At 63.0% G+C, this 55,875-nt stretch carries 52 protein-coding genes and 2 pseudogenes (1 of these 54 only partly in view); 19 read left to right on the forward strand and 35 right to left on the reverse strand.

The features are described 5' to 3' along the window. From BR00_RS10085 to BR00_RS10095, 3 genes and pseudogenes are all read left to right on the forward strand, one after another. Positions 1 to 254: pseudogene (locus BR00_RS10085) on the forward strand (ISNCY family transposase); the annotation flags it as partial. Positions 255 to 325: 71 nt separating this feature from the next. Continuing rightward, positions 326 to 2,032 (forward strand): annotated as a pseudogene (locus BR00_RS10090) (YeiH family protein); the annotation flags it as partial. Positions 2,033 to 2,095: 63 nt separating this feature from the next. Next, positions 2,096 to 2,350 carry a hypothetical protein gene (locus BR00_RS10095; protein WP_496477474.1) on the forward strand — a complete coding sequence of 85 codons (255 nt, stop codon included), beginning with the start codon at positions 2,096 to 2,098 and terminating at the stop codon, positions 2,348 to 2,350. Here BR00_RS10095 and BR00_RS10100 read toward each other — a convergent pair. The 20 genes from BR00_RS10100 to BR00_RS10195 all read right to left on the reverse strand — a co-directional run bounded on the left by BR00_RS10100 (position 2,312) and on the right by BR00_RS10195 (position 21,360). Then, positions 2,312 to 3,244: an AEC family transporter gene (locus BR00_RS10100; protein WP_496477475.1), complete on the reverse strand. Its 933-nt coding sequence runs from the start codon at positions 3,242 to 3,244 to the stop codon at positions 2,312 to 2,314. The genes BR00_RS10095 and BR00_RS10100 overlap by 39 nt on opposite strands. Positions 3,245 to 3,299: 55 nt before the next feature. After that, entirely contained in the window at positions 3,300 to 5,681 is a 2,382-nt protein-coding gene (lon, locus tag BR00_RS10105; RefSeq protein ID WP_496477476.1) for an endopeptidase La, read from the reverse strand. A gap of 113 nt (positions 5,682 to 5,794) precedes the next feature. Then, positions 5,795 to 6,466 (reverse strand): RadC family protein, encoded by a 672-nt coding sequence (gene radC, locus BR00_RS10110; protein WP_496477477.1) that lies wholly within the window; start codon positions 6,464 to 6,466, stop codon positions 5,795 to 5,797. Beyond that, positions 6,463 to 7,419, reverse strand: a complete 957-nt coding sequence (locus BR00_RS10115) for a DNA polymerase III subunit delta (RefSeq protein ID WP_496477478.1) — start codon at positions 7,417 to 7,419, stop codon at positions 6,463 to 6,465. The genes radC and BR00_RS10115 overlap by 4 nt, the downstream gene beginning before the upstream one ends. 3 nt (positions 7,420 to 7,422) lie before the next feature. Next, entirely contained in the window at positions 7,423 to 7,881 is a 459-nt protein-coding gene (gene lptE, locus BR00_RS10120) for an LPS assembly lipoprotein LptE (protein ID WP_496477479.1), read from the reverse strand. A 10-nt stretch (positions 7,882 to 7,891) separates the two neighbouring features. After that, complete coding sequence (gene leuS, locus BR00_RS10125; RefSeq protein ID WP_496477480.1) at positions 7,892 to 10,381, reverse strand: leucine--tRNA ligase; 2,490 nt, start codon at positions 10,379 to 10,381, stop codon at positions 7,892 to 7,894. Positions 10,382 to 10,455: 74 nt separating this feature from the next. Beyond that, on the reverse strand, positions 10,456 to 10,896 hold the full coding sequence (gene nusB, locus BR00_RS10130) for a transcription antitermination factor NusB (protein ID WP_496477481.1): 441 nt from the start codon (positions 10,894 to 10,896) through the stop codon (positions 10,456 to 10,458). Continuing rightward, entirely contained in the window at positions 10,893 to 11,378 is a 486-nt protein-coding gene (gene ribH, locus BR00_RS10135) for a 6,7-dimethyl-8-ribityllumazine synthase (protein ID WP_496477482.1), read from the reverse strand. The genes nusB and ribH overlap by 4 nt, the downstream gene beginning before the upstream one ends. Before the next feature lie 16 nt (positions 11,379 to 11,394). Continuing rightward, positions 11,395 to 12,603, reverse strand: a complete 1,209-nt coding sequence (locus BR00_RS10140) for a bifunctional 3,4-dihydroxy-2-butanone-4-phosphate synthase/GTP cyclohydrolase II (RefSeq protein ID WP_496477483.1) — start codon at positions 12,601 to 12,603, stop codon at positions 11,395 to 11,397. A 32-nt stretch (positions 12,604 to 12,635) separates the two neighbouring features. After that, complete coding sequence (locus BR00_RS10145) at positions 12,636 to 13,289, reverse strand: riboflavin synthase (protein ID WP_496477484.1); 654 nt, start codon at positions 13,287 to 13,289, stop codon at positions 12,636 to 12,638. A gap of 3 nt (positions 13,290 to 13,292) precedes the next feature. Beyond that, the gene (gene ribD, locus BR00_RS10150) at positions 13,293 to 14,414 is read right to left on the reverse strand and encodes a bifunctional diaminohydroxyphosphoribosylaminopyrimidine deaminase/5-amino-6-(5-phosphoribosylamino)uracil reductase RibD (protein ID WP_496477485.1); all 1,122 of its coding nucleotides are present in this window, start codon (positions 14,412 to 14,414) and stop codon (positions 13,293 to 13,295) included. Next, positions 14,398 to 14,895, reverse strand: coding sequence for a deoxycytidylate deaminase (locus tag BR00_RS10155; RefSeq protein WP_496477486.1), 498 nt, complete (start codon positions 14,893 to 14,895; stop codon positions 14,398 to 14,400). Before BR00_RS10155 ends, ribD begins: the two co-directional genes overlap by 17 nt. Before the next feature lie 37 nt (positions 14,896 to 14,932). Next, the gene (gene glyA, locus BR00_RS10160; protein WP_496477487.1) at positions 14,933 to 16,171 is read right to left on the reverse strand and encodes a serine hydroxymethyltransferase; all 1,239 of its coding nucleotides are present in this window, start codon (positions 16,169 to 16,171) and stop codon (positions 14,933 to 14,935) included. A 24-nt stretch (positions 16,172 to 16,195) separates the two neighbouring features. Beyond that, positions 16,196 to 17,440: a beta-ketoacyl-ACP synthase II gene (gene fabF / locus BR00_RS10165; RefSeq protein WP_496477488.1), complete on the reverse strand. Its 1,245-nt coding sequence runs from the start codon at positions 17,438 to 17,440 to the stop codon at positions 16,196 to 16,198. Between the two features lie 67 nt (positions 17,441 to 17,507). After that, entirely contained in the window at positions 17,508 to 17,741 is a 234-nt protein-coding gene (acpP, locus tag BR00_RS10170; RefSeq protein WP_496477489.1) for an acyl carrier protein, read from the reverse strand. A 48-nt stretch (positions 17,742 to 17,789) separates the two neighbouring features. Further along, on the reverse strand, positions 17,790 to 18,527 hold the full coding sequence (gene fabG / locus BR00_RS10175) for a 3-oxoacyl-[acyl-carrier-protein] reductase (RefSeq protein WP_496477490.1): 738 nt from the start codon (positions 18,525 to 18,527) through the stop codon (positions 17,790 to 17,792). A 57-nt stretch (positions 18,528 to 18,584) separates the two neighbouring features. After that, complete coding sequence (locus tag BR00_RS10180; protein ID WP_496477491.1) at positions 18,585 to 19,568, reverse strand: beta-ketoacyl-ACP synthase III; 984 nt, start codon at positions 19,566 to 19,568, stop codon at positions 18,585 to 18,587. A gap of 16 nt (positions 19,569 to 19,584) precedes the next feature. Then, a complete protein-coding gene (gene plsX, locus BR00_RS10185; protein WP_496477492.1) occupies positions 19,585 to 20,649 on the reverse strand; it encodes a phosphate acyltransferase PlsX in 1,065 nt (354 codons plus the stop codon). Further along, on the reverse strand, positions 20,639 to 20,827 hold the full coding sequence (rpmF, locus tag BR00_RS10190; protein WP_496477493.1) for a 50S ribosomal protein L32: 189 nt from the start codon (positions 20,825 to 20,827) through the stop codon (positions 20,639 to 20,641). Before rpmF ends, plsX begins: the two co-directional genes overlap by 11 nt. 8 nt (positions 20,828 to 20,835) lie before the next feature. Then, the gene (locus BR00_RS10195) at positions 20,836 to 21,360 is read right to left on the reverse strand and encodes a YceD family protein (RefSeq protein ID WP_496477494.1); all 525 of its coding nucleotides are present in this window, start codon (positions 21,358 to 21,360) and stop codon (positions 20,836 to 20,838) included. Between the two features lie 159 nt (positions 21,361 to 21,519). Between BR00_RS10195 and rpmB the strand changes: the two genes are divergently transcribed. Then, the gene (gene rpmB, locus BR00_RS10200) at positions 21,520 to 21,717 is read left to right on the forward strand and encodes a 50S ribosomal protein L28 (protein ID WP_281752409.1); all 198 of its coding nucleotides are present in this window, start codon (positions 21,520 to 21,522) and stop codon (positions 21,715 to 21,717) included. Between the two features lie 144 nt (positions 21,718 to 21,861). On the opposite strand, the gene rbp is transcribed toward rpmB, so the two are convergent. The 4 genes from rbp to BR00_RS10220 all read right to left on the reverse strand — a co-directional run bounded on the left by rbp (position 21,862) and on the right by BR00_RS10220 (position 27,984). Next, positions 21,862 to 22,140, reverse strand: coding sequence for an RNA-binding regulator (rbp, locus tag BR00_RS10205; protein ID WP_496477495.1), 279 nt, complete (start codon positions 22,138 to 22,140; stop codon positions 21,862 to 21,864). A 226-nt stretch (positions 22,141 to 22,366) separates the two neighbouring features. Further along, entirely contained in the window at positions 22,367 to 25,450 is a 3,084-nt protein-coding gene (locus BR00_RS10210) for an efflux RND transporter permease subunit (RefSeq protein WP_496477496.1), read from the reverse strand. Positions 25,451 to 25,453: 3 nt separating this feature from the next. Further along, positions 25,454 to 26,605 carry an efflux RND transporter periplasmic adaptor subunit gene (locus BR00_RS10215; protein ID WP_496477497.1) on the reverse strand — a complete coding sequence of 384 codons (1,152 nt, stop codon included), beginning with the start codon at positions 26,603 to 26,605 and terminating at the stop codon, positions 25,454 to 25,456. Continuing rightward, on the reverse strand, positions 26,602 to 27,984 hold the full coding sequence (locus tag BR00_RS10220) for an efflux transporter outer membrane subunit (protein ID WP_496477498.1): 1,383 nt from the start codon (positions 27,982 to 27,984) through the stop codon (positions 26,602 to 26,604). The genes BR00_RS10215 and BR00_RS10220 overlap by 4 nt, the downstream gene beginning before the upstream one ends. Before the next feature lie 116 nt (positions 27,985 to 28,100). Between BR00_RS10220 and BR00_RS10225 the strand changes: the two genes are divergently transcribed. Together BR00_RS10225 and BR00_RS10230 are read left to right on the forward strand one after the other, a co-directional pair. Further along, positions 28,101 to 28,766, forward strand: a complete 666-nt coding sequence (locus tag BR00_RS10225) for a PAS domain S-box protein (protein ID WP_496477499.1) — start codon at positions 28,101 to 28,103, stop codon at positions 28,764 to 28,766. Positions 28,767 to 28,787: 21 nt separating this feature from the next. Beyond that, positions 28,788 to 30,020, forward strand: coding sequence for an ATP-binding protein (locus tag BR00_RS10230; protein ID WP_496477500.1), 1,233 nt, complete (start codon positions 28,788 to 28,790; stop codon positions 30,018 to 30,020). Here the strand turns inward: BR00_RS10230 and BR00_RS10235 are convergent. The 3 genes from BR00_RS10235 to BR00_RS10245 are packed head-to-tail and all read right to left on the reverse strand — an operon-like array spanning position 29,993 to position 32,518. Next, positions 29,993 to 30,424 (reverse strand): bacteriohemerythrin, encoded by a 432-nt coding sequence (locus BR00_RS10235; protein WP_496477501.1) that lies wholly within the window; start codon positions 30,422 to 30,424, stop codon positions 29,993 to 29,995. The genes BR00_RS10230 and BR00_RS10235 overlap by 28 nt on opposite strands. Positions 30,425 to 30,470: 46 nt before the next feature. Then, on the reverse strand, positions 30,471 to 31,610 hold the full coding sequence (gene buk / locus BR00_RS10240; RefSeq protein WP_496477502.1) for a butyrate kinase: 1,140 nt from the start codon (positions 31,608 to 31,610) through the stop codon (positions 30,471 to 30,473). After that, complete coding sequence (locus BR00_RS10245; RefSeq protein ID WP_496477503.1) at positions 31,598 to 32,518, reverse strand: phosphate acyltransferase; 921 nt, start codon at positions 32,516 to 32,518, stop codon at positions 31,598 to 31,600. Before BR00_RS10245 ends, buk begins: the two co-directional genes overlap by 13 nt. 145 nt (positions 32,519 to 32,663) lie before the next feature. On the opposite strand from BR00_RS10245, the gene rhtB reads away from it, so the two are divergent. Continuing rightward, positions 32,664 to 33,281, forward strand: a complete 618-nt coding sequence (gene rhtB / locus BR00_RS10250) for a homoserine/homoserine lactone efflux protein (RefSeq protein WP_496477504.1) — start codon at positions 32,664 to 32,666, stop codon at positions 33,279 to 33,281. Here the strand turns inward: rhtB and BR00_RS10255 are convergent. Next, a complete protein-coding gene (locus BR00_RS10255) occupies positions 33,278 to 34,894 on the reverse strand; it encodes a DEAD/DEAH box helicase (protein ID WP_496477505.1) in 1,617 nt (538 codons plus the stop codon). The two genes, rhtB and BR00_RS10255, sit on opposite strands and share 4 nt — an antisense overlap. Positions 34,895 to 35,170: 276 nt before the next feature. Here BR00_RS10255 and BR00_RS10260 point away from each other — a divergent pair, with 276 nt between their 5' ends. From BR00_RS10260 to BR00_RS10270, 3 genes are all read left to right on the forward strand, one after another. Further along, a complete protein-coding gene (locus tag BR00_RS10260; RefSeq protein ID WP_496477506.1) occupies positions 35,171 to 35,623 on the forward strand; it encodes a type II 3-dehydroquinate dehydratase in 453 nt (150 codons plus the stop codon). 33 nt (positions 35,624 to 35,656) lie between these two features. Continuing rightward, positions 35,657 to 36,214, forward strand: coding sequence for an elongation factor P (efp, locus tag BR00_RS10265; RefSeq protein WP_281752434.1), 558 nt, complete (start codon positions 35,657 to 35,659; stop codon positions 36,212 to 36,214). Between the two features lie 69 nt (positions 36,215 to 36,283). Then, positions 36,284 to 38,443, forward strand: coding sequence for a DNA translocase FtsK (locus tag BR00_RS10270; RefSeq protein ID WP_496477507.1), 2,160 nt, complete (start codon positions 36,284 to 36,286; stop codon positions 38,441 to 38,443). A gap of 103 nt (positions 38,444 to 38,546) precedes the next feature. Here BR00_RS10270 and BR00_RS10275 read toward each other — a convergent pair whose 3' ends face one another. From BR00_RS10275 to BR00_RS10285, 3 genes are all read right to left on the reverse strand, one after another. Beyond that, positions 38,547 to 39,275 (reverse strand): 4Fe-4S dicluster domain-containing protein, encoded by a 729-nt coding sequence (locus BR00_RS10275; protein WP_496477508.1) that lies wholly within the window; start codon positions 39,273 to 39,275, stop codon positions 38,547 to 38,549. A gap of 12 nt (positions 39,276 to 39,287) precedes the next feature. Next, positions 39,288 to 42,323 (reverse strand): formate dehydrogenase-N subunit alpha, encoded by a 3,036-nt coding sequence (fdnG, locus tag BR00_RS10280; protein ID WP_496477509.1) that lies wholly within the window; start codon positions 42,321 to 42,323, stop codon positions 39,288 to 39,290. Between the two features lie 107 nt (positions 42,324 to 42,430). After that, positions 42,431 to 43,288: a transposase gene (locus BR00_RS10285; protein WP_496477510.1), complete on the reverse strand. Its 858-nt coding sequence runs from the start codon at positions 43,286 to 43,288 to the stop codon at positions 42,431 to 42,433. Between the two features lie 162 nt (positions 43,289 to 43,450). On the opposite strand from BR00_RS10285, the gene BR00_RS10290 reads away from it, so the two are divergent. Genes BR00_RS10290 through BR00_RS10320 form a run of 7 tightly spaced genes read left to right on the forward strand, consistent with a single transcriptional unit; the run spans position 43,451 to position 50,296 of the window. Continuing rightward, the gene (locus BR00_RS10290; protein WP_496477511.1) at positions 43,451 to 44,656 is read left to right on the forward strand and encodes an ABC transporter substrate-binding protein; all 1,206 of its coding nucleotides are present in this window, start codon (positions 43,451 to 43,453) and stop codon (positions 44,654 to 44,656) included. Then, positions 44,653 to 46,647 carry an ATP-binding protein gene (locus BR00_RS10295; protein ID WP_496477512.1) on the forward strand — a complete coding sequence of 665 codons (1,995 nt, stop codon included), beginning with the start codon at positions 44,653 to 44,655 and terminating at the stop codon, positions 46,645 to 46,647. Before BR00_RS10290 ends, BR00_RS10295 begins: the two co-directional genes overlap by 4 nt. 17 nt (positions 46,648 to 46,664) lie before the next feature. Then, the gene (locus tag BR00_RS10300) at positions 46,665 to 47,393 is read left to right on the forward strand and encodes a response regulator (protein WP_496477513.1); all 729 of its coding nucleotides are present in this window, start codon (positions 46,665 to 46,667) and stop codon (positions 47,391 to 47,393) included. Next, positions 47,390 to 47,923 carry a peroxiredoxin family protein gene (locus BR00_RS10305; RefSeq protein WP_496477514.1) on the forward strand — a complete coding sequence of 178 codons (534 nt, stop codon included), beginning with the start codon at positions 47,390 to 47,392 and terminating at the stop codon, positions 47,921 to 47,923. The genes BR00_RS10300 and BR00_RS10305 overlap by 4 nt, the downstream gene beginning before the upstream one ends. An 8-nt stretch (positions 47,924 to 47,931) precedes the next feature. Next, positions 47,932 to 49,515, forward strand: coding sequence for a rhodanese-like domain-containing protein (locus BR00_RS10310; protein WP_496477515.1), 1,584 nt, complete (start codon positions 47,932 to 47,934; stop codon positions 49,513 to 49,515). Next, positions 49,512 to 49,988 (forward strand): MauE/DoxX family redox-associated membrane protein, encoded by a 477-nt coding sequence (locus BR00_RS10315; protein ID WP_496477516.1) that lies wholly within the window; start codon positions 49,512 to 49,514, stop codon positions 49,986 to 49,988. The genes BR00_RS10310 and BR00_RS10315 overlap by 4 nt, the downstream gene beginning before the upstream one ends. Beyond that, a complete protein-coding gene (locus tag BR00_RS10320; protein ID WP_496477517.1) occupies positions 49,985 to 50,296 on the forward strand; it encodes a hypothetical protein in 312 nt (103 codons plus the stop codon). The genes BR00_RS10315 and BR00_RS10320 overlap by 4 nt, the downstream gene beginning before the upstream one ends. Here BR00_RS10320 and proC read toward each other — a convergent pair. Beyond that, entirely contained in the window at positions 50,293 to 51,072 is a 780-nt protein-coding gene (proC, locus tag BR00_RS10325; RefSeq protein ID WP_496477518.1) for a pyrroline-5-carboxylate reductase, read from the reverse strand. The two genes, BR00_RS10320 and proC, sit on opposite strands and share 4 nt — an antisense overlap. Before the next feature lie 54 nt (positions 51,073 to 51,126). Continuing rightward, positions 51,127 to 51,543: a nucleoside-diphosphate kinase gene (ndk, locus tag BR00_RS10330; protein ID WP_496477519.1), complete on the reverse strand. Its 417-nt coding sequence runs from the start codon at positions 51,541 to 51,543 to the stop codon at positions 51,127 to 51,129. Between the two features lie 111 nt (positions 51,544 to 51,654). Here ndk and BR00_RS10335 point away from each other — a divergent pair, with 111 nt between their 5' ends. Together BR00_RS10335 and gap are read left to right on the forward strand one after the other, a co-directional pair. Beyond that, positions 51,655 to 52,215: a GAF domain-containing protein gene (locus BR00_RS10335; protein ID WP_281752465.1), complete on the forward strand. Its 561-nt coding sequence runs from the start codon at positions 51,655 to 51,657 to the stop codon at positions 52,213 to 52,215. Between the two features lie 12 nt (positions 52,216 to 52,227). Beyond that, positions 52,228 to 53,247, forward strand: coding sequence for a type I glyceraldehyde-3-phosphate dehydrogenase (gene gap / locus BR00_RS10340; RefSeq protein ID WP_496477520.1), 1,020 nt, complete (start codon positions 52,228 to 52,230; stop codon positions 53,245 to 53,247). A 66-nt stretch (positions 53,248 to 53,313) separates the two neighbouring features. Here the strand turns inward: gap and BR00_RS10345 are convergent, their stop codons facing one another. Together BR00_RS10345 and BR00_RS10350 are read right to left on the reverse strand one after the other, a co-directional pair. Then, complete coding sequence (locus BR00_RS10345; RefSeq protein WP_496477521.1) at positions 53,314 to 54,621, reverse strand: divergent polysaccharide deacetylase family protein; 1,308 nt, start codon at positions 54,619 to 54,621, stop codon at positions 53,314 to 53,316. Between the two features lie 12 nt (positions 54,622 to 54,633). Beyond that, a protein-coding gene (locus BR00_RS10350) for a S41 family peptidase (RefSeq protein WP_496477522.1) crosses the window boundary here: on the reverse strand, positions 54,634 to 55,875 show its 3' portion. 33 nt of this gene lie beyond the right edge of the window; the window shows 1,242 of its 1,275 coding nt (coding positions 34-1,275); the start codon falls outside the window, past its right edge — the gene reads right to left on this strand; the stop codon is at positions 54,634 to 54,636.

The raw sequence follows: 55,875 nt of genomic DNA on the forward strand, positions 1-55,875 counted from the left end.
TCACCGTGGTCGAAAAGCTTGATGACGAGCTCATGGCGCTGGCGGACGGAGAGGCCTTTGTCCTTGTCCCCGTTGTCACGGGAAAATCTTCGGAAGAACCGGCTTCTGAGGAAAAATCGTTGGCAAGAGGGGCCCAGGAACGGGAGCAGACCTCCCCTGCGGCAGAATCCTCATGGCACTGGTATCTTCACCCTCGTGAACCCATAGCGAGGGCGATTCATAACCCCCAGGAGACAACTCCGGGGACTTGGTAGGGGAACAACAACCATTGGTGGAAACCATGACATTTTTATTGTCCCAAACCGTCCCAAAAAGGTGACATTTTCATTGGCGGTTTACACTCTCGGACCTCTGGACCAAGGAAGATTACTGGGCCATTTGGCTCGGTTTTCTGGTCATCCTGGTAAGTCTGGGGGTGTATCTGAACTCCGACATCCGCACCGATATCGAAAAAAAGATCGCTGCGGCCAACCAGGTCCAGCAACAAGAAGCCAGTGCGCCGTTCAAGACCATCGCTTGGTACAAGGCCGATGACGAGAAGAAATCGCTCAAGGCTTCCAGCAGTCCTTTCGGCAAGTTTGTGTCCCACTGGACCAAACGTCCTGGAAGGTGGAGCAACAATATCTTGGATTCGTTCATCAAAACCGAAGAGCAGGCCAAGGAGGCCAGTGCCAAGGCCATGCCCAAGTACGAAGAGGCCAAGGTGAAGGCTGAAGCGGCTCTCGCTGCGGCCAAGGCCGCGGAAGACGCGGCGCGGGCAGCGAACTTCCAGGACCCTGCCCTCAACGATGCCGCCAAGGCCGCCATCGCCCAATGGCGGGATGCCGCCAAGGTCGCCAAGGAGGCCAAGGCCAAGACCGAGGTCAAGCCTTTCAACGTTATTCCCACGCTCATTGGATTGGCGGTGTTTTTGGCGTTGTTCTTCTCCATTGGCACCTATTTCATGGGGAAGAGTGTCCCGGCGTTTATTCAGGGCTTTTTCTTGGTGTTTTTGGTGGGCGTGCTTGCCTATGTCCTGGGGAACCAGGCTATTTCCAAACAGTATGGCTTTGGCGCCGAGGCATGGGGCGTTGTGCTCGGAATGCTTATCGCCAATACCATCGGCACCCCGCAGTGGGCCAAGCAGGGCTGCGAGGTGGAATACTTCATCAAGACCGGTTTGGTGCTTTTGGGTGCTGAAGTGCTTTTCAACAAGATCGTGGCCATTGGTATCCCGGGAATCTTCGTGGCCTGGGTGGTGACGCCTATCGTGCTCATTTCGACCTTCATCTTCGGCCAGAAGGTTCTTAAGATGCCTTCGCCCACCCTCAACATCGTCATCTCTGCGGATATGTCCGTGTGCGGCACCTCGGCGGCCATCGCCACGGCTGCGGCCTGTCGGGCCAAGAAAGAAGAGCTCACGCTGTCCATCGGCCTGTCCCTGGTGTTCACGGCCATCATGATGATCGCCATGCCCGCCTTCATCAAGGCCGTAGGGATACCGGAAATTTTGGGCGGCGCCTGGATCGGCGGCACCATCGACTCCACCGGCGCCGTGGCAGCAGCGGGCGCTTTCTTGGGGCCCAAAGCCATGTACGTGGCTGCCACCATCAAGATGATCCAGAACGTGCTCATCGGCGTCACCGCCTTTGGTGTGGCTGTGTACTGGTGCACCAAGATGGAGAGCCGCGAGGGAGAAAAGGTGGGACTCGACGAGATCTGGCACCGTTTCCCCAAGTTCGTGTTGGGGTTCTTGGCCGCCTCGATCCTCATTTCGTTCGTCTCCGGCTCGCTGGGCCATGATCTCGGCTCGGCCCTCGTGGACAAGGGTGTCGTGGCTGGCGGCACCAAGCATATTCGGGACTGGGCTTTTACCTTGTCTTTTGCGGCCATCGGGTTGTCTACCAACTTCCGGGAGCTTGCCCATTACTTTAAGGGAGGTAAGCCGCTCATCCTGTATGTGTGCGGCCAATCGTTCAATCTGGCCCTTACGCTTCTTATGGCGTACATCATGTTCTATCTTGTATTCCCGGAGATTACTGCGCAAATTTAGTAGCGCGAAAAATCGTTTGGAAGGAGGGAGGTCTGCTCCCTCCTTTTCTTTTATGGAGTAATAATGAAACGTATCGTGCAATGTTTTTTATTGCTTGGATTGATTCTTGTTTTTGTGTATGGTTTTTTGCCGTGGATTACAGTGCATATTCCTGCGTTACGCCATATGCATCAGGTCCTCGAATGGCATGAAATTGATCCAAGCCGCTTTTACTATTCGGACGTGCCGCAGACTTTGGAGGGAGAATTGTATCTGCGTGGCGCAATGCATGGGCCAGGGTCAGCTCATGGCACGCAGCAGCGAGAAGACGAGCGGTAGGGTGATGGTGGCGAGCACTGTGGTGCCGAAGACCGCTGCGGAGGCCATGGGCGCGAGGGTTCCGTAGGCTTCGGCGAGCACGAAGGCCATGGTGCCCACCGGCATGGCCGCAAGCATGGTGCCCATGGCGCGCCATGAGGGGTCTACCTCCCACAAGGAGAGCACGACGAAGGTGACGGCGGGCTGCATCAGAAGTTTGACCAAGCCGATGACCAGGTGGTTGGCCCCAAGGTCGTGAAGGGTGGCGCGTGCCGTGCGGGCCAGCGTCATGCCGATGGCGATGAGGGCGAGCGGTGAGGCCGTGTGGCCGAGCATCTGGCAGGGTACGGCGATCCACTGCGGAAGCGGGATGCCGACGACGGCCACGGCAAGACCGGCGAGGCTTCCCAGAAGCAGGGGATTTCGGGCGAGGACGCCGAAGAGGGCGCGTCCTGCAGCTTGGGGATTGTGCTGTCGCTCCAGGACGAAGACGGCGGCCAGCACAAAGGGCAGTCCAAACAGGGCGAAGATCCCCATGGCGAGGACGGCGTCCGGATTTTGGGGAAAGAGCAGCTGCAGCACCGGCAGTCCCACGAATGCGGCGTTGGAAAAGGTGGCGGTAAAGGCCACGAACCATGATTGGGGGCCGGGATGCCAGCGGCGGGCAAGGATCGCGGTGCCGAGAAAGGGGATGAGGGTGCCGAACACCACGCCCCCTACGAATCCCACTTGGAAGATACGCGCAAGAGACGCCTGGGCGATGCTGGAGAAGAGCAGCAGCGGCAGGGCCAGGCGGTAGACAAAGGTATTGAGGATGCTTCCGGTGGCCGGAGGCAGGATATCCAGGCGAAAAATCACCGCCCCGAGGAGCATGAGCACGAACACTGGGGCAATGGTGGAAAAGATTTCGAGCATAGGGTTGGAAAAAAGATGCGGCGGGCAGGGATCATGCCGTGCCCGCCGGGAAGGGTTATTTCTGGGGTTCGCCCAGTACGCGGGGCCAGATCTCGTCGATGGTGTTGACGAGGATGACCTCCACCCGTCGGCGCAGCTCCTTGGGGATTTCTTCCAAGTCGTGGGCATTGCGCGCCGGCAGAAACACCCGTCGCACCCCGTGGCTCATGGCGGCGAGGATCTTTTCCTTGATACCGCCTACAGGCAGCACCCGGCCGCGCAGGGTGATCTCGCCGGTCATGGCCGTATCTGCGGCGACGGGCTTGCCTGTGAGGGCGGAGAACAGGGCCGTCACCAGAGTGACGCCCGCCGAAGGCCCGTCCTTGGGGGTGGCGCCGGCGGGGACATGGATGTGGATGTCGTGGTTCTCGAAGAAATCGTCCGCAAGTCCCAGATCGTTGGCCCGGGCCCGGGCCACGCTGAGCGCCGCCTGGGCGCTCTCTTTCATGACATCGCCCAGTTTGCCCGTGAGGATGAGTTTGCCCTTGCCCGGAAGCAGGGTGCATTCGATGTGCAGCACCTCGCCGCCGTAGGGAGTCCACGCCAAACCTAAGGCCACGCCCACGGGCAGGTTCGCTTCTCGTTCCTCCTCCAGGAATTTGGGCTGCCCGAGAAGTTTAGGGAGCCTGGCCACCGTCACCCGGAAGGGCGGCGTCTGCCCTTCGGCCACCTTGCGGGCGTATTTCCGGCACACGGCGCCGATTTCCCGCTCCAGGTTCCGCAGCCCTGCCTCGCGGGTGTAGTCGCGGATGATGCGCACCAGGACTTGGTCGGAGACGATGAGATCGCCTTCCTGGAGTCCGTTTTCCGTAAGCTGACGCCCCAGGATATAGCGGCGGGCGATGGCAACTTTCTCTTGCTCCGTGTAGCCCGGGATGCGGATGACCTCCATGCGATCCAAGAGGGCCGAGGGGATGGTGTCCAGCATGTTGGCGGTGCAGATGAACATCACCTTGGAGAGGTCGTAGGGTACGCCCAGGTAGTGGTCGGTGAAGGCGTTGTTCTGTTCCGGGTCGAGGACCTCCAGCAGGGCCGAAGAGGGATCGCCGCGAAAATCGGTACCCAGCTTGTCGATCTCGTCGAGCATGATCACCGGGTTGATGGTGCCGGCGTCCTTCATGGCTTGGAGGATGCGGCCGGGCATGGCGCCGATGTAGGTGCGCCGATGGCCACGGATTTCGGCCTCGTCCCGCATGCCGCCCAAGGACATGCGGACGAACTTGCGCCCCAAGGCCCGGGCGATGGAGCGGCCCAGTGAGGTCTTGCCCACGCCGGGCGGGCCGACGAAGCAGAGGATGGGGCCTTTCATGTGCGGGTTGAGTTTGCGCACCGACAGGTATTCGAGGATGCGTTCTTTGACCTTGTGCAGATCGTAATGGTCCTCATCCAGGATGGCCGAAGCCTCGGCGATGTCGAGGCGGTCCTTGGAGGCCTTTTTCCACGGCAGATCCAGGATCCAGTCCAAATAGGTGCGGACGATGGTGGCCTCGGAGGAGTCGGGATGCATGTTCTCCAGCCGGGAGAGCTGCTTGTCCGCTTCCTTTTTCACCTTTTTGGGCAGTCCCGCCTTGGCGAGCGCCTGGCGCAACTCCTCGATTTCGTCGTTTTCTCCGCCGGAATCCCCGAGCTCTTTGCGAATGGCCTTGAGCTGTTCGCGCAGGAAGTAGTCCCGCTGCGCCTTGTCCATACCCTCCTTGGCCATGGATTGAATCTTGGCCTGCAAGGTGGCGACTTCCACTTCACGGGTGAGCTCCTGGTTGACCAGGTGCAATCGTTCCAGGGGATCCTGGCACTCCAGGATGCGCTGGGCGTTTTCGGTCTTCATGCGCAAATTGGCGGCCACCAAGTCCGCCAGCCGACCGGGATCAGGCACATTGTGGAGCAATTGCAGCATCTCCGTGGCGTCGATGCCGCGCAACTGCAAAATTCGTTCGGTCTGTTCGCGCACCGTGCGCAGCAAGGCCTCTTGTTCCGGGCCGCCGTCCAGGGCTGCGGGCTCTTCCAGGGGCTCGATTTCCACCAAGTCATAGGGGTCGGTCTGGACGAAGTTCTTGATGCGCGCCCGGCTCACCCCTTGGACCAGGACCTTGAGGCGGCCGTCGGGCATCTTGAGCATGCGCATGATCATGGCCACGGTGCCTACGGTGTAGAGGTCGTCCGGGCCAGGCTCGTCGGTGTCTTCGTCTTTTTGGGTGCAGATGAGGATGTAGCGGCCCGCGGACAAGGCGGCGTCCACGGCGAGCACGCTTTTTTCCCGGCCCACGAAAAGCGGCAGGATCATGAAGTTGAAGACCACCACGTCGCGCACGGCCAAAAGCGGCATGGTGGTGGGAAGCTCATTTTCCGGGGCGTCCTTTTTTTCGGTTTCTGGGGCTTCAGGGATATGAATTTCGCTCATGCTGGACTCCTCGTAGGAAAAAAGGGGCGTTTTGGGCGCACATAGGCCCATTCAGGGGCTTGATATAAGCGTTCTTACGGTTGAGGCAAGGAAAAAAAGCCAAATTTTGTCGGCTAGAGGTGGCCGTTGGCGTGAAAACTGTAAAAATCCGGGTTGCCGACAATGATGTGGTCCAGGAAGCGAAGCCCCAAGTCCGCACAGATGCGGCCCAGACGTTCGGTGAGGTCGTGGTCTGTCGGAGAAGGCGTGGGATCGCCGCTTGGGTGGTTGTGGACCACGATGATGCCGCTGGCGTGGTGACGTAAGGCGAGTTCGGCGATCTCGCGGGGGTAGGCCGCGGTCTGGTCGATGGTGCCCTGGGCGATGCGGGCAAGGTGCTGGAAGCGGTTTTTGGTGTTGAGGAAAAGCACCCAAAATTCTTCCTTGGGCCGTAAGGCCAGGCGGGCGCGCAGAAAGCCCGCCACCTGCTCCGGGCTGGTGAACTGTTCCTTGCGGGCCACGGGTTCGGCCTCGGCGCGGGCCAAGAGTTCCTGGAAGGTGGACCACAGGGCCTGGACCGCGGGGCCGAGGCCGGGGATTTGTGCCACCTGTTCGGGGGGCGCGAAGAGTATTCCGCGCACGGACCCAAAGCGGGCGAGCAATTCCTTGGCCATGGGTTTGGTGTCCCGGCGGGGCAGGGCAAAGGTGAGCAGCATCTCCACGAGTTCGTAATCGAGGAGTCCCTGGGGGTCGCGCAGCAGGCGTTGGCGCAGACGGGCGCGGTGGCCGGCGTGGTCGTGGCTCATGGCTGGGAGGTGGCGTCGAGGAGGTGTTCCAGGGCTTGGGCCGGTCGCAGCCGACCGCTTTTGATGGCGGTCTCGGCCTCGGCCACGCGCAGGAAGAGGCGGGCCGTGCCGGAAGGCCCCAGGCGTTGGGCCAGGGCCTGTTTGGCCTTGAGGGCCGCGGCGGGCAGTCGCACTCCAGGATCTTCGCCGCGGGTAAGCAGCCAGAGGATGCGGGCTTCACGGCGCACCAGGGCGAGCACGCCGAAGGTGGCCTCCCCGCTGGCCATTTGCGGGTCGTGGCGGAGCTGCCGCCAAAGTTCTTCGGCCTTGGCGGGGTTGAGGGCGGCCTGTATGAGAGCGAAGACGTCCCAGGTGGGAGCGCCGGTGAGACACCGCAGGTGTTCCGGGGTGATGGTGGGGGAGTCACCTGCTGCAAGCAGCACCTTGTCCATTTCTGCGGCAATGGCGGCAGCCGAGAGGGGAAGATGTTCCTGGAGCAGGCGTCGGGCCTCGGGGGAGATGGTCTTGCCGGCGGCGGCAAGGATGGCGCGGGCGCGCTCTTCGGCCTGCGCGCGGTTCAGCCCTGGGTGGCTCCATACCCATCCGCGTTGGGCGGCGGCGGCAAAGCATTTGGCCTTGCGGACCACTTGCGGGATTTTTGGGGCGAGGGAGCGTTCTTTCTTGCTCCACTCCCAATCCACCTCTAGGGCGAAAAAAGGATGGATGCCGGGTCGGCCTTGGCGCAGCAGGGCATCCAGCCGGGACCACACCTCGGCAGGGGCCAGGTGCGCCTGGCGCAGCAGCACGCCGCAGCCCGCTTCCCCCAAGGGGGGGATGGTGAGTTGCTGCCAGAAGCGATCCGGCAAGGGCTCATCGCCCCAAAAGGAACGCAGGGAAAAGCCCGGAGCAAGGCGCTGCCGGGCTTCTTGCAGGAGGAGTTCTGCATCTGGGCAAATGAGAAAGGTAAATGCCATGGGCTAGAATTGAGGCTCCAAGCGGTCGGCCAGGCGGCGCATGGCCTCGGCGATGGCGCGTCGGGCGGCACCTTCTTGGGCGCTTAAACCGCGGAAGGACTCCGCGGTGGTGATGGGGCCCGAGTTCCACACCAGAGCGCCGGTGGCGGCGTCCCGCATCAAAAGCTCCAGGGTGATGACCGCCTGGGATTTGAGGGTGATGTCGTCGCGGCCGGTCACGGATGTTCCAGTGCCATATTGGGTCACCCGCAGGGTGAGCGAGAGGTCGGCGTTTTCCCGTTCCGTCCAGACGATGTCTCCCCGGCGGGAGAGCTCTTCGCGCAGGGCGATGCGGAGCGCCGGCCCCATCCAGGGATCGGTGCTCGGTTGCTCCACCCGGGCGAGGTACAGACGTTTGCCCCCGCCCGGCAGTTGGAGTTCATTGCGGCCGTGGAGTTGGTAGCCGCAGGCGGCAAGCCCCACCAGCAGCAGGCTAACGCACCACCACGTTGACCAGTTTTTTCGGGACCACGATGACCTTGACAACGGTTTTGCCCTCCAGGTGACGTGCGACGTTGGGATCCGCCAAAGCCAGGGTGCGCAGCTCGTCTTCGGAGGCGCTGGCCGATGCCGTGACCTGACCGCGGAGTTTGCCGTTCACTTGCACCACCACGGTGATTTCGTCCAGCTCCAGGGCCGCCGGGTCGTAGGTCGGCCACGGGGTCTGGGCGAGCATGGTGGTGGAGCCCAGGCGCTGCCAGAGCTCTTCGCTGACGTGCGGGGCAAAGGGCGAGAGCACCGTAAGCACCGTGGCCACGGCCGAGGAGAGGACCTGCGGGCCGCAGGCCGTGCCGCGTAGCTCGTCCTTGGCGAGGTACAGGGCGTTGACCAGCTCCATGAGGGCGGCGATGGCGGTGTTGAACTGGAACTTGTCGTCCAGGTCGTTGGTGGCGCGGCGCACGGTGTCGTGTTCTTTGCGCCGCAGCTCCCGTTCGGCTGGAGTGAGATTTCCCGAGATGGCGGCACATGCCCCCACCGGGGTGAGGATGTCCGCCAGTTCGTCCACCAGCCGCCAGACACGCAGCAGGAACCGGTGGGCGCCTTCGATGCCCCGGTCGCTCCATTCCAGGTCTTTTTCCGGCGGCGCGGCAAAGAGACAGAAAAGGCGCACCGTATCCGCGCCGTAGCGCTCCACCATGGCGTCGGGGTCTACGATATTGCCCTTGGATTTGGACATCTTGGACCCGTCCAAGAGCACCATGCCCTGGGTGAGCAGGTGGGCGAAGGGCTCGTTGACGGCGAGGTAGCCTTCGTCGCGCAGCGCCTTGGTGAAGAAACGGGCGTAGAGCAGGTGCAAAATGGCGTGTTCGATGCCGCCGATGTACTGGTCTACCGGCAGCCAGGCGTTGGTCACCGCTGGGTCAAAGGGCTGTGATTCGTCGCGGGCGGCCAGGTAGCGGGCAAAGTACCAGGAGGACTCCACAAAGGTGTCCATGGTGTCGGTCTCGCGCCGCGCAGGTCCGCCGCAGGTGGGACAGGTGGTGCGCACGAATGCGTCGCATTCGGGCAGGGGCGAGCGACCGTCGGGCCGCACCTGTACGTCCAGGGGCAGCTCCACGGGGAGCTGATCTTCAGGCACCGGCACTACGCCGCAGGCGTCGCAGTAGATCACCGGGATGGGCGCGCCCCAATAGCGCTGGCGGGAGATGTTCCAATCCCGCAGGCGGTAGTTCACCGCCCGCCGGCCCAGTCCTTTTTCCTCGAGCATGGCGGCGATGGCCTCTTTGGCGGCCTCGGAATCCATGCCGTCAAAGGGCCCGGAGTTGGTGAGCACGCCGGGCTCGGTGTAGGCCGCGGTCATATGGGCGGGGTCCAGATGCTCGCCGCGGGGCTCGATGACCACGGCCAAGGGCAGGTCGTATTTGGCGGCAAAGTCGAAATCGCGCTGGTCATGGGCGGGCACCGCCATGACCGCGCCCGTGCCGTAGCCCATGAGGACGAAATTGGCCACATAGATGGGCATGCGCCGTCCGGTCACCGGGTTGATGCAAAAGCGGCCGGTGAACATGCCTTCTTTTTCCAGATCGTCGGCGGCACGCTGGAAACGATCCATGTTGATGACCTTGCGGCAGAACTCGCGCACTGCCGTTTCCTGCGGCGTGCCGGCAATCAGCTGCTCCACCAGGGGATGCTCGGGGGCCAGACTCATGAAGGTCGCGCCGTAGAGGGTGTCCTGACGAGTGGTGAACACCGTGACCGCGCCGTCCATATCCTCCAGGGCGAAGTCGATCTCCATGCCGGTGCTCTTGCCGATCCAATGGCGCTGCATGGTGAGCACCCGTTCGGGCCAGCCGCCGGTCAGGGTGTCGAGGTCGGCGAGGAGCTCTTCGGCGTAGGCGGTGATGCGCACAAACCACTGCTCCAGCTCCCGCTGCTCCACCAGGGCGTCGCAGCGCCAGCACTTGCCGTCCTCCACCTGCTCGTTGGCGAGCACGGTGTGGCAGCCTGGGCACCAGTTGACCGGCGCCTTTTTGCGGTACACCAGCCCCCGACGCAGGAACTTGAGGAAAAATTCCTGCTCCCAGCGATAGTACTTGGGGTGGCAGGTGGCGATCTCTCGGCTCCAATCGTAGGAATAGCCCATGCGCTTGAGCTGGGCGCGCATGGTGGCGATGTTCTCGTAGGTCCACTTGGCCGGATGCACGCCGTGCTTGATGGCCGCGTTTTCCGCGGGCAGGCCGAAGGCGTCCCACCCCATGGGATGGAACACGGTATAGCCGCGCATGCGTTTGTAACGGGCGACCACGTCGCCGATGGAGTAGTTGCGCACATGGCCCATGTGGATGCGCCCTGAAGGATAGGGGAACATCTCCAGGACGTAGTAGCGGTTTTCTGCCTTGGCAGGATCAATGGAGAAAACCTGATCCTTTTCCCAAATGTCCTGCCATTTGCGTTCGATGGTATGAAAATCGTAGGTTGCCATGGTGACCTCAATGCGAAAAAGCGGTTGAGTTTCCTTCTCCGCCAAAGCGTCCGCAGCACATGCGGACGAGGGAGTTATGCGCAGGCTGCCTCGCCGCGGGAGAGCGCCTTGCCTGCGGCATCGAGCACGCCGTTGACGAACACCCGCGAACCCTCTTCCCCAAAGGCTTTCGCCAGCTCCACGGCCTCGTTGACCGCTACTTTGAACGGCAGATTCGTGTGGCGCATCTCGAAGAGTGCGAGGCGCAGGATGGCGCGCTCCACCGTGGCGATGCGGGAGAGCTTCCATCCCGTAGCATGCTGGGCGATGATGGCGTCGAGATCCTCGTGATGCTGCCACACCCCGCGTACCAGTTCCCAGGCATACGAGCCTTCCCGCTCCAGGTCCGGGCACTGGGCGTCGGCGCGGAAGTTGTCGAAGGCCCGGGCGAGATCCGCCTCGGTGAGGGTCGGGTGGAAGTGCAGGGCATAGAGGAGCTGCAAGGCGAAACGCCGCTCCCGTTGGCGCTGTTTCACGCGGAAACACCCCCCAGGCTGCGCAGGACGCGCACGGTCTCCAGGGCTGCGGCCGCAGCCTCGGCCCCTTTGTTGCCCGCCTTGCTGCCTGCCCGCTCGATGGCTTGCTCCAGAGAGTCGGTGGTGAGTAGGCCAAAGCCGATGGGCATGCCTGTCTCCAGGCTCACATGGGCGATGCCTTTGGTGGCCTCGGCGCACACGTAATCGAAATGCGGGGTGGCGCCACGAATGACCGCGCCCACGCAGACGATGGCGTCCACGCCGCCGCGTTGGGCCACGGTGCGGGCGACCAGTGGGAGTTCAAAGGCGCCCGGCACGCGGATGAGGGTGAGATCTTGGCGGGCCGCTCCGTGGCGCAGGAGGTAGTCCACGGCTCCTCCCACCAGGCGTTCGACGATGAAATCGTTGAACCGGCTGGCGATGATCGTGAATTTCAGGCCCGAAGCGTCCAGGACGCCTTCGATGGTGGTGATATGGTGCATGGAAACCTCCCAAAGATTACTGCGCCGAGTCCACGTGGAGCAGATGGCCGAGTTTGGTGCTCTTGGTGCGCAGGTAGCATTCGTTTTCCGCACAGGCCGGAATCTCGATGGGCACGCGTTCGGCCACCGTGAGGCCGTAGCCTTCCAGCCCGATGATCTTTTTGGGGTTGTTGGTCAGCAGCCGCATGCTGCGCACCCCGAGGTTGACGAGAATCTGAGCGCCGAGGCCGTAGTCGCGCAGGTCCGCTGCAAAGCCCAACTCCAGGTTGGCTTCCACCGTGTCCCGGCCTTGGTCCTGGAGGTGATAGGCCTTGATCTTGTTCCCAAGGCCAATGCCTCGGCCTTCCTGGCGCATGTAGAGAATGACCCCGCGGCCTTCCTGGTTGATCATCTCCATGGCGCGGTGGAGCTGGTTGCCGCAGTCGCAGCGCAGCGAGCCGAAGACATCGCCGGTGAGGCACTCACTGTGCACCCGTACCAAGACCGGCTCGGGTGTGGTGACGTCGCCTTTGACCAGGGCGATGTGGGTGTGGGCGTCGATGTCGTTTTCAAAGGCGATGATGGTGAATTCTCCGTGACAGGTGGGCATGCGCGCTTCCGCCACGCGGCGCACGAGCGAATCCTTGCGGCAGCGGTAGGCGATGAGGTCCTCGATGGTGGCGATCTTGAGTCCGTGCTCGGCAGCGAATTTCTCCAGGTCCGGCATGCGGGCCATGGAGCCGTCGTCGTTCATGATTTCGCAGATGACCGCCGCACCCTTGAGGCCGGCCAGCCGCGCCAAGTCCACCGAACCTTCGGTTTGACCGGCGCGCACGAGCACCCCACCCTCGCGGGCCCGCAAAGGGAAGACGTGTCCTGGGGTGGAGAGGTCTTCGGGGGTGGTGTCGTCGGCCACGGCGGTTTGGATGGTGAGCGCCCGATCATGGGCGGAAATGCCGGTGGTCACGCCCTGACGGGCTTCGATGGATACGGTAAAATTCGTGCCGAACTTGGATGTGTTGCGCCGGGTCATGAGGGGGAGTTGGAGTTTGTCCACCAGGGCCGGCTCCAAGGCCAGGCAGATGAGCCCCCGGCCGTACTTGGCCATGAAGTTGATGACCGCAGGAGTCACCTTTTCCGCAGCGATGGTGAGATCGCCTTCGTTCTCGCGGTCTTCGTCATCCACCAGGATGATCATCTTGCCGTTGCGGATGTCTTCAATGGCTTCTTCGATGGTGCATTTCATAGCGCAATATCTCCTTGCCCGAAGGCATTCGGTCAAAATCCGTGCTGGCGCAGGAAGTCTTCGGTGATGGTTGATGCGCGGGGCGCGGTAGACGCCCGCCATGGCGCAAGCATGCGGGCCACATATTTGCCGATGAGATCGGTTTCCAGGTTGACTTTGGTCCCGACCCGCCAATGGGCGATGGTGGTTTCCTGCCAGGTGGCGGGGATGACGTTTACTTCCAAAAAGTCCGCGCCGCAATCATTGACCGTGAGGCTTACCCCGTCCAGGGCGACGGAGCCTTTGGGGACAACTTCCGCTGCCACTGCCGGGTTGAAGGCGATGCGCACTACGTGGGATTCGCCTGCTTGGGTAATGCCGGTCACCTGGGCCACGGTGTCCACGTGCCCGGAGACCAGATGACCGCCCAGCCGGTCGCCCAGGGCCAGGGCCCGCTCCAGGTTGACGAGGCTGCCGCGGGAAAGGAGCCCAAGGGTGGTGACTTCCAGGGTCTTGGCGGAGGCGTACGCCACGAAGGCCGGGCCCTTGGTGGTCTCCACCGTGAGACAGACCCCGTTGACCGCGATGGATTCGCCCAGCTGGTAGGGGGTGAAATCCTGCTTGGGGGTGATGGTGAGACGCGCTTGCGAGCCGGAGCGGACGAGCTCGGTGACCGTGCCGACGGAGGCGATGATACCGGTAAACATGGCTTAAGAGGGTCGCAGTTGCAGGAGAATGTCCGGGGGGAGCGTGCGGACGGCGGCAAGGCGCAGCGTGATGGCGTCGGTCATGGAGTGCACGGTGCGCCCCTGAAAAGAGGCCGGAGCGGCGCTGTCGCCCAGCACCCGGGGGCTCACAACGAGGAGGATTTCGTCGGCAAGACCGGCGGCAACCAGGTTCGCCGCCAGGGTGCCGCCTCCTTCCACGAGCACGTGGTGGCAGCCATGCTCGCGGCGCAAAAGCGTCAGCCCGGAGGCAAGATCGATACCTGTGGCGTCTTCGTCCAGGCCGTAGACCCGGCAGCCCAAGTCGAGGAGGGCCGTGGCCCGTTGGGAGCGGCTCTCCGCCGCGGAGGTGAGGAAAATGGTGCGCTCCGGGGTGCGGCGCAAAAGCGCCAGGGGAGTATCCGCTGCCGGCAAACGCCGGGTGGCCACCACGGCCCATGGCTGCGGTCCTTGGTGACGGGGATGCCGGCAGGTGAGCTGGGGGTTGTCCGCCCGCAAGGTGCCGCCGCCCACGAGTACGGCCCCTACACGGCTGCGCAGGCGATGCACCCAGCGCCGGGCCCGCAGGCCGGAAACGGCCCCCGGCACCCCTGGCCGCGGGGCGATCTTGCCATCCAGGGTTTGGGCGAGCTTGAGCAGGACGTACGGCCGCGAGCTGGTTTGCCACAGGCGAAAATCCGCGATGAGATCCCGGCAGTCGTCTTCCAGGACGCCCTGGATCACCTCGACCCCCGCGGCCCGCAGCCGTTCGATGCCGCCTGCGGCCTGGGGATTGGGGTCACGGGTGCCGACGACCACCCGACGGATGCCGGCCGCGAGAATGGCCTCGGTGCACGGTGGGGTCTTGCCGTGGTGGTTGCAGGGCTCCAGGGTGACGTAGAGGGTGCACTGAGACAGGTCTTCCCCGCGGCGCCGGGCGTGGGCGATGGCGTTCACTTCCGCGTGGGGGCCGCCGAAACGCTCATGCCACCCCCGGGCAACGACCTTGCCATTGCGCACCAGTACTGCGCCCACACAGGGATTGGGAGCGGTGCGCCCAAAACCGAGGCGCGCCACGGCCGCGGCCGTGGCCATGAAGCGTGGGTGGTTGTCAGTACGCGGGGCCATGGTCCTCTCCACGGCACGCGGTGGGTACGGGATCGAGTTCCAGGCGCTGGTGGGTGATGCCGGCTTCGGCGAGCATCTCGAGGGACAGGGGGTCGGGGTAGCCTTCGGTATAGTAGATGGCCGTCACGCGGCAATTGATGAGCATCTTGGTGCAGAGCACGCAGGGCTGGGTGGTGCAGTAGATGGTGCTCCCTTCCAGGCAGATGCCGTGCAGCGCCGCTTGGATGATGACGTTCTGCTCGGCGTGCAGCCCGCGACACAGCTCGTGGCGTTCTCCCGAAGGCACGCCGAGGCGTTCGCGCAGGCAGCCCAGATCCAGGCAATGGGCCACCCCGGACGGGGCGCCGTTGTAGCCGGTGGCCAGGATGCGTTTGTCTTTGACCGCCACGGCGCCGACCTTGCGGCGCAGACACGTGGAGCGCTCCGCCACCAGGTGGGCGATGCGCAGGAAGTATTGGGGCCAGGGCAGTCGGTGATCCATAGGGAAAAAACCGGGCGCGGCCGGGCGCGCCCGGAGGCTACCAGGCAAAGAGAGGGAACTCGCGGGCGAAGCGTTCCACCTGGAGGCGGATGTCTTCGAGCCGGGAGTCGTTATCCAGATTTTCCAAGATTTCCACGATCCATGCCGCCACTTGGCGCATCTCGGCCTCTTTCATGCCGCGGGTGGTGAGCGCAGGCGTGCCGATGCGAATGCCCGAGGTCACGAAGGGCGAGCGGGTGTCGAAGGGGACGGCGTTTTTATTCACCGTGATGCCGGCGCGGTCCAGGGCATGCTCGGCGTCCTTGCCGGTGATCCCCTTGCGGGTGAGATCCACCAGCATGAGGTGGTTGTCCGTGCCGCCGGACACCAGATCGAAACCGGCATCCACCAGCTCCTGGGCCAGGGTTTGGGCATTGGCGATGACCTGGCGCTGGTAGTCCACGAAGGCGGGCTGCAGGGCTTCCAGGAAGGCCACCGCCTTGGCCGCGATGACGTGCATGAGCGGTCCGCCCTGGATGCCGGGGAAGATCTGGGAATTGAGGGCCTTGGCCAGGTCCTCCCCCGCCAGGATCATGCCGCCGCGCGGGCCGCGCAGGGTCTTGTGGGTCGTGGTTGTGGTGATGTGGGCGTGCGGGATGGGCGAGGGGTGCAGCCCTGCGGCTACCAGTCCCGCGATATGGGCCATGTCCACCACCAGCGCCGCGCCGCAGGCATCGGCAATGGCGCGGAAACGGGCGAAGTCGATGGTGCGCGGATAGGCGCTGGCCCCGGCCACGATGACTTTGGGCCGGTGCTCCAGGGCCAGGCGCTCCACTTCGTCGTAGTCGATGCAGCCGGTATCCTGACGCACGCCGTAGGCCACGATCTTGTAGAGCTTGCCGGAGAAGTTCACCGGGCTGCCGTGGGTGAGGTGGCCGCCGTGGGCGAGGTTCATGCCGAGCAGGGTATCCCCTGGGCTCATGAGGGCGAAATAGGCGGCCATGTTGGCCTGGGAGCCGGAGTGGGGCTGGACGTTGGCGTAGCCGGCATGAAAGAGCCGTTTGGCCCGGTCGATGGCCATGTCTTCGGCCATGTCCACGAACTCGCAGCCGCCGTAGTAGCGCTTGCTGGGATAGCCTTCTGCGTACTTGTGGGTCATGACGCTGCCCATGGCCTGACGCACGGCGGCGGAGGTGAAGTTCTCCGAGGCGATGAGTTCGAGTTTGCTGAGCTGGCGGGTGGTCTCCAGCTCAATGGCCTTGGCGATTTGGGGATCTTGACGCAAGAGTTCGTCCATGGCGCATCCTCGTGGGGCAAAAGGTCAGCCGGCGAAGCGGCGGAAAAGGAGAGAGGCGTTGGTGCCGCCAAACCCAAAGGAATTGGACATGCCCACCGTCACCGGCACTTCCCGGGCGGTGTTGGGGGTGTAGTCCAGGTCGCAGTCGGGGTCGGGTTCCTCGTAGTTGATGGTGGGCGGAATGACGCCCGTGGCAAGGCTCATGAGGGTGAAGACCGCCTCGGACCCGCCGGCGGCGCCGAGCAGGTGGCCGATCATGCTCTTGTTGGCGGTGATGGGCATGCGGTAGGCATGGTCGCCGAATACCGTCTTGAGGGCGCGGGTCTCGGTCTTGTCGTTGAGCTTGGTGGAGGTCCCGTGGGCGTTGATGAAGTCCACGTCTTCCGGCGCGATACCCGCTTCGCGTAAGGCCGCTTGCATGGCCTGGGCCATGCCGGTGCCGGACTCCTCCGGGGCGGCGATGTGGTAGGCGTCGTCCGACGCCCCGTAGCCGATGACCTCTCCGTAAATGCGGGCCCCGCGGGCCTTGGCGTGTTCCAGCTCCTCCAGGAGTAAAAAGCCCGCGCCTTCGCCGATGATAAATCCGCTGCGCTGGGCATCAAAGGGGCGGCTCGCCTTGGCGGGTTCGTCGTTTCGGGTGGAAAGCGCCTTCATGGCGTTGAAGCCGGAGACCCCCATGGGCGTGATGGTGGACTCCACCCCGCCGGTGATGCACGCCTTGACCCGGCCCAAGGCCACGTCGGCAAAGGCGTAGCCAATGGCGTGGGTGCTGGAGGCGCAGGCCGAGGTGGTGACCAAGTTGGGCCCCTTGGCGCCGGTGAACATGGCCACTTGGCCTGCGGCCATGTTGGCGATGAGCATGGGGATGTAGAAGGGGGAAACGCGGCGGGGGCCTGCTTGCATGAGCTTGGTGTGGAAGTCTTCGATGGTGGAAAGGCCGCCCAGCCCGCAGCCGAGGATCACCCCTACCTCGGGGGCCAGTTCTTCGGCGATGACCAGGCCCGCATCCTCCATGAGCTGGGCTGCGGCCACGATGGCGATCTGGAGGAAGCGGTCCATGCGCCGAGCTTCTTTGGGATTGATGTAGCGGGAAGGGTCGAACCCTTTGAGTTCAGCAGCGATGCGGGTTTCGAACTCCGAGGCGTCAAAAAGGGTGATCGGGCCCACGCCGCTGACTCCAGCCACCAAATTGGTCCAGCTTTCCTGCAGACTGTTGCCGATGGGAGTCACGGCGGCCATGCCGGTGACGACAACGCGATGTCCAATCATGCTCTTCTCGTAAATGGGCCGGGGATGCCGGCGGAAAAGGGCTGCGGGCGCGTGCGCCCGCAGGGGGTTACTTGGTCTTGGCCGTGATGTAGTTGATGGCGTCCTGGACGGTGGCGATCTTCTGCGCGTCGTCGTCCTCGATTTCGATATCGAATTCCTCTTCCATGGCCATGATGAGTTCCGTGAGGTCCAGGGAGTCCGCCCCGAGGCTCTCCACAAAAGACGATTCGGGCTTTACCTCGTCGATGGAGACACCCAACTGTTCGCTCACGAGTTCTTTGACCTTTGCTTCGATGGACATGTGTTTTCCTCCGCTCTGTGGGGATAATGCGTAGAGTGATGGCAGGAGCTAGAGATACATCCCGCCGTTGACGCCAATGACTTGACCGGTGATGTATGCGGCCGCGTCCGAGAGTAGGAAGGCCGTGGCTTCGGCCACGTCCTGTGCAGTTCCCAGACGGCCCAGGGGGATGCGCGCCTGGTAGGCGTCACGGATCTCCTGGGAGAGCCCGCCTGTCATGTCGGTTTCGATGAAGCCCGGGGCCACGGCGTTGACCGTGATGCCGCGCGGGGCAAGCTCCAAGGCCGCGGATTTGGTGAGCCCGATGAGGCCTGCCTTGGCGGCGCAGTAGTTGGCCTGGCCGGCGTTGCCCATTTGGCCCACCACCGAGGCGATGGAGACGATCCGGCCAAAGCGTTGGCGCATCATGATCTTGGCCGCTTCCTGAAGGAAGACGAAGGCCCCGGTGAGATTCACGCGCAGGACTTCTTCCCAGGCGGCAAGTTTCATGCGTACCAGAAGGCCGTCGCGGGTGATGCCGGCATTGTTGATCAGCGCCGCGAGAAAGACTTTGTCTTTGATTTCTTCAGCGAAAAATTGAGTGATGGCTGTTGGATCCGCGGCGTCCACGCGAAAGCCCCGCACCGGGGCTGGATGCAAGGAGGCGCAGAGTTCTTCCGCCAGCTCTGGTCGGCTGACGTAGGTGAAGTAGACCTGGTAGCCGCGCTCGGCCAGGGCAGTGACAATGGCCTTGCCGATGCCGCGGGTGCCGCCGGTGACCAGCGCGGTGCGGATGGAATCGCTCATGGTATCGTGGGGCTCCTTACAGGAATGAAAAACGAAATATCTTCTACGGCGTCGGGTCTAAAATTGCAACAGGGCCGCGGCCCAGGTAAATCCGCCGCCAAAAGAGGCCAAGAGCACCGTGTCTCCAGGGTGGATGCGGCCGTGGGCTCGGGCTTCGGTCAGGGCGATGGGGATGGACGCCGCCGAGGTGTTGCCAAAGCGGTCCACGTCCACGAAACAGCGCTCCAAGGGGATGTCCAGCTTGCGGGCCACGGCTTCGATGATGCGGATATTGGCCTGGTGCGGGATGAAGAGGTCCACGTCGGATACTGCGAGGCCGTTTTTCGCCAGGATTTCTTGGCTCACCTCGGTCATGAGGCGCACGGCGTACTTGTAGACCTCGCGGCCGTTCATCTCCACGAAATATTCGGGTCCGATGGTGGCGCCGAGGACGGGCGGGCAGGCGGAGCCCCCGCCGCGCACGGTGAGCAGGTCCGCTGCAGCGCCGTCGGCATGGAGGATGACGTCGCGAAGAAGCGGCGCCCCAGGCTTGGCTGCGGCCCGCAGCACCGCGGCCCCGGCCCCGTCCCCGAAGAGGACGCAGGTGGAGCGGTCGGTGAAATTGATGCGTGAAGAGCACACCTCGCTGCCGATCACCAGGACCGTGGCCTCCGGATGCAGCGCGGTGAGCCCCCGTCCCATCTCCAAGGCGTAGAGGAATCCGGAGCAGGCCGCGGCCACATCCATGGCCGGCGCCTGGATGCCCAGCTCCCGCGCCACCAGGCAGGCCGTGGGCGGGACTGCACAGTCTCCTGTGAACGTGGCTACCAGCAGGTGGGTCACTTCGTGCGGGGAAATCGTGGCGTCGGCCAGCGCCATGCGAGCCGCCTGGACCGCCAGGGTGGAGCAGGTCTCTCCGGGTTCCACATGGTAGCGGGTGCGGATGCCCGTGCGGGAGACGATCCATTCGTCACTGGTGTCGACAATGCTTTCGAAATCCGTGTTGCTGATGCATCGGGCTGGGGTGTGCATCCCCAGCCCCCAGAGCCAGGGGGGCTGCATAGGTCCTTCCAGATGTTTAGGAAATCGGAGCTGGATCAGGGGATTTGGTTTTGCTGCTGCGGGAAAAGAGCGCCAGTTCGGTATTGGCCTTGAGCCCTTCCACCAGATGGGCCTTGGCCTGGCGTTTCACGAAGAGCGCCGCCTGCTCCAAGGCCGTGGCGATCGCCCGGGCGTTGGACGCGCCGTGACAGACCATGGCGATTTCGTTGAGCCCAAGGATCGGGGCGCCGCCGTACTCGGCGTAGTCGATCTTCTTGGCGAAGCGCCGGAACGCAGGCATGGCCAGGAGCGCTCCCATGCGCGAGAGCCAGGAACTTCGGATCTCGTTTTTGAGGATGGTGGCCAAGGCCGATCCCAGTCCTTCGCTCAGCTTGAGGGCGATGTTGCCGGTAAACCCGTCGCACACGATGATGTCCGTATCGCCGCGGAAGATGTCCCGGCCTTCCACGTTGCCCACGAAATTGAGGCTGGAGCTTTTGAGTAGGCCGTAGGCCTCTTTGGTGAGGGCGTTGCCTTTCCCTTCCTCCTCGCCGATGCTGAGTATCCCCACCCGTGGATGCGGAATACCCAGCACCGATTCCGCCAAGACTTCAGCCATGAGGCCGAATTGCACCAGGTTGTAGGGCTTGCAGTCGGCATTGGCGCCTACGTCGATGAGCACCGCCGGGTTCTTGAGCGTCGGCAAGATGGTGGCCAAGGCGGGCCGGTCCACTCCGGGAATGCGTCCGAGGATGAACATGCCGCAGGCCAAGGCAGCTCCGGAATTGCCCGCGGTGACCACGCCCTGGGCTTGGCCGTCGCGCACCAGGCGGAAGGCCACCTGCATGGAGCTGTCTTTTTTGCGGCGGAGTACGTCCGAGGGCTTTTCCGCCATGCCCACGGTCTGGGATGCATGGACCACCTCGAGGTGGAGCCCTTGGTGGGGGTGGCGTTGGAGTTCTTCGCCAATGGCGGTTTCGTCCCCCACCAGGATGATGGTGGCGCCGGTGGCGCGGGCGGCCTCAATGGCCCCGGGGACGTTGACCGCCGGGCCCACATCGCCGCCCATGGCGTCCACCGCCAAACGGACGCTACTCGGCATGTGCTTCCTGGGTGCTCACGTACTGCCGACCACGGTACGTGCCACAGCCCGGGCAGATGCAATGGGACAGGGTGGCGCTGCCGCATTCGCAGTACGTGACGTTGGGCACAGGAACCCGGTCGTGGGACCGGCGCATGTTGCGTTTGGACTTGGATGTCTTCTTCTTCGGATTGGGCATGATACACCTCACTTAGGGGTAGAGAATCCGCGGGCGGCAAGGGCCCGCGCCAGGGGTGTTTCCTTGGAGCACTGACACGACTCGTGGTTCTTGTTGACTCCGCACATGGGACACAGCCCCTGGCAGGAGTCGCTGCACAGGACTTGCGCGGGCAGGGCGAGGACGAATTGTTCCCAGAGCATCCCCGCCGCGTCGAGGGCAAATCCCGCATCGAGGGGGCGCAGATGGCTTTCTTCGCCATCATCCTCGTGTATATCTGCAATCGCTTCGAATTCATCGAAAGCGTGGTCGATGGTGAGCACGGCCTCTTCCGCGCAGCGGTCACAGATGGCGCGCACGGCGCCGCGCAGACGCCCGCGGATGAGAAAGCCATCTTTTTGCGGGGTGACGGTGAACACCGCTTCCAGGGGCGTGTGCGCAGCGAAATCCATACCGAACGACCGCCACGTCTCTTGCCAGATCTCTTGATCTGCAAAAGAAAATTCCCGACCATGCGCCGGGAGATCTGTGAGTGCGATCCAGTGTTCGGTCATGCGCCACCTCGGAGCACCGCCTCTACAGGGGGGCGGTTTTCCTTGTCAAGGAATTTTGCTTGCCATCGGTCGTGACCCCGGATATGAGGCCTCTTCTTCGCGCGGTTCACCCGGGACCTTGGTTGGGGCCGGGAGATAATTTTTTATGAGGAGGAAACCATGTCCACGATGTGTGAGATTTGCGGCAAAAAGCCTCAGGTGGGGAACAACGTCAGTCATGCCAACAATAAAACCAAGCGCCGCTTCATGCCCAATCTGCAGACCGTCCGGGCCCAGCTCGCTTCGGGCCAGGTAAAGCGGATGCGGGTGTGCACGCAGTGTATCCGCTCGGGCGCGGTGACCAAACCTGCGGCATAGCCCCTTCCGTACCAGAGGGGCATTTTTGAAGAGACTCTGCTTCCGGGCGGGGTCTTTTTTTTGTTGTTTGGTCGGCAGAAAAACGGAGAAACAAGAAAACCCCGTCCGGAGACGGGGCTTTCTGTTGGTCACACAGGCAGAATGCTACCAGCGCGGACGGCGTTCCCGAAACTCACGTTCGGGACGGGGGCGGGCTTCATTGACCTTGAGCGCCCGGCCACCGAAATCTTTGCCATCCAGGGCGGCAATGGCCTCGTCGGCACCACTGGACATTTCCACGAAACCGAAACCACGGGCGCGGCCGGTTTCCCGGTCGGAAATGAGTTTCACGCTGTCCACTTCACCGTAGGAAGCAAAAAGGGCTTCCACGTCTTGTTCCGTGGCACTCCAGGGCAAATTTCCGACATAGATGTTCTTGGCCATAAACACAGTACTCCTCAAAAAGAAAACGGAAAAAACAACTGCAGGTCGAGAGCTTCGTCGCATGGGAGCGGACGGAAATCTTCTCTTCCTGGCTCCTCAAACCTGCGCCGGACCTGCCCGCTCTCCCTGAGGAGAAGATTGCCGCCAGCGCATGACTATGGCGTCTATGGGGTTTCAGAACCCTTGGCAAGGTATTTTTTCGCTTTTTTGGATTTTCTTTTCCTTATTATGGATCCCGCGCAAAGCGGCGGCGGAAGTCTTCGCCCACATAAGTCAGGCAGGGGACGAGAATCAGGGTGATGGCGGTGGCAAAAAGTACGCCAAACCCCAGGGAAATGGCCATGGGGATGAGAAAGCGCGCCTGGCGGGAGGTTTCGAAAATGAGGGGCATGAGTCCCCCGAAGGTGGTGATGGTGGTCAAAAGCACCGGCCGGAAGCGCTGCAGGGCGGCGTCGGGGATGGCCTGGTCCACGGGGATGCCCAATTTCCGTTTTTCATTGATGGTGTCCACCAGCACCAAGGAGTCGTTGATGACCACGCCGCTCAAGGCAACGATGCCAAAGAGGGAGACCAGACTCAGGCTGTAGCCCATGAGAAGGTGTCCGAGAATGGCGCCCACCAGGCCAAAGGGAATACTCGTCATGATGATGAGCGGTTTCCAGTAGCTGTTGAGGGGGATGGCGAGCATGGCGAAAAGGCCGAGCACGGTGAGCAGCAATCCTGTCATGAGGGCGCGCACGCTTTCGCGCATGTCCGCCTGCTTGCCTTCGAGGCTGAAGGTGAGCCCGGGGTAGCGGGCGAGGATGTCCGGAAGGATGTCTTTCTGTACTGCCGCGACGATGGCCTCGGCGGCGCTGGGCGGGGTGACGTCCGCGGTGACGGTGACCACCCGGCGGCCCTGGCGTCGCTCGATGGTGGTGTCGGCCTGGGATTGGCGTATGGTAGCCACGGCGCGCAGTGGTACGAAGGTCCCTTGCGGGGTGCGCACCATAAAGGTGTCGACGAGTTCCTGAGTGTCGCGTTCTTCCTTGGGGAGGCGCACGCGGACGACCACTTCGTTGCGGCTGCGCTGCTGGCGCAGGGCTTCGGCCCCGTACACGGCCCCGCGCAGCTGTCGGCCCACATCTTGGGCCGTGAGTCCCAGGCGGCGGCCTTCGGGGAGGAGTTGGACTTCGAATTGCGGGTTGCCTTGGGCGAAGCCGTCGTCGATGTCCGAGACTTGGGCAAAACGCCCCAGGGATTGGGCCAGTTCGCGGCTGGCTTGTTCGAGAACCCGAAGGGAGCGGTGGGAGAGCTCGATGCTCAAGGCCGCTCCGGATCCCGGTCCGCCGCGGTCGGCCTCGAAACGAATGGCCTTGATGCCGGGGATGCGGCCGGCGCGTTCCCGCCACAGGCGGGTGAATTCCGCCGTGCCGATGGGGCGGATTTCGGGATCGGTGAGAAAGGCGCGAAGGGATCCGGCATGGCTGCCGCTTGTGGTCCCGGCCTGGGCAAAGACGCCTTCGAGGAGGCGTTCTCCGCCGTGCTCTGCTGCCACGGCTCGGGCCGCGTCTTCGAGGATGCGGGCCACGCGCTGGGTCTCCGTCACCGGGGTGCCCACGGGCAAAGTGAATTCCACGTAGGCGAAGTCCGCTTCCACCTTGGGGAACATGGTCATGCCCATGCGGCCGCTGGCCACGTAGCCGCCTACGGCCATGAGGATGGCCACGGCGACGGCCACTGTGGCGTAGCGGAAGGAGATGGCGGCGCGGAGGACAGGCGGAAAGAAGCGGCGCACGAGTCTTTGAAATCCGCGGTCAAAGGCCTCCTGGGCGCGGTGGATGGGGGCAAGCCAGCGCGGTGCGGTTTTTCCGTGGGCCAGGTGGGCTGGAAGCACGAACAGGCTTTCGATGAGCGAGATGGTAAAGACGGAAAGCACCACCGCCGGGATCACGCGGAATATCTTGCCCATGACTCCGGGGACGAAAAACATGGGGAGAAAGGCGGCCATATTGGTGAGCACGGAAAAAACCACCGGCATGGCCACTTGGCGCACCCCGAGGATGGCGGCTTCCAAGAATCCTTTGCCCCGCTCCCGCCATTGGAAGATGTTTTCGCCCACCACGATGGCGTCGTCCACCACGATGCCCAGGGTGATGATGAACGCAAAAAGCGAGACCATGTTGATGGAAATGTCCATGGCCGGCAGCAGGAGGAAGGACCCCAAAAACGAGATGGGGATGCCCATGCTCACCCAAAAGGCCAGGCGGATTTCCAAAAACAGCGCCAGGAGTACGAATACCAGGAGGAGCCCCTGGGCGCCGTTGCGGATGAGCAGTTCCATACGCTGGCGGAAGACCTTGGAATCGTCGCTGCGGGAAGAGAGCTGGATCCCTGGTGGCAGCGCCGGGGCCACGCGGGCGGCCACCCGGCGCACGGCCTCGGCCACACTCACCGGGGTCTGTTCGCCCACGCGGTAGATGTTGAGGAGCACTGCGGGCTTGCCATTGTAGGACGGGAACTGGTCGGCGTCTTCGAGCCCGTCGGTGATCTTTGCCATTTCGCCCAAGGTGACCACGGCGCCGTCCGCGCTGGTGACGATGGGCAGCGAGGCGAACTGCTGACCAAAATCCCGGCGGTCTTTGAGGCGAAGGATGACGTTTCCTCCTTGGGTCTTGAGGGTGCCGCCAGGGATGTCCACGGCTGCGGTGCTGATGACGCGGGCCACGTCCACGGCGGTCAGTCCGTAACGCCGCAAGGTATTCTGGGGGATTTCCACGGCGATTTCCAGGTCCGGCACGCCGCTGAGTTCCACCTGGGTAATACCGGGATCTTGCAGCAGTTCGTCGCGCACGGTCTCGGCCAGGTCGCGCAGGGCAGGCAGCGGCGCGTCGCCGTAAAGGGCCAGGGTCATGACCTGGCGCTTGCGGGAGTCGATGCGCACGATGGGCCGCTCGGCCTCTTCGGGCCAGGTTTCGATGCGGTCCACCTCGGCCTTGATGTCCTGGTAGAGCCGGTCCACGTCCGCCCCTTCCACGGCCTCGGCGGTGATGACGGCAAGCCCTTGGCTGGCGGTGGAGCGGACTTCCTTGACCCCGTCCACGCCGGAGATGGCATCCTCTACAGCCAGGACGATGCCCTGCTCCACGTCCGCGGGGGTAGCCCCAGGATAGGCGACGCTGACGGATACGGTGTCCAGCGAAAATTCCGGAAAGACTTCCTGCTTGATGCGGGAGCTCATGATGAGCCCGCCCACCAGGCAGACGATCATGATGAGGTTGGCCGTCACCGGGTTTTGGGCCATCCATGCCAGAGGTCCGCGCATGCGCATGGCCTACCTCGCGCTCGCGTTGATGGCGGTGATGGCCATGCCGGGCACCGGCGCGGCAAGGGGTGAGGAAACGATGAATTCGTCCGCAGCGATCCCGTCGACGATGGCATTTTGCGGGTCCGTAAAGAGCACCCGTACCGGGCGGATCTCCAGGGTGCCGTTGGTGGCCAGCCAGACCTGGTCGCCCTCGCGCAGGCTCTCGCGCGGGATGCGGACCCCGTCGATGCTGCGGCCTTGGATGGCGACCTCCACGCTGTCTCCCAAGAGAAACGGCGGCGTGGCCTCCAGGGGGCGGGGCAGGGTGATGCGGACGCGGGCCAGGCGGCCGCCGCTTTCCACCGCAGGGATGAGCCCCGCCACCGCGCCCTGGGCCGTGGATCCGGAAGCGGCCCGGATCTGTACCGGCGCGCCTGGGGCTGCTGGGGGAATGGCGATCCAGGAAAGGTACTCCACGGGGACGCTCGCCTCCACCCAAAAGCGGGTAGCGTCGGTGAGCACGGCGAGCGTCTCTTGGGTGGAGACCGTACTGCCCATGTGCACGTTCTTTTCCTGCACCACCGCGGCAAAGGGGGCGCGCACGCGCGTTCGCTCCAGGTTGAGACGGGCGAGGGCCACATTGGCCTCGGCCTTGCGCACCGCGGCCTGGGCCTCCATCCACTGGGGTTCGCGTAAGGGCAGACGGGGATCCGAGGCGTTATCCCCAAAGGCGAGGCGCTCCCAGTCTTTGCGCGCCACTTGCCGGCGGCCGGCTTCCATTTCCAGGGCGGCCTTGGCCTGGGCGAGCTCCGCCTCTCGCTGGGTGAGCACGGCTTCGTAGTCGCGAGGGTCGATGCGCACGAGTTCTTCCTGGGCAGCGACCACGAGTCCGGGCTCCAGGCGCGGCGAAACCGCCACCACCGCACCGCCCACTTGGGCGCGCAGGGCGATTTGCCGCGCCGGGGTGATGGTCCCCATGGCAGCGATGGTCACGGGCCCGTGGTGCGGCTGGGGGTGGATCACTTCCACACTGGGGGCGAGCGACGCCGGTGGCCGCTGGGGCGGGGCGGGTTTGGTACGCACGAAATATACTGCAGCTCCTGCCCCGAGGGCGAGGGCTACCAGGGCGATGCCGAGCGCCAGCAGCGTGGCGCGGCGGTGAGGACGTGGGTCGGTCATGGGGAATCGATCTCCTGGGCAAAGAGATGCTGCCAGCCGCGGCCAAGGGCCCGCACCAGGGCGATCTGGCGGGCGAGCACCGTGGCGTGCTGGGAGATGAGCGCGCGCTTAAGGTTGTCCGCTTGCGTGCGCGCCGCGGAAACATCGGGGTATTCGGTCATGCCGTGGGCAAAGCGCTCCATGGTGGCGGCAAGGAGCCGCTGGGCGGCTTCAAAGCGCTCTCGGGTACGCTCCCACGAGTCCACGGCGGCCTTCAGTTCGGCCAGGGCGGTGTCTGCTTCGGCCACGGCCTTGGCCACGGTTTGGCCGTAGGTGAGGATGGCCTCTTCCTGGGCGGCTTTGGCGCGGTCTACCTCGGCCATCCGGCGGCCGCCGTCGAGGATGGGGGCTGCAAGCCCGGCCGCCAGGCGCACGAGCCACGTGTCGAAGATGCCGCCAAGGCTCGGCCCTGAGGCGGAAAGTCGGCCTGTGAGGGTGATTTGCGGCAGCAGATCCGCCTTGGCCCGGGCCACATCCAGGCCGGTGGACGCCGCTTGCGTGGCCGTGGCGCGGATGTCGGGTCGCGCCTCCAGGAGATCGGCAGGCAATCCCGCGCGGGGCAGCGGCCAGGGCGCGGGCAAGGCGCTGTGGGTGCTTGTGAGCTCGGCTTCGGGCAGGGCGCAGAGCACGGCGAGCTCGGCTTGGCGTGCCCGCTCGGTGGCGGTGAGCGCGGGAAGGGCGGCGCGGGTTTCCGCCAGGGCCTTGCGCTGGGCCTCCAGGTCCATCAAGGTGGCGGTCCCGGCCAGGTAGCGGTCCGTGAGCGCGGCGAGGAGGGCTTCCTGCTCGTGGATTTGCTGGCGAAGGATGCGCGCCTGGGCGCGGGTCGCCACCAACTCCACCCAGGCGGTGGCGGTCTCGGCAGCCACGGTCATGGCTGCGGTGCGCACCGCCTCTTCGCTTTGAACGACCGCCAGATCCGCCACTTGGGTTTCAGCGTCTACCCGTCCCCAGAGATCCACCTCGTAGCTCGCAAGACCGGTCAGCCCCCAGAGGGGATCGTTGGTGGTGGCAAGCCCAGTGCCGCCGCTGATGCGCCGTTCCGGGGCAAGTTCTGCATCAAGGCCAGGGAAAAGCGCGGCGCGCGCCTTGCGGGCTGCTGCCTGGGCCTGGCGTAATCGCGCACGGGCAATACGCACGTCGTAGCCGTGAGCGAGGGCGCGTTCCATGAGGAGGGTGAGCTCTGTGGCGTTCCACGCCTCCCACCAGCGGATGGGCGCTTCCCACGTGCCTTGAGGGCTGACGTAGGACTGTGGAGTGGTGGGCGGCGGGATCGGTGCCGGCCGAAAGGGGGCGCATGCCGCCCCAACAAGAACAATGAGAGGGAGAAGCACAGCACGCATGACCGCGCCTGTAGTCTTCTCCGAGGTTGGACTGCAAGAGGTTGGCTGTGGTTTTTTTCTTGCTTTGAGAGGGATATATGGGGTAGGCGATACCCAAAGTGTCCAACGGAGTGCCTATGATTTGGGGGGATCCCGCGCCGCTCAGCCCGATTGACGAAGCGACCCTGTTTCGGAACCTCTTCCGGCAGGCAGGTACGGTGATGCTCCTCATCGACTTCGATACCGGCCATATCGTGGGCGCCAACCCTGCGGCGGTGCGCTTTTACGGCTACCCTGCCGAAGAGCTGCAGGGGATGCACATCTCCCGCATCAATATCCTTCCTCCGGAAATTATCCGTCAGCGCATGGAAGAGGCCCGTGCCCGGCAGCGCGGATACTTCGTCTTCCGCCACCGGCTCGCCAGCGGTGAGCTCCGCGACGTGGCGGTGTATTCGGGGCCCGTCGTGGTGCGGGCGAGGACATTCCTCTATTCCGTTGTCCATGACATCACCGAAGAGGTGCGTCTGCGCCGGGAGCGGGAAAGTCTGGCCAAGCGCCTGCGTTCGGCCATGGACGTGGGCCGGGTGGTGGCGTGGGAGCTGCACGAAGATGGACGGATGTACGTCACCTGGCCCAAGGATAGCGTGTATCCGTTGGCGCAGCGGGGCAATCCCTTGGGTTTGGAGGAAGTGGTCGAGTGGTTCGCGGCGCCGTCCCAGGCTGCTTTTGCAGCAGCGGTGCAGGACTGTCTGCTCTACGGCCACCCCTTGAATCTGGAGCTTCGCGACTGTGATGGGCGCTGAGTGCATGTGGCGGGTCTGCGTATGGAGGATGGCGATGGGATTCGGGCCGTGGGCGTCGCCCACGACATCACCGCCATCAAGACTCAGGCCGAGACTGAGCGCTTGCGCCGAAAAGAGGCGGAGTCCGCGGCTCGAGCCAAGGACGAGTTCTTGCGGTTCTTGAGTCATGAGCTGCGCACGCCCCTTTCCGGCCTGGCGGGGCTTTTACGCATGCTCTGCGACGGCGCGGGGGAAACGTGCGACGGCCGCCTCCTCCAGGCCCGCGAGCGGGCGGAGAGCATGCTGCGCCTGCTTTCCGACGCCCTGGACTTGTGCCGTTTGGATGTCGGCCAAATGCCTTTGGTGGACGAGGCTTTTTCGCCGCTGGTGTTGTGTGAATCCCAGGTGATGCTTTTTGGTCCGCAGGCTGAGGCCAAGGGGGTGGACTTGCGGCTTGTCTGCGGCCTGCCTTCCTCGCGGCTGGTGGCGGCCCCCAAGGCGCGTCTGGAGCAGATCCTCTCCAACCTCCTTTCCAACGCGGTGAAATTCACCGATCACGGGGAGATTGTCCTGACCTGCGTGCTGCACGGTACGGAGGATGGCGAGGCGTTGGCTTTCACGGTACAGGACACCGGATGTGGCATCCCTCCGGAATTGCAAGCGCGGCTTTTTGAGCCGTATGCCCAAGGAATATTGGAGACGAAATTGGCGCGGGGCAGCGGCCTTGGTCTCTCCATTATCCACGCTTTGGTCCAGCGCATGGGGGGAACGATCACGGTGGAGAGCGAGGTGAATGCGGGAACGACTTTTCGTGTTGCGGTGCCGGTGCGGCCGGCGGCGCAGGTGGAGTCGGATCTCCAGGAAAGCCCCCAACCCCGCTTCGAGGAAACGTCCTGCGTGGGTTCTGATTCCTGGCACATCCTCGTTGCCGAAGACGATCCCGTCAACCAGATGGTGGCGCGGGCGCTTTTGGAGCGTTTGGGGCACCGCGTGGAGGTCGTCTCCAATGGGGCGGAGGCGGTTGCCGCCGTGACTCGCCAGCGCTTTCACGTGGCGCTGCTCGATGTTTCCATGCCGCAGCTGGACGGCCTTGAGGCGGCGCGGCGCATCCGTCAGATTCAGCCTTCCCTGCCGCTGGTGGCGGTGAGCGCATTTACCAGCGCCGATGATCAGCAGCGGTTTGCCGCGGTCATGGATTTTGTCCTTGCCAAACCGCTCAGCTGTGACGCCCTTGTCCAGGTGTTTGCTCAGGTGGCTTCCCGGCCCGTGGCGTGATGCCTGGCCCAAGCCTGGCCTAAGCGCTGGTCGATGCCGAGGATATGGTCACAGAGCCAGGTCTTGAGGTAGTGGAGCATTTCCGCGGCCAGACCTTCGGTGGCGAGAATGGCGTCGAGGTCGAAGAGTTCGATCTGGTTGATGAACGTCTGGTGCTCCAGGCGGTGCTCGTCCATCTCCGCGTAGTCCATGGCCTCCATGATCCGTTCTTCATCGGCGAAATGGTACTGGGCGTAGTCCGCCAGTTGGGCCACGATGTCCAAGAGCTGCTTATGGGTGGGGCCTGCTTCGACCGTGGCCGCAAGGTCGTTCAGGATGGCGATGAGCTTTTGGTGCTGTTCGTCCACGCTGGGGATGCCGGTGGCGAAATGGGGCTCCCACTCTACGGGAAAGGACTGGAGCATACGTTCTCCTTGAGTGAATGGCGTCTGGAGTCCAAAGACACCACTTTTATGCGTCAGGAGCGGGGTTTTGGCAACCATCGGCGCGGGGGTTCTTTGGGGAGCACGCGCCGGGGCGGTCCAGCCGGACTGCCGCGTAGCGCATGATGGGCTTTTCGCCTGCGAGGGCGGCCTCGGCGGCTTCGGCAAGGGCGCCCATTTCATCTTCCCCGGGAAAGATCATGACCGGCGCGAGGAACGCCACCTGCCGGCGGATCCCTTCCACCACCGGGGCGCAGGCCGCAAGCCCGCCCGTGAGGACGATGGCGTCCACTCGTCCTTGGAGCACCACGGCCATGGCCCCGATTTCTTTGGCCACCTGGTAGGCCATGGCCTCCAGTACCTGGGCGGCCTGGGTATCCCCGGCTTCCATGCGGGAAGCCGCTTCCTGGGCGTTGTTGGTCCCAAGGTAGGCCGCAAGGCCGCCGCCGCCCACTATCTTGCGCCGGATGGTCTCTACGGGGAGTCCTTCGGCGCACCAGGCAAGCACCCCGGCCACGGGCAAGCCGCCGCTGCGCTCGGGGGAAAAGGGGCCGTCGCCGTCCAGGGCGTTATTTACGTCCACCACGCGGCCATGGCGGTGCGCGGCCACGGAGATGCCGCCGCCCAGATGCGCCACCACCAGACGCAGCGCATCTGGGGACTTGCCGAGCGTGGCTGCCGCACGCCGGGCCACGGCCTTGTGGTTGAGCGCGTGGAAGATGCTGCGGCGTACGATGTCCGGGTGGCCGGAGAAGCGTGCGACGGAGTCCATCTCATCCACCACCACCGGATCGGCGGTGAGCACCGGCACCCCTTCCGGGGCCAGCCTCCGGGCGATGATGGCCCCGAGGTTGGAGGCATGGGCGCCGAAGCGGCAGGAGCGCAGGTCCTCCAGCATGGCGTCGTCCACGGCGAGGACACCGCTGGGAACCGGCGCCATGAGCCCGCCGCGGGCCATGAAGGCATCCACGCCCTCCAGGGCCACGCCTTGGTCCATAAGCCATTGGCGCACCAGGGACTCTCGCCATGGGGCCTGATCCATGAGGGACGCAAAGGCGCGCAGAGTGGCGCTGTCGTGGCGCAGTGTCTCCAGGGCTGCTGGCGTGGTGCCCGCAAAGACGCCCAGTTTGGTGGACGTGGATCCAGGATTGATGACTACGATGCGCATGGGGTGTTTCCGGTGCTCAAAAGGATGCCCAAGGCCATGGAGTTGATCTTGGTCTCGTGGGAGTCGCCGCGCGAGTTGAGCAGCACGGGGGCCTTGGCCCCCAGGACCACGCCGGCGGAGGCGGCGCGGGAAAAGTACATGAGGCTCTTATAGAGGATGTTGCCTGCGGCAAGGTTTGGGGCAAGCAGGATGTCCGCGCGGCCGGCCAGGGGATCGCTGGGGAGCTTTTTGGCCGCGGATCTCGGGTCCACGGCCACGTCCAGGGCATAGGGGCCGCCTACCCGACAGCCGGGAAGCTCGCCGGCGGCGTTCATGGCCACCAGGCTCGCGGCGTCCTGGGTGCAGCGCATCTTGGGGTGCACCTTTTCCGACTCGCACAGTACCCCGACAATGGGATCATCCATGCCCAGGGTCTGGGCCACGGTGAGGGCGTTGGCAATGATGGCCGCCTTGGTGGCAAGATCCGGTTCGATGATCATGGCGGCGTCGGTGAGTAGATACAGGCGGTTGGTGCCCGGGATGTCCATGACCACGGTATGGCTGACGGTGCGCGGGGTGCGCAGGCCGCTTTTTTTGTCGAGGACGGCACGCAGCAGCACCGCGGAATCCACAAAGCCCTTGAGCACGATGTCTGCCGTGCCCTCGGCCACCAGGCGTACGGCCGCCTCGGCGCAGTGCGTTTCGTCTTCGGCGTGGAGGATGGGGATATGCTCCAGGGAAAGGCCGATCTCCTCTGTCAGGCGGCGGATGATGGGGGCGTTGCCCACCAAGACAAAGCGGGCGAGGCTCAGGGCGCACGCCCCGGCCACGGCACGCAATACTTCGGTGTCATGCGCCCCGGCCACGGCAATGGTGCGGGTGGGGCGACGTCGGGCTTCTTCGCGAATCTCCGCAAGGGATGTGAACATACGGGCCTCCGTGGCGCACCCCCTTAGGCCACGCACCTCGAAGAGGCAAGCAGCGCCACTTGTCAGTCAGGGGGTGAAACAGTACCGGCCGAATGTTCGTGGCGTCGACCTCTGTGGAAACCCTATTGGCGTATGGAGCGCATACATGACCCTTGCCACTTGGCTGCCTTTTGTGGCCGCGAGTATCGTCTTTAGCTTGAGTCCTGGATCCGGTGCCATCTCCACGCTGGGCGTGAGCCTTGCCCAAGGCGGGCGGGCGGCGCTCTGGAATATTGTTGGCCTGGAGCTTGGCCTGGGGGTGCATATCGTGGTGGTGGGCGCAGGGCTGGGGATGCTGGTTGCTGCTTCGGCCACGGCCTTTGGCGTGCTCAAATGGGTGGGCGCGGCCTACCTGGTGTGGCTCGGTATCCAGAAATGGCGGGAGACGCCGGCGGCGTTGGGAGGTGTGGACGCGGCGCCTCGCGCTGGGGCGATGGTGCGCCGGGCCGTGCTCATCAACCTCACCAACCCCAAGAGCATGGTCTTTTTGGCGGCGTTTTTTCCGCAGTTTCTCCACTACGAGCAGCCGCTTCTGCCCCAGTATCTCCTGCTCGGGGGAACCATCTTGGCCGTGGATGCCCTGGTCATGGCCGGGTACGCCTTGGCCGCGGCCCGGGTGCGCTGCATATTGGCGCAGCCGCGGGCCATGGTACGGGCCAATCGGGTGCTGGGGGCGCTCTTTATGAGCGCAGGTGCGGCGCTTGCTTCCGCCCGGGCCGCCTAGCGGCTCGGGTGCCGGGGCCCAGAACGGGCGTTGTTTTTGGGAAAAGGCGGCCGGGGCCGAGGCCGGGCTTTGCGAAAGAGGACGCGGCCTTCTTGGGAGCGGTGGGCCAGGACTTTTTCGGCGTCGGTAAAGGGCAGGGACACGAAGGCGCAGGTGTCGAGGATTTCGATGTCTCCCACCCGGCGCGGCTCCACACCACAGACGTCGCTCAGGTAGGCCACCAGGCGTCGGGGCGTCAGTCCGTCCCGGCGGCCTTGGCTGACCACCAATCGGGTCTTGCCGGTGCGGTCAGGCCCCAGTTCTTGAAGTTCCCGGTAGCGGCCGGGGTCGAGCTCGGTGCCAAAGGCGTGCTGGAGCACGGCGGCCAGCGCGGTTTCTGGATCGCTTTGCGCAAGGATCCGGGCGGCCATGAGCCGCATCTGCGGGTCGATGTCCTGATCCATGGCGCTGCGCACCTCGGATTCGATGCGGCTGCGCTTGGCTTCCAATACCTCGGCCACCTTGGGGAGCTTGCCCTTGCGGATGGAGGTGCGGGCAAGCTTTTGGATCCACTGCAGCCGTCGGTATTCGGAGGGCGTGACAAAGGTGATGGCGATGCCGCTTTTACCGGCGCGGCCGGTGCGCCCCACACGGTGCACGTAGGCTTCGGGATCCCCGGGCAGGTCGAAGTTGATGACGTGGGTCAGATCCTGCACGTCGATGCCGCGGGCGGCCACGTCTGTGGCCACGAGGATGCGCGAATGGCGCTTTTTGAAGGCGTCGAGGATTTTTTCCCGCTGCGCTTGGCCGAGATCTCCATGCAGGGCGCGGGCGTCGTAGCCCCGCTCTTCCAGGCGGGTGGCGATGGCGTCGGCGTCCACTTTGGTGCGGCAAAAGACCAGACCGTAGAAGTCTTCCTCCATGTCGATGATGCGGCACAGGGCCTCGAATTTGTCCGCTGCAGCTACTTCAAAGGCGATTTGATCCGTGGCGCTGGCGGTGAGGCTCGTGCTCTCGGCGCGCAAGGTCACGAATTCGTTCATGGTGCGCCGGGCCACGGCCAGGATTTCCCGCGGCATGGTGGCGGAAAAGAGCAGGGTACGCTTGGCCGGGGTGGTGTGGGAGAGAATTTCTTCCACATCGTCGAGAAAGCCCATGCTCATCATCTCATCGGCCTCGTCGAGCACGGCGAAGGAGAGCAGGGAGAGATCCAGGCTCCCCCGACGCAGATGGTCCAGGATACGGCCCGGGGTGCCGGCGACGATGGAGACACCTCGGCGCAGGGCCCGGAGCTGCAGCCCCATGGACTGGCCGCCGTAGATGGGGGCGATGGAGATGCGTGGATCCGGGCGCAGGGAAGAGAGCTCTTCGGCCACCTGGATGGCAAGCTCTCGGGTAGGGGTGAGAATGAGCGCCTGTACGTGGGGTGCAGCAGGATCGAGCATCTGGAGGATGGGAATCCCGTAGGCCGCGGTCTTGCCGGTGCCGGTTTGAGCTTGGGCGAGGACGTCGCGGGTGTCGTTCAAAATCGCGGGGATGGTTTGGGCTTGGATGGGCGTGGGTTCTTCGAACCCTTTGCGGAGCACGGCCGTGAGCACGGCATCGGAGAGGCCTAGAGTGGCAAATGTGGGCATAGCAACCTGTGTGGGGAAAAAGTGCAAGAGAGACTCGGCAAAACCGGGAGGGGACTTCAGGACAGGGACGCAAGCGCAGGCCGCAGCGTCTTTACGCTTCGTAGACGCTTCCGTAGGAGGGGGCAAGGAAAAAGTTGCGCTCTCGGCTTGAGGCGTTGTTGGGGAGTGTTTTTTTGAGGGCGCTGCGGTCTTGTCCGGGAGCACTTGTGCGCTGTGAGCCTTGCCAGTGGGGACGGGAGGCGGTAGCCGAAGGCCATCGTTTTCAGGAGGCATGCTGTGGATATTCTCATCGTCAATGGGCCGAACCTCGGCTATCTCGGGGTGCGGCAGCCGGAAATCTACGGAACCCGGGGCATGGACGCGGTGCCAGGCTTGGTGGCGGAGCTCATGGCCCCGCATGCCCACGCGGTGCGGCTTTCCTTCTTTCAGTCCAATAGCGAGGGGGGGCTTATCGACCGCCTGGAGCAGGCCTGGAAGGAGCGGGTGGACGGCATTGTCATCAATCCGGGGGCGTACACCCACACGAGCCTCGCCTTGGCCGACTGTCTGGCGTGGATCGGCATCCCGTATGTGGAGGTGCATCTGAGCAATGTGGCGGGCCGAGCCGAATCCATTCGGCATACGAGCCTTACGGCACCCCGCGCGGCAGGCACCCTTGCCGGATTTGGTATCCTCGGATATGCCTTGGCGGTTCGGGCGCTGTGGCAGATGCGGCAGACCGCCTCGTGAGCGCCGACGTATTTTTCTGGCAAGGAGAATGGCATGATTTCGACGACGGATTTTAAAAAAGGCAAAAAGATTGAAATCGACGGCGCGCCCTGTGAGATTCTGGAGTGCAGCCACTACAAGCCCGGCAAAGGCGGGGCGTTTATGCGCACCAAGTATCGCAATCTCATCACCGGCGCGGTGGTGGAGCAGAACTTCCGCTCAGGGATGAAATTTCCCAAGCCGGATCTGGAAGTCCGGGAAATGCAGTATCTGTACCGTGAGGGCGAGGATTTCGTCTTCATGGACATGACCTCCTATGAGCAGATGACTGTGTCCGCTGCAGTGGTGGGGGAGAAGGGTGGCTACCTCAAGGAAGCCTCGTCGTATCGGGTCATGCTCTATGAAGGGCGGCCGCTGGATCTCGAGATCCCGGCTTCGGTGGTCTTGGAGGTGACGGCCACGGATCCCGGAGTCAAGGGGGATACCGTGACCGGCGCCACCAAGCCCGCCACCTTGGAGACCGGCGTGGTGGTCCAGGTGCCGCTTTTCGTGGAGACCGGGGATCGTATCAAGATCAACACGGAAACCGGCGCCTACCTGGGCCGCGAGTAGGGCCGGAAACTGCGGGATGCGCAAGGCCATGGAGGCGGCTCCGTGGCCTTGTGTTTTTTGCGAGGGGCTATGCGAGACATGCGAGTGTTGGTGCGGGAAATTGCCGCACTGGTCTGTGGGGTCGTGTTGGTGCTTTTGGTGGCGGCCCTGTACTCCTATTCTGGTTTGGATCCGGCCCTCAACCGAGCGGTGGCCGCCAGCGAGGTCCGTAACGTGGCCGGTATTTTCGGCGCGTATCTCGCGGGCATTTTAGTGGATTTTTTCGGGGCGGCCGCTTGGCTCACCCCGCTTGGGGTGGCCGTCGTGCTCGTGCGCCTGCTCTTCCCCTCCTGGCGTATGGCCCCAGCCCGCTGGCTGGGGTGGGGACTTGCGGGGCTATGGACCCTGGTGGCGCTGGAATGGTCCTGGGTCAAAGAGCTCATGGCGGGCCTACCCATGTATGGCGGCGGTCTCGTGGGACGGATGCTGGCGGGGTGGACGCGTCTCTATCTGGGCGAACTGGGGTTGGCCAGTGTGCTGGTCGCCGGAGGGCTTCTGGTGGCGCGTCTGACTTTGGCGGTGCCTCTTGCGGTCTTGGGCCGTACGCTCATAGCGTGGCTCTCTCCGGTCGAAAAACAGCAAACGCCTGCACCGCAGCCCTCGCAGATGGAGGCCGCCCCGTTGCCCGATGCCCAGGTGGTGGAAGCAGAGCCTCCGCGGATGACCGTTGTCAAACCGCGGTCTTTGCGGCCCAAGCCTGGCGGGGGGAAAGCCGCACGTGCAGCGGCAAAGGCCGTTGTCCCGGCGTCGTCCTCGGGGATCGTGCTCCCACCGGTGGAGCTGCTTGCCGCAGCGCCTGCGCATAGTTCCGGGGTTGCGCAGGGAACTCTGGAGCGCCAAGCCCAGCAGCTTGCCGCATGTTTTGCGGATTTTGGCATCCAGGGCGAAGTCCAGGCCATTCAGCCTGGCCCGGTCATCACCCTGTTCGAGTTCAAGCCAGCTCCAGGGATCAAGGTGAGCCGCATTGCCAACCTGGGCGATGATCTTTCCCTCGCTCTCAAGGCGCGGTCGGTGCGCATTGTGGCCCCGCTTCCGGGCAAAGACGCCGTGGGTATCGAAATCCCCAATGAGAAGCGCCAGTCCGTGGTGTTGCGGGAGATTTTGGAAAATCCGGCCTTCGCCCAGGGAGGGTTCTTGCCTTTGGCCTTGGGAAAAGACGCCCAAGGAACCCCCAAGGTGGTGGACCTGGCCAGAATGCCGCATCTTTTGGTGGCCGGTGCCACGGGCGCCGGCAAGTCCGTGTGTCTCAACTGCCTGCTCGTCAGTCTGCTCTACCGGCATACGCCCGAGAGCTTACGCCTCCTTTTGGTGGACCCCAAACGGATCGAACTCGCCACGTACAGTCGGTTGCCCCATCTGGTGCATCCTGTGGTCACGGACATGCATCTGGCCAAAAACGCCTTGGATTGGGCGGTGCGGGAGATGGAAGAGCGCTACGAGGCCATGGCCCGTTTGGGGGTGCGCCATATCACGACGTACAATGAAAAGCTGCGCGAGTTGGGGGCGGAACTTCCGGAAGACCTCGCCGGACTCAAGCCGTTTCCCTTTTTGGTGATCGTTATCGATGAGCTTGCAGACCTCATGATGACTGCAGCCAAGGAGGTGGAGACGAGCATCGTGCGTCTGGCGCAGCTTGCCCGGGCCGCGGGCATCCATTTGGTGCTGGCCACCCAGCGGCCGTCGGTGGACGTGGTGACCGGGATCATCAAGGCCAATTTTCCTTCGCGCATCGCTTTTCAGGTGAGCTCCAAGCACGACTCGCGGACGATCCTCGACGCTGTTGGCGCAGAGCACCTTTTGGGCCAGGGAGACATGCTCTACAAGGCGAGTGGCGGGGCTACGCTGCGGGTGCACGGCGCTTTTGTGGGGGATGACGAGATCGACCAGGTGGTGGAGTTTTGGGCCCGCCAGACCCCCCAAAAGTTCGACGTGGACTTCGCTTCGTTGGATGGCGGCGCTGAGGACGCGGGCTCCGATGGTTCGGCCGGGGACGTGCTGGACGACCCCAAATACGCCGAGGCCTTGGAGTTGGTGTACGAGATGGGGCGCGCTTCCATTTCCATGATCCAGCGTCGGCTGCGCATTGGTTTCAATCGGGCCGCCCGCTTTATCGAGCAGATGGAGCAGGATGGGATTATTGGTCCGGCGGATGGCAGTAAGCCTCGGGTGGTGCGGCGGCGGGAATCATAACCGTGCCGTATCTTCGCACACCAATGAAGACGGGGAGCCTCTGGGCTCCCCGTATGCGTTGGTGGGCCGGAGGGTTTCCGGCCCAGGGTTGGGAGGTGGGTCGTTAGGCCAAAGGCCTGCGGAACGGGGCCAGCCGCGCAAGCAGGCTGCGGCGGTCAAGCAGCGGCACATCGAGGCTTGCCACGGCGTAGGTATAGATTTTTTGGGGCTCCACCGGGTAGAGGTAGATGACCCGCACACTTTCCGGATCCCCCAAGGTGGCCTCGGGGTATCTTTTCTGGGCCTCCGTCAGGCGCTTTTGGGCCAGGGCGAGCATGTCGTCGTAGTCGCCGAAGTTCATGGCCCCGGTGGGACACACCTGCACGCAGGCCGGTTTGAGGCCGTTTTGCACGCGGTCCAGGCACATGGTGCATTTGGCCATGACCTTGGTTTGCGCGTTTTGGCGGGGGATGTTGTAGGGGCAGGCCTCGCGGATTTCGTTGAAGTCCGGGAGGTCTTTGGTCTTTTCGGTGAAGACCACGGCCCCGGTTTTTTCGTCGTGGTAGATGGCCGCGCTGTCGTAGGCGTCGGCGGTCATCTTGCAGGGCGGCTCGATGCAGTGGCGGCACTGTTCCGGGAAGAAGGCCCAGGTGACGAGTTCCCCTTGAGCATCGGCGATTTCCTGCATGCGGACGAGTTTGTAGGTGATGGCCGAGAGGTCCTTGGGGTTCTGGTGGGAACCCCAGTTTCTGGTCTCTTCCGCCGGGAGTTTGTTCCATTGCTTGCAGGCCACCTGGCATCCGCGGCAGGCAGTGCACTTGGTCAGATCCACAAAGAAGGCTTTTCCGGACATGGCTCTCTCTCCTTAGGCTTTGCGCACGTTGACCATGAAGGCCTTGGTTTCCGGAATGGCCGTGTTGGGATCGCCCACTGCTGCAGTCAGCAGGTTCGCGGCGTCACCGCCGTCTTTTGGCCATACCCAGCCATAATGCCAGGGGATGCCCACCTGGTGGACGGTATTGCCGAGGACCTTGAACGGCTTCATGCGCTTGGTGACGATGGCCACCGCCGTGAGCTGGCCGCGGGGGTTTTCCAAAATGACCTTGTCGCCACTTTGGACGCCTTTGATCTTGGCGAGCTCTTCGCTCATCTCACAGAAGAGCTGCGGCTCGGCTTCCAAGAGCCACGGGACCCAGCGGGAGAGCACGCCGGTCTGCCAATGCTCCGTGACCCGGTAGGTGGTGCATACAAAGGGGTAGCGTGGGTCGCACACCGCACGTTTGTGGGCTTCGCCCGCAAACTCCACCGCAACGGGGCTGTTGAGCCGTTTGGAGAAGGGATGCTCGATGACCGGGCATTCCAGGGGCTCGTAGTGTTCGGGGAAGGGGCCGTCGTTGAGGCCGGGGCCGAAGATGGAGGCGACGCCGTGCACCCGCATGATGAAGGGGTGCTTGGTGCCCGGGTCGCCGCCGCCGTCCACCACGTCGATGGTCCACTTCTTGGTGGCCTCGTCCCACGCCAGTACGGGTTTCTGCGGCTGATAGGGCTTGCCGCTGAGGTCCACCGAGGCGCGGTTGTAGAGCACGCGGCGGTTCACCGGCCAGCACCAGGACCAGTTGGGGAAGAGTCCGACTTTTTCCTGCGCCGGGGTCTGGGTGGCGTCACGGCGGGCGGCCATGTTGCCTTTGGCGGTGTAGGAGCCGCAGTAGAGCCAGTTGCCCGAGCAGGTGGAGCCGTCGTCCTTGAGGAAGGCGAAGGAGGCTACTTGGGTGCCGGTCTTGATGGTCTCTTCCTTGCCGTCCGGGGTCTTCACCACCGTATCCTTGAGGTAGTAGCCGTTGATGAGCTTGGCCACCTTGTGGGGGTCGAAGGTATGGCCGTCGCCCCAATCATCCACATTGAGGCCCAAGATGGGCTCGGGCATGACGCCGCCTTCCTTCTGGTAGAGCTCGCGGATCTTGCGGATGAGCTCGTAGATGATGTCGCCGTCGGGCTTGCTCTGTCCGGCGGCCTTGGGGCCGGCGTAGCGCCACTGCATCCAGCGGCCGGAGTTGGTGATGGAGCCTTCTTTTTCCACGGACACGCAGCAGGGCAGGAAGAACACCTCGGTCTTGACATCCTTGGGGTTCATGCCCGGGCCCATCCAGAAGGAGCCGGTCTCGTTTTCAAAGATGTTGACGTTGACCATCCAGTCGAGCTTGGCCAGGGCTTGGCGGGTCTTGTTGGAGTCCGCGCCGCTGGCGGCCGGGTTCATGCCCCAGGCAAAGAAGCCCTTGAACTTGCCTTTGAGCATCTGATCGAAGAGGAAGAGCCAGGAGGCGTTCTGTCCCTCGTCCAGCTTGGGCAGCCACTGGTAGGCGGTCTCGAGATCGGCGTCCTTGTACATGGCCTTGAGGAGGCTCGCCAGGTACTTGGGCTTGTTCTTCCACCAATTGACGCTCTTGGGATCGTTGTACACCGGGGTGTTGGCCTTGTTGTAGTCCGCAAGTGTTGGCCATTTCGCCCGCGGTGTGGCCATGTATCCGGGTAGAATGTGGAAGAGCAGGGCATGGTCCGTGGAGCCTTGGACGTTGGATTCCCCGCGCAGGGCGTTGACGCCGCCGCCGGCAACCCCCATGTTGCCGAGCAGGATCTGGATGATGGACATGGCCCGGATGTTCTGCACGCCGACGGAGTGCTGGGTCCATCCCATGGCATAGAGGATGGTTCCGGATTTTTCCGGTTTTCCCGTGGCTGTGTACGCTTTGTACACGGCAAGGATCTTGTCCTCAGGCGTTCCGGTGACGGAGGCTACGGTCTTGATATCGTAGCGGCTGTAATGCTGCTTGAGCAGTTGGAATACACAGCGGGGATCCTTGAGGGTCATGTCCCGCTTGGGCACGCCGTTTTCGTCCAGTTCAAAGGCCCATTTCGTCTTGTCGTACTTGCGGGTGGCCTCGTCGTATCCTGAAAAGAGGCCGTCGTGGAAGCTATAGTCTTTGGAAACGATGAACGATGCGTTGGAATAGTTGGCGATGTATTCCTTGAAATAGAGGTCGTTATCCAGGATGTACTTGATCATGCCGCCCAGGAAGGCGATGTCCGTTCCCGAGCGCAGCGGGGCATAGATGTCCGCTTTGGTGGAGGTGCGAGTGTAGCGGGGATCCACATGGATGAGCGTGGCCCCGTTGTCCTTGGCTTTGAGGACCCACTTGAAGGAAATGGGGTGGTTTTCGGCAGCATTGCTGCCCATGATCAAAATGCAATCACTGTTCTTGATATCGATCCAGTGATTGGTCATCGCGCCGCGTCCGAACGACTCTGCCAGAGCCGCAACTGTGGCGCTGTGTCAAATACGGGCCTGGTGCTCGATGTACGTGAGCCCCAGGCTGCGGAGCATGGCTTGGTAGATCCAGCACTCTTCATTGTCCATGGCCGCCGATCCTACGGAAGCGATGCCTTCGCAGCGATTGACGGTCTGGCCCTCGGCGTTGGTCTTCGTGAAGGTAGCGTCGCGGGTGGCCTTCACGCGTTTGGCGATTTCGGTGAGCATCCAGTCCCAGGATTTGGGCTCCCAACGATCACTGCCCGGGGCGCGGTAGAGGGGCTGGGTGACGCGGCGGTCGTTTTCCGCCAGTTGGAAGATGGAGGCCCCCTTGGCACACAGCGCGCCCTGGTTGATGGGATGGTCCGGATCGCCTTCGACGTTGATGGCTTTATGGGTCTTTTCGTCGGTGGACACGATGAGCCCGCATCCCACCGAGCAATAACAGCAGATGGACGTGGACTCCTTGCCTTTGCGCAGCTGCATGAGTTGCGCGCCGGCCTTGGCCTCTTCCAGGCTGATCCCCAGCCCGCCAAAGGCCGTGACAGCTGTGGCTGCGGCTGTCAGCTGAATGAATTCTCTGCGCCGAAGTTGCATAATACCCTCCTTGTTGCTGATCCCTCGGCATACTCGCGTACCGGAGATATGCTGCTTCTCCGATAATGGCCTCATGGAGAATGGTTCCAGGGAAGACAAGGAAGTGCTTATTGCTCAAAGTTTGGCACAAAGGCGCAGAGGTACTGGGCGAGGATGGGGAAGATATCTTCGTGGCGGTGGTTGTAGCGGAATTCTAATTCTTTGATATACAATGGAAAATTGACTGGAGATATGCCGCGTAGGCGTTGGAACCAGGCCTTGGAAAAGGACCAGAAGCCTCGGGAGGAATCGATGAAAAGCCCTTTGTCCGCGTGCTTGATGCGGTAGACGCTCGACAGGGCGCTGCCGCCGGTGAGCAGGGCTGCGTAGTGTTTGTAGCGGTCGGTGTAGATGATTTTGCCGAGGCTGGCGGTTTTGAGGTGGAAATTCATCTTGAAATGGAGGATGCTTTCGGCATCCAGCTCGGGAATGAGGTCGACAAACACATGCTCTCCGCGTTCCACGATGCCGAAGACCGGCATGCGTGCGCTGTGCACCCGGCCTTCTTTGCGGAATTTTCCCGAGGGGCCGAGGTCGAGGCCGTGGATGGAGGAAAAGATGAGGCGGGCGTCCAGGCTGTGGGCCACGATGGCCATGCGCAGGGTGGTCATGGATTTGTAGGCCGTGTTGTAGGACAGGCCGAGTTGTTCGGCCACGCGGCTGGTGGGAGCCTCCAATTCGAAGAGTTTGATCAGGCGCAGCCATTGCTGGCAGGAGAGATTGCCGTTGTTGAGGAACCGCATGCTGAAATCGTGGAAGGTGTAGCCGCAGCGGGAGCAGCGGCGGTATCCCCCCCGGAGGGCGTAGAGGCGGCGGGTGCGGCACTTGGGACAAAAGCGCTGATGGTTTTTCCAGCAAAATCCCAACAGGAATTTTTTTGCGGAGTTTTCTGTTTTGATAATTTTTTCGTAGTGTTCAAGCTTCATATGATAAAATTTCTTGGGAAAAACCTTACGTATTATGTATAAAAGGGGTGCCGGAGCCTCCGGATTGTATGGAGGAACTGGCGGTGCTTTATGTCTTATAAAGCATATAATTGCAATGGGGGCGGCATGGGAATTTGGCAACGACGGGACCATGGATGGCGGATGTGGGCGTGGCTGCTGCTCGTGGCGCTATGGGGCTGTCAAGAAGCGGAGGTGGTGGTGCCCATGCCGGAGGTGCGGGACTCTGGGGTGCACGATACGGAAGTGGTGCTGGGGTCATCCCTCGCGCTCAAAGGCCATGCCGGCTATCTTGGCCAGGAAACCATCAAAGGGGCCATGGCGTACATTCAGTTCGTCAACGAAGCAGGGGGCGTGCACGGACGCCGTATTCGTGTGATCACTCGTGACGATTCGTATGATCCGCCGAAATGTCTTGCCAATACCCAGCGCTTTCTTATCGATGATAAAGTATTCGGTCTTTTTTGCTACGTTGGAACGCCAACGACAGTCAAGGTATTGCCATTGGTACAGGAGTCCCGCGTTCCGCTTTTGGGAATGTTTACAGGTGCTAATGCACTGCGAGATCCGTTTTTGCCTTATGTGGTTAATGTCCGAGCGTCGTATTATCAAGAAACTCGGGCAGCGATAGAACATTTAGTGCGCGATCTTGGACTTACCCGCATTGCGGTGTTCTATCAGTACGACGCCTTTGGTTTCGATGGGCTGACGGGTACGGAGCTCGCCCTCAAGGAGTTCGATTTGGAGCCCGTGGCGCGCGGAAGTTATGTGCGGGGCACCAACGACGTGACCGAAGCCGTGGACCGCATTGCTGCGGCTGCGGCCCAGGCCGTGGTGATGATCGGCACCTCGGACCCGTGCGCCAATTTCATCCGCCAGACCTTGCGCCGGGGGCTGCGACCGCTGTTTTACATGGTTTCGTTCGTGGGGGCGCGGGAGCTTTCCCGCAACTTGGCGGGGACCAACCTCGATGGGGTGCCGGTGATCATGAGTCAGGTGGTGCCGCCGCCGCGCAGCGCCGACGGCACGCCGACACCGAGCGCTCAAGAATTCGTAGAGCTTATGGCGCGGTATTTTCCCGGGGAAGAGCCGAACTTCGTGGGCTTTGAAGGCTATATCAATGCCAAGGTCTTGGTAGAGGCCCTGCGCCGTGCAGGTCGCGCGCTGACCCGAGAGCGATTCCTGCGCGCCGTGGAATCCATGACGGACTTTGCCATTGGTCCGGATGTGCGTCTGTCTTTCGGCCCGGCGGACCACCAAGGCTTGGATACGGTGTACTTTACCGTGCTTCGCGGCGGGCGCTTCGTCCTTCTCGATCGCTGGAACGACATCCAGGGGGCGCGGCAATGATCCGGTTCTATTCCCGCGTCTCGTTGAAGAATAAGATTTTCTTCTCCATTCTCGGCGTCATCCTCGTCATCAGTGTGACCATTGCCTTTTTGGCACGATGGATTCTGATTTCCGGACTCACCAAAGAGCTTGAGCTGCGCGGGATTGCGGTCGCCCGCTCCATTGCCGAGCGGGGCGCGGGTTTTGTCTTGGAAAAGAACGATCCCGAGCTCTTGAGCCTGATATTTGATGAAGCGAGGCTGCGGGAGCGCCAATATCTCATCAACTATATTTACGTGCTCGACCGCTCCCACAACGTGCTCGCCCATACGTTGACCGTTCCTTTTCCCGAGGCGTTCCGTACGGCGAACATCATTCCAGAGGATGTCCCCCAAAGCGTGCGTCTGGTGCGCCACGGCGATAAAGTTTCCTATGATATCGCTGTCCCCATTCGCGAGGGCATCTACCGCATCGGCAGCGTCCACGTGGGTCTCAGCAAAGACCATATCGATCGCTTGGTGGCCAAGCTCCGGTTCATGTTCTTGGGATTCATTTCCGCAGTCATCGTCATCGTCTTCTATGTGAGCCACCTGGTTTCCCGGCACATCACCATGCCCCTGCGGCGACTGACCCGTATTTCTGATGAGTTGAGCCGTGGCAACTTTGACGTGCCCATTGATCTTGGGGAGGGGTTGGATTGGGCGGTGACCAATTGTCCGGCCTACAAGGACACCAACATGCCGTGCTGGCATTTCGACCAGCAGGCCGTCCGTGGCGGCCGGGGGGTGCGGCGGGAGACCGGACAGGCCTGCGCCACGTGCCAATTTTACCGCAAGCGTCCGGGCCGCGATGAAGTCGTGCAGTTGGCGGATTCCTTTCTCAACATGGTGTGGTCCATCCGGCTGTACCGCAAACGCCTGCAGGAGTCGGAACAGAAGTATCGTTCCCTCTTCGATTCTGGGCCAGATCCCATCTTCGTAGTGGACTGCGCCTCGCAAACCATCCTCGATTCCAACCCCAGGGCAGAAGAAGTGTATGAATATCCGCTCCAGGAACTTTTTGGCATGCCCTTTGAGAAGCTGGATCCGGATCAAGCCAAGGAGTGTTTTTTGGCGCTGGAAAATGGAGAGACCAGGACCGGGTGCGTCTACTATCCCAAGGTCATTCATTATAAAAAGGGCAATCGTCCATTTTACGTCAATATGCATGCCTGTCCCATCAGCTATGGAGGCAAACAGGCCATCATCGTCGCGGTGGCGGATATCACCGAGATGATGGAAAAGGATGCCCAGCTCGTCCAGGCGGCCAAGATGAAGACCTTGGGCGAGATGAGCGCCGGCATTGCGCATGAGATCAACCAGCCGCTCAACGCCATCAAGATGGGGAGCGAATATCTGGGGCTGCTCTTGGAACAGGGGCGTCCGGTGTCTGAGGCGCAGATCCGCGAGATCACCACCGAGATCAGCCAGCAGGTGGACCGCGCCGCGGAGATCATCAACAACCTGCGGGCCTTTGGCCGCAAGTCCGGCCTCACCCTGGAGCGGGTGGATTTGAACGAGCCCATTCGAGGGGTGCTTTCCATCATCGGGAGGCAGTTTTCCCTGCAGCGCATTGCCATCCGCCTGGACCTGGCGCTTTCTCTGCCTTGGGTGCGGGGACATAACAACCGGTTTCAACAAGTATTTTTCAATTTGCTCAACAATGCTCGAGATGCTATCCAGGAGCGCATGGAGAGCGAACCCGAACTTTACGGCGACATCCTCATCCGTACCTTCGTGGACGACGAGGGGCGGGTGGTCGCCTCGGTGTCGGACAATGGTTCGGGCATCCCCGAGGACGTGCGCAACAAGATCTTTGAGCCGTTTTTCACCACCAAGCAGACAGGCAAGGGCATGGGGCTGGGGCTGGCCATCACCTACGGCATTGTCCGGGATTATGGCGGCATGATCACCATCGAGAGCGAGCCCGGTACGGGCACCACCTTCCGTCTGTCCTTTCCTGCCGCCAGCTAATGCGAGGAGAGTCCGCCATGGAACGAGAAAAGATCCTCATCATCGATGACGAAAAGCCCACCCTCAAGATGTTTTCCCTGTTTTTGGAGGTGTACGGCTTTGCCATTTTGACGGCCGAATCCGGAGAGGAGGGCCTTGAGCTCTTTGAGCGGGAGCGTCCGGAAATTGTACTTACGGACATCAAGATGCCCGGCATGGACGGCATCGAAGTCCTGCGCGAGATCAAGCGCCGCTCGCCCACCACGGAGGTGATCGTGATCACCGGCCATGGGGACATGGATCTTGCCATTCAGGCCCTCAATCTCGATGCCGCGGACTTCATCAATAAACCCATCCAGCGTCAGAGTTTGGAGCAGGCGCTTTCTCGCGCCCGGGAACGGCTCTCCCTGGCCAAGCGTCGGCAGCACGAGGTGGAGAGCCGCCAGGAAGGCGACATCCTCGTCATCCATATCCAGGGGAGCCTCAATGCCTACTCCGAGGGGCTGCTGCGCGAGGCCTACCAGCAGGGCGTGGACGCGCGGGTGCGGCGGGTGGTGTTGGAATTCGAGCCCAGCACATCCGTCAATGGCGCGGGCATCGCCATCCTCACCCAGTTGGTCCTGGATAGTGAAAAAGACGGGGTGGAGATCGTCATGGCCGGGCTTTCGGACAATTTCCGGCGCGTGTTCGATATCGTTGGCCTCACCCGCATGGTGCGTCTCTATCCCACGGTGACCGAGGCCTGCAAAGGGGGAGGTGCGGCATGAAGCGGATGTTCGTTGCCATCGGCTTGGTGTTGATTGGGGTGTTGTCGGCTGGGGCGGAGCCTTTGGGTCCGGGGGCCTCGATCGCGCAGATCCGCTTTGCCGCGCCCCACTTGGCGGAGGATGCCGCCGCTTTGGGGATGCAGCCAGGGGCGTCGTTTGCCGTACAGGATTTGGGGGCGGACCTGGTGCTCCTGGAAGTCATCGGCGTGTACTGCCCCCAATGCCACAAGCAGGCCCCGGGGTTCAATTCTCTGTATGGTCGCTTGAACAAAGGCAAGACCAAAGGTCGGGTGGCCATGTTTGCGGTGGCCGCCGGCGGAACGGACCTGGAGGTGGCCCAGGCTCGGGAAAGCATGTATCGTTTCCCCGTGGTGAGTGATCCCAACTATGTGGCCCACAAGGCCTTGGGAGAACCCTTGACCCCATATACCATCGTATGTCGTGCCGACGGCACCATTGTCTGGGCGCATCTGGGCGTGGTGGAGGATGTGAGCGAACTCTACGCCCGCATCCGCGATCTCTTGCCCTAGAGGCGGTCATGCTTGGCGACAGCTGTCAGCCGCTGCGTGACGACCTGGAGCGCACGGCCTACCATCTGGAGGTGCTGCGGGAGGTGGCGGCGCAGATCGAGGGCACGCGCAAGCCGCGGGCCATCCTCGAGACCGTCTTGCTTTCCGCCATGGGGGGGCTTGGAGCCTCTGGCGGTTGCGCCGTGCTTGCTGTTGACGACCGCATCCAAGATTGCATCGGCAAAGGGTTCTCCTGTGACCCCGGGGCGCTGTGGCAGGAGCTTCTGTCCCCTGTGCTGGAGCAGGCGCGTTCGTCGCGGCATCCCGTCACCGTGGATGCGGCGCAGCGCGCTCGGTGGCCGTGGCCGGTGGCCGCCGGCCTGGCAGTGGCGGTGGATGCCGAGCAGGTGGCGGTGCTCATGGTAGGGTCGCCTCTGGGGGCGGATGCCTACGACGACGAAGACATGCGTTTCCTCCATACGCTTGGCGTGCTGCTCCAGGTAAGCTTGCGTTTTGCCTTGGCCGGCGTGCGGGAAGAACTCCTTTCCGCGCAGTTGGTGCGCCGCAACGAGGAATTGGACCGCCAGATCTTGCACCTGCGCACCCAGCGGGAACTGGCCGTGGAGTTGGGACAGGGGCGGAGCTTGGAAGAAACCGCGTCCCGGGCCGTGCCCATCGTCTTGGGGGGCTTTGCCTATACCAAGGGGGTGTTGGTGCTTGTGGACCGGCAGCGGGATTGGGTGCTGGCCGAGTCTCGGGGGACTGTCTTTCGGCCAGACAAGCGCGCGGCGGATGCGCTGCTTTTTGCCTGTCTCTCCCGGTGCGCCACCAAACAGGTGCCGCCGCTGCATGTGGAGGAGATTTCTTTGGAGGACAGCCCGGAAATGGGTCTGGATTTTACGCCGCGTCGTGGCTTTTTCTTTCAGGTGCGCGAAGGGCTTTTCGGGGGTTTTGTGTTGGGAGATCCCTTGCAGGAGGCGGTGGCGCACCACGATTCTTCGTTGCTCGCCTGCATGCAGCAATTGGTGCTCCACCTCCACGGGGCCGATGCCTTTGCCACCATCGTCGCCCTCAATCGGGATTTGGAGGAGCGGAACCTGCGTCTGGAGCAGATGGTGGAGGAGCTCACCGCGGCGCAGAGCCGCATCACCAAGCTGGAACAGCGGGTGCGGCATGTGTTGGGGGCGCTGGAGGACAAGGCGTGGCAGGTGACCCGGGCGCGGGTGGTGGACTTCGTGTTTTTGGTGCTCCTCAGCGCTGCCTTGGGCTTTGCCTTCAACAGCCAAAATCCGCAGGGGGTGGAGTTGCTGCCCCCTTCCTTGCCCCCAAGCGTGCAGGTGGTGGCCGCCATCCCCAAGGACGCGGTGGTGGTGGATGCCCGGCCGCGGCAGTACTTTGAGCGAGGGAGCCTTCCGGGGGCCGTCAATGTGCCCCCGCAATTTTTCGATTTGATCTACCCCATGCTTTTGGGAAACCTCGACCCGGAGCAGCCGGTGGTGGTGTTCGGACGGACCTGGAGCCGGCTCTACGACGTGGAAACCGCACGCCTCCTCGTGGAGCGGGGCCATGAGGCGGTGTCGATACTCGAAGCTCTCCCGGAGGCGCGGCCATGAGGCGCTGGCTGGCTTGGCGCGGGCTTTTTTGGATCGCGTTGCTGCTGCGGGTCTATCTGGGCGGCCTTTTCGTGCTGGCCAGCCTGTACAAGATTCAGTTCCCGGCCGCCTTTGCCGACTCGGTAGTGGAGTACCAATTGGTGCCGTATGCGCTCGTGCCCGTGGTGGCGGTGGTACTTCCGTGGCTGGAGCTTTTGGCGGGTTTGTGTCTGGTGCTCGGGGTGCGCGCCAAGGCCGCGGCATGGACGGTGGCCGGGCTCCTCGCCATGTTCAGTGTGGCGGTGGCCTCGGTCTTGTGGCGGGGGCTGCCGGTGGGGTGTGGGTGTTTTGAAGCCTCCGGAGAGCCTGCCTCATGGCTGACCGTGGCCCGGGATTTGGTTTGGTTGGGTATGGCCTTGTACGTCATCGGGTATGATCGTTTCTTGCACTTGGAGCGCGTATTCCTCCTTTCTTCTGCGGAGCTTGATCGATGAAAACCTTGTTGTGGAGCCTCGCCGTAGCGCTGGTGGTGGGGTGCAGCAGCCGTATGGACGTGGCGGGTCGGTACACGAGCCAGTCCCCGCATGGCGGCGAGTCGGTACGGATCGTCATGACCTTGGCTCCGGATGGGACAGGCAAGTGGCAGGTGGGGATGGAAGAAAGCGTCTTTTCGTGGTCCGTGGATGGAGAGCGGCTGCGCCTCTATACCCGCCGCGGTGGAGTGCTGGAGGGGCGGGTGATCGCCCCTGATTTCCTTCGGGTGGACGTCCCCGGCTGGGGGATGGTGGAGTTTCGGCGCTAGACGCCGCGTCCGAGTTCTTCGCTGCGCCGGGTGGCGGCCCGTACTGCCTCGAAGATGGCGTGGCGAAAGCCGCAGGCGTCCAGGGTGGCAAGGCCGGCGATGGTGGTCCCTCCAGGAGACGTGACGGCTTCACGCAAGAGCGCCGGGTGCGCGTTCGGCTCTTGGGTCATGGCCACGCTTCCGGCGATGAGCGCGCGCACCATGGCCGTGGCCTCAGTGCGGGCGATGCCCACGAGCACTCCGGCGTCGATGAGGGCCTCCATGAAGGCAAAGACATACGCCGGCCCGGAGCCGATGAGGCCGGTATAGGCGTCGAGGAGTCGCTCCGGAAGGATATGGGTTTGTCCCAACTCAGCAAAGAGATCGGGGACTTCGGTTTTTGCTTCGCTGGATAGGTCCGGGTCCTCCACGCAGAGGGCAAAGACTCCCTGGCCGATGAGCGCCGGGGTATTGGGCATGACGCGCACCACCGGCGCGCCGCCGGACCATTCCTTGAGACGCGCCACCGGAATGCCGGCGGCCACGGAGACGAGGACGGTTCCGGTAGGAAGGCGAAGTCCCCGAGTGACTGCCTCGGCGATCTGCGGCTTCACTGCCAGGATCACGTACTGCGCCTTGGTCGCAGCCTCGTTTGCGGAAGAGGTCAGATGGACGTGGGGTCCGAGGGCGTCCTGATGAACATTGGGGTCATAGCCGTACACGACGTGCGCCTTGCCCCAGCCGCGCGCCAGAGCACCGCCCATGTTTCCCAGTCCAATGATGGCGATGTGGGCCATGACCGCCTCCGTGATATTGGGGTGATAGCGGGGGCTGGTCACCCCCGCTCATGACTAGCCGACGAGTTCCAAAGCGCTGAAGAAGAACGGGATCTCCACAGCGGCTGTCTCCGGGCCGTCGGAGCCGTGGCACGAGTTGCGTTCGATGTCCAGGGCGTACTTCTTGCGGATGGTGCCTTCCGCTGCCTGGTCTTTGTTGGTGGCGCCCATGAGGTCCCGGTAGCGCTGGATGGCGTTTTCCCCTTCCAGGCATAGGGCGACAATGGGGCCAGAGCTCATATACGTGGTGAGGCTTTCAAAGAAAGGGCGAGCCTTGTGCACGGCGTAGAAGGCCTCGGCCTGGGCCTTGGTGAGGTGCAGCATTTTCATGGCGATGATGCGCAGTCCTGCGGCTTGGATCATGGCCATGATTTCGCCCTGGAGACCCCGCTCCACGGCGTCCGGTTTGATGAGAGCAAGTGTCCGTTCCATGAAAACTCCTTGAAAAAGAATTGTGGTTTATCTATTCTGAAACAGAGAAAAAAACAAGGTTGGAGAGGGAGATCTTTTTTGGTTGAACGTTCAAAAACAAAGGAGTGCGTGATGGCGGACAAACGGTTGTACGAGGTGTTTTACGAGGTAAGCCGCACGGTGAACTCTTCGTTGGATCCCAGTGAGGTGTTGGCGCGTATTGCCGAGCAGGTGACGCGGGCCATGGGAGTCAAAGGGTGTTTTCTGCGTTTGCTCGACCGCACAGGCACGGTGCTCAAACCTGCGGCGTTTTATGGCTTGAGCGATCGCTATGCCCGCAAGGGACCCGTGGAGGTGGCACGCAGCAAGATCGACCAGGAAGCCCTTGCCGGGCAGATGGTGACCATCTTGGACGCCCGCACGGACGAGCGGTTTCAGTACCGCGAGGATGCAGCCAAAGAAGGGCTGGCGTCGATCCTGGTGGCCCCGCTCATGGTGGAAGGGACGCGGCCCATCGGAGTGCTGCGGGTATACACCGACACCCCGAGAGAATTCGACGCCGAAGAGCGCAAGTTTTTACAGGCCATCGCGGATATCTCGGCCATTGCCATCGAGAACGCCCGCATGCATCAGACCCTGAAGCGGCAGATGGAACTCATTCACGCCTACGACTACCAGACCTTTGAAGACTAGAGGGAGCGCACCATGACCAAGATTCGCATCGGCATCAATGGCTTTGGCCGCATCGGCCGTCAGGTACTCAAAACCATCTGGCAGCGGCATCGGGACAGCCTGGAAGTGGTGGCCATCAATGATTTGTTCGACACGGCGACCAACGCGCATCTTTTGCGTCACGATACTTCCTATGGGCACTTTCCTGAGCGTATCGAGGAGGACGGCTCCGTCATCCGTGTGGGAGGGCAGTGGGAAATCCAGAGTTTTGCTCAGCGCGATCCCAAGCTCATCCCATGGGGAAGCTTGGGGGTGGATATCGTCGTGGAGGCCACGGGTATCTTTCGCACCGGCCCCACGGCCCGGCAGCATCTGGAGGCCGGCGCCAAGAAGGTGATTATCACCGCCCCGGCCAAGGAAGAGGATGTGACCATCGTGCTCGGCGTCAACCAGGATGCCTACGACCCGGCCCGGCATCACGTGGTCTCCAATGCTTCGTGCACCACCAATTGTCTGGCCCCGGCAGTGAAGGTGATGCACAGCCGTTTTGGGGTGGTCAAAGGGGTCCTCACCACGGTACATGCCTATACCAACGACCAGCGCATCCTGGATTTGCCGCACAAGGATTTGCGCCGGGCCCGGGCTGCGGCCTGCAACATGATCCCCACTTCCACGGGCGCGGCCAAGGCCGTGGCCAAGGTGCTGCCGGAACTGGCCGGCCGTTTCGACGGCTATTCGGTACGTGTGCCCACCCCTGCGGTTTCCTTGGTGGATTTCGTGGCCGTGCTGGAGCGCGACACCACCACCGAGGAGTTGCGGGCCGCCTTTCGTGACGCTGCCAGCGGGGAACTCAAAGGTATTCTCGCCTATAGCGAGGAGCCGTTGGTGTCTTCGGACTTTCTGGGCAATCCCCACTCCGGCATCGTGGAGGCGGAATTTACTGCCGTCCAATGCGGAAATTTGGCCAAGGTGTATATCTGGTACGATAACGAGTGGGGCTACTCTTGTCGGGTGGCGGATTTGGCCCATTATATGGCGCAGAAAGGGCTTTAGGTCGGCCTGGAGGAGGTCTTGTTCCGAAGTCTTCCGCGCATCTCCTGGGGGCCAACTCCATGGCCTTTAGGGGCTTGGGATTTGGGCGAACCGGGGTGCAAGGCGGCTGAGGGAGACGACCTGCGCACCTCCGGTGTGCTCTCGGGCCCAGATGGTGAGCGCCCGCAAGGTTTGTGGATAGGGGTGGCCGATGGCGATGGCCACCCCTTTTTTGTGCGCTATGGCTTCGGCCTTGCGCAGTTGGGCGAGGACCGCCGGGGTGGAGGCCACGTTGTCGAGAAAAGTGGTGCGCCGCAGGTAAGGGAGGTTGGCGTCCCGGCTGACGGCCGGGACGGCGCTCTTGGCCGTAGTCGCGCTGTCCACGAAGATTTTTCCGCGACGGTGCAGGGCCTTCAGCATGGCCGTCACGCCGGCGTAGTCTTCGGTAAAACGTGAGCCCATGTGGTTGTTGGCGCCGATGGCATGCGGCACGCGCAGCAAGGCTTCGTCCACCAGGGCGTGGATGCGGGCGGCGTCCATGCCCGCCATGAGGGTGCCTGGCCCGGAATTGGGGTGGGGGAAACCGTGAGGCTCGCAGGGCAGGTGCACGAGGACGTCACGTCCGGCGCGGTGGGCGATGTCGGCCGTGGCCTGGGCCTTGGGGGTGTAGGGAAGGATGGAGAAGACCACCGGGATAGGAAGGCTCGCCAGGGTTTGGGCGGCCACGAGATCCTGGCCGAGGTCGTCAATGATGATCACCAACTGTCCGGAAGCGGTCGTGGTGGGCGGCAGGAGCGGGGGCTCTGGCTGGAGGATGATGCGGTGGGTCGTGACCCCCTGGATGCGGACCTCCAGGTCACGGGCGTCTGGGGTGCGCGAAAAAAGTCGAGGAGCGCGGGGAAGACGCGCGAGAATCTGTTCCAGGGCGACCCGAAACCGCGCTGGGTCCGGGGCTGGGATTTCGATGGTTTGGAACTGGATTTCGCCTAGGCCCGTGGTGTGGGTGTCCACGGAAGCAATATGGATGTTGCGTGCGTCCAGGCCGCAGGATTCTGCCGCCCGTGTGATGGCGTCGTCGATGAAATGGACCAGGACTTCTGCATCTTCGGTTTGGGCTTCATAGGGGAGGGCTGGAGGAAGCTTGGGCGACGGCGCCGGAGTTGGGGCGGCAGGTGGCGAGGATGCAGGCCCCGAGCGGGGCGCAGGCGCTGAAGGCGCTGCAGGTGCTTGGGGGGGGACCTTGGCTGGAGGAGACGGGGCGAGCACCGCCCGCAAGACCCAAAAGGTGATGGCTACCAGGGTGAGAAGTCCAAGCGCAAGCGCGACGCGTCCTCCTGCCGCCCTGGATGGACGGCGGGAGGAGCGCTTTTTGGACGAGGATTGGCGGCGAGCCATGCCCGGATAGGCTTAGCGCGCCTGAATTTGGGTGATGTGCGGCAGGGATTTCACCAGGCTCAAGGCGAGGCGCAACTGATTGTCCTGGGCCAAGATCGCCTGCGTTTCTTTCTCTGTGGTCCTGCCTGCATCGCCATTGGGGTTGTCCAAGTGACGGGAGAGGTCCGCTTCGCGGCGCAGCATTGGGTCTTCTTCGGGAGTGGTGGCGTCGGTTACCAGCGGGATCTCGATGTCCGGTTGGATCCCATCGGCCTGAATGGAACGGCCGCTGGGCGTGTAGTAGAGGGCCACAGTCAGTTTGATGGCAGAGCCGTCGGCCAGCGGGATGATAGATTGCACCGAGCCTTTGCCGAAGGTGCGCTCGCCAACGATGAGGGCGCGTTTTCTATCCTGCAGGGCGCCGGCTACGATCTCCGAGGCGGAGGCCGATCCGGCGTTGACCAGGACCACCACGGGACAGGTGACATCTGTGCTTTGGGCTGTGGCCAGTTCGTCTTGACGGCTTTGGGGATCCCTGCCCTGGGTGTAGACGATGAGACCGTCGCGCAGGAACGTATCGCTGACGGACACGGCCTGGTCCAGCAGGCCGCCGGGATTATTGCGCAGATCAAGGATCACCCCCCGCAGCGGGGTCTGGGCGGTGTATTCGCGCAGCTTTTTGTGCAGGTCTGCCGTGGTGGTGGCCTTGAAGTCGGTGATGCGCACCTGGAGGTATCCGGGCTCGAGCTCCCGTGTCTTGACACTCACCAAGGGAATGGTGCCCCGCACTATGGTGACTTTCTCCGGAGCCTTGGAGTCGGTATGGAGTATGGTGAGGGTGACGCTGGTGTCTTGGGGGCCGCGGATCCTGGTCACCGCGTCTTCGATGCTCATCTCTGCGGTGGACTCACCATTGATCTCCAGGATGATGTCTCCGGCACGCAATCCGGCCTTGGCCGCTGGCGTATCCTCGATGGGCGCGATGACGGTGAGCCGGCGGTCACGGATGCCGATCTGGATCCCGATGCCGCCGAATTCCCCTTGAAACTCTTCTTGCATCATCTTGAACTTGTCGAGATCAATGAAGGCGGAGTGCGGGTCGATGGCCCCCAGCATGCCCTGGATCGCCCCATGAATGAGGTCGGTGCGGTTGACGGGCTGGACGTAATTTTTCTCGATGAGGTCCAGCGTTTGGCTGAATTGTTTCAGAGCTTGGTATTGATCGGCATCCCGAGCGAGACTTTGGGCCGGGACGCCAGCCAGGATGAAGAGCAG

Source organism: Thermodesulfomicrobium thermophilum DSM 16697 (genome assembly GCF_059568695.1).

Bases quoted from the DNA above. Each gene is read 5' to 3' on its own strand.
- rhtB (WP_496477504.1), top strand. From the start codon at position 32,664: ATGACCCTTGCCACTTGGCTGCCTTTTGTGGCCGCGAGTATCGTCTTT.
- rpmF (WP_496477493.1), bottom strand. From the start codon at position 20,827: ATGCCCAATCCGAAGAAGAAGACATCCAAGTCCAAACGCAACATGCGC.
- BR00_RS10300 (WP_496477513.1), top strand. From the start codon at position 46,665: ATGGAACGAGAAAAGATCCTCATCATCGATGACGAAAAGCCCACCCTC.
- BR00_RS10180 (WP_496477491.1), bottom strand. From the start codon at position 19,568: ATGCAGCCCCCCTGGCTCTGGGGGCTGGGGATGCACACCCCAGCCCGA.
- BR00_RS10285 (WP_496477510.1), bottom strand. From the start codon at position 43,288: ATGAAGCTTGAACACTACGAAAAAATTATCAAAACAGAAAACTCCGCA.
- rbp (WP_496477495.1), bottom strand. From the start codon at position 22,140: ATGGCCAAGAACATCTATGTCGGAAATTTGCCCTGGAGTGCCACGGAA.
- rpmB (WP_281752409.1), top strand. From the start codon at position 21,520: ATGTCCACGATGTGTGAGATTTGCGGCAAAAAGCCTCAGGTGGGGAAC.
- BR00_RS10210 (WP_496477496.1), bottom strand. From the start codon at position 25,450: ATGCGCATGCGCGGACCTCTGGCATGGATGGCCCAAAACCCGGTGACG.
- buk (WP_496477502.1), bottom strand. From the start codon at position 31,610: ATGCGCATCGTAGTCATCAATCCTGGATCCACGTCCACCAAACTGGGC.
- BR00_RS10220 (WP_496477498.1), bottom strand. From the start codon at position 27,984: ATGCGTGCTGTGCTTCTCCCTCTCATTGTTCTTGTTGGGGCGGCATGC.
- BR00_RS10320 (WP_496477517.1), top strand. From the start codon at position 49,985: ATGAAAACCTTGTTGTGGAGCCTCGCCGTAGCGCTGGTGGTGGGGTGC.
- fabF (WP_496477488.1), bottom strand. From the start codon at position 17,440: ATGATTGGACATCGCGTTGTCGTCACCGGCATGGCCGCCGTGACTCCC.
- BR00_RS10225 (WP_496477499.1), top strand. From the start codon at position 28,101: ATGATTTGGGGGGATCCCGCGCCGCTCAGCCCGATTGACGAAGCGACC.
- ndk (WP_496477519.1), bottom strand. From the start codon at position 51,543: ATGGAACGGACACTTGCTCTCATCAAACCGGACGCCGTGGAGCGGGGT.
- BR00_RS10335 (WP_281752465.1), top strand. From the start codon at position 51,655: ATGGCGGACAAACGGTTGTACGAGGTGTTTTACGAGGTAAGCCGCACG.
- BR00_RS10345 (WP_496477521.1), bottom strand. From the start codon at position 54,621: ATGGCTCGCCGCCAATCCTCGTCCAAAAAGCGCTCCTCCCGCCGTCCA.
- BR00_RS10290 (WP_496477511.1), top strand. From the start codon at position 43,451: ATGTGGGCGTGGCTGCTGCTCGTGGCGCTATGGGGCTGTCAAGAAGCG.
- acpP (WP_496477489.1), bottom strand. From the start codon at position 17,741: ATGTCCATCGAAGCAAAGGTCAAAGAACTCGTGAGCGAACAGTTGGGT.
- efp (WP_281752434.1), top strand. From the start codon at position 35,657: ATGATTTCGACGACGGATTTTAAAAAAGGCAAAAAGATTGAAATCGAC.
- BR00_RS10100 (WP_496477475.1), bottom strand. From the start codon at position 3,244: ATGCTCGAAATCTTTTCCACCATTGCCCCAGTGTTCGTGCTCATGCTC.
- BR00_RS10245 (WP_496477503.1), bottom strand. From the start codon at position 32,518: ATGTTCACATCCCTTGCGGAGATTCGCGAAGAAGCCCGACGTCGCCCC.
- lon (WP_496477476.1), bottom strand. From the start codon at position 5,681: ATGAGCGAAATTCATATCCCTGAAGCCCCAGAAACCGAAAAAAAGGAC.
- BR00_RS10310 (WP_496477515.1), top strand. From the start codon at position 47,932: ATGCTTGGCGACAGCTGTCAGCCGCTGCGTGACGACCTGGAGCGCACG.
- BR00_RS10155 (WP_496477486.1), bottom strand. From the start codon at position 14,895: ATGGATCACCGACTGCCCTGGCCCCAATACTTCCTGCGCATCGCCCAC.
- glyA (WP_496477487.1), bottom strand. From the start codon at position 16,171: ATGGACGAACTCTTGCGTCAAGATCCCCAAATCGCCAAGGCCATTGAG.
- proC (WP_496477518.1), bottom strand. From the start codon at position 51,072: ATGGCCCACATCGCCATCATTGGACTGGGAAACATGGGCGGTGCTCTG.
- BR00_RS10305 (WP_496477514.1), top strand. From the start codon at position 47,390: ATGAAGCGGATGTTCGTTGCCATCGGCTTGGTGTTGATTGGGGTGTTG.
- plsX (WP_496477492.1), bottom strand. From the start codon at position 20,649: ATGCCGAGTAGCGTCCGTTTGGCGGTGGACGCCATGGGCGGCGATGTG.
- BR00_RS10255 (WP_496477505.1), bottom strand. From the start codon at position 34,894: ATGCCCACATTTGCCACTCTAGGCCTCTCCGATGCCGTGCTCACGGCC.
- BR00_RS10115 (WP_496477478.1), bottom strand. From the start codon at position 7,419: ATGGCATTTACCTTTCTCATTTGCCCAGATGCAGAACTCCTCCTGCAA.
- BR00_RS10095 (WP_496477474.1), top strand. From the start codon at position 2,096: ATGAAACGTATCGTGCAATGTTTTTTATTGCTTGGATTGATTCTTGTT.
- leuS (WP_496477480.1), bottom strand. From the start codon at position 10,381: ATGGCAACCTACGATTTTCATACCATCGAACGCAAATGGCAGGACATT.
- ribD (WP_496477485.1), bottom strand. From the start codon at position 14,414: ATGGCCCCGCGTACTGACAACCACCCACGCTTCATGGCCACGGCCGCG.
- BR00_RS10140 (WP_496477483.1), bottom strand. From the start codon at position 12,603: ATGAAATGCACCATCGAAGAAGCCATTGAAGACATCCGCAACGGCAAG.
- BR00_RS10275 (WP_496477508.1), bottom strand. From the start codon at position 39,275: ATGTCCGGAAAAGCCTTCTTTGTGGATCTGACCAAGTGCACTGCCTGC.
- radC (WP_496477477.1), bottom strand. From the start codon at position 6,466: ATGAGCCACGACCACGCCGGCCACCGCGCCCGTCTGCGCCAACGCCTG.
- BR00_RS10315 (WP_496477516.1), top strand. From the start codon at position 49,512: ATGAGGCGCTGGCTGGCTTGGCGCGGGCTTTTTTGGATCGCGTTGCTG.
- BR00_RS10295 (WP_496477512.1), top strand. From the start codon at position 44,653: ATGATCCGGTTCTATTCCCGCGTCTCGTTGAAGAATAAGATTTTCTTC.
- fabG (WP_496477490.1), bottom strand. From the start codon at position 18,527: ATGAGCGATTCCATCCGCACCGCGCTGGTCACCGGCGGCACCCGCGGC.
- gap (WP_496477520.1), top strand. From the start codon at position 52,228: ATGACCAAGATTCGCATCGGCATCAATGGCTTTGGCCGCATCGGCCGT.
- BR00_RS10215 (WP_496477497.1), bottom strand. From the start codon at position 26,605: ATGACCGACCCACGTCCTCACCGCCGCGCCACGCTGCTGGCGCTCGGC.
- ribH (WP_496477482.1), bottom strand. From the start codon at position 11,378: ATGCACCATATCACCACCATCGAAGGCGTCCTGGACGCTTCGGGCCTG.
- BR00_RS10270 (WP_496477507.1), top strand. From the start codon at position 36,284: ATGCGAGACATGCGAGTGTTGGTGCGGGAAATTGCCGCACTGGTCTGT.
- BR00_RS10235 (WP_496477501.1), bottom strand. From the start codon at position 30,424: ATGCTCCAGTCCTTTCCCGTAGAGTGGGAGCCCCATTTCGCCACCGGC.
- BR00_RS10195 (WP_496477494.1), bottom strand. From the start codon at position 21,360: ATGACCGAACACTGGATCGCACTCACAGATCTCCCGGCGCATGGTCGG.
- BR00_RS10230 (WP_496477500.1), top strand. From the start codon at position 28,788: ATGGAGGATGGCGATGGGATTCGGGCCGTGGGCGTCGCCCACGACATC.
- BR00_RS10145 (WP_496477484.1), bottom strand. From the start codon at position 13,289: ATGTTTACCGGTATCATCGCCTCCGTCGGCACGGTCACCGAGCTCGTC.